This is a genomic window from Acidobacteriota bacterium, from assembly GCA_034211275.1.
Taxonomy (GTDB): Bacteria; Acidobacteriota; Thermoanaerobaculia; order Multivoradales; family JAHZIX01; genus JAGQSE01.
In genome coordinates this window covers 1-57,671 of sequence record JAXHTF010000012.1, presented here as the reverse complement: position 1 = coordinate 57,671, position 57,671 = coordinate 1, and the positions used below count along the sequence as shown (strand labels likewise).

The following is a 57,671-nucleotide window of genomic DNA, read 5'->3' as shown; positions in this document are numbered from 1 at the left end:
CTGTCACGCTGATCCAGAACGTCAACAACGCGGCGCAAGCAAACTCCACCGGCGTCGAAGTCGATCTGGTCTTTCGGCTCGGCGACCGCACGAGCCTCTCGACCTCGATGGCCTGGACGGAGTCTGAATACGACGACTTCCCCAACGGCCCGTGCTACGCCGGCCAAACTGAAGCCCTCGGCTGCGTCGCCACGACCTTTTCGGACGGCACCGTGACCCGAGTCCAAGACCTCGCCGGCACGCCGCTGCCGTACGCTCCCGAGTGGCAGTTCAACGCGCGGCTGAGCGGCGGTGAGATACCGATCGTCGGGGGATTGGAGTTGGGTTACGACCTGTTCTATTACTGGATCGACGATGTCCACTTCAAACTGACCAACGATCCACTGGACACCCAAGAAGCGTACGGCAAGATCAACGCGGCGATTCACCTCGACTGGCTCGATAGCGGGTGGACGGTGACGCTCATCGGCAAGAATTTGACCGACAAGCTGACGTCGAGTCTCGGCGACTCGACCACCGGAGTCGGTCAAGCGGGAGATATCGGTCCGACGCCGAACTACAAATTTGTCGATCCCGGTCGCCAAATCGCGCTCCAGTTGGCCTATCGATTCTGACGCCCGCGGCGTCGGGAAGAGCGACGATATGGGGCTGGAGCAGGCCTTCCCTCTTTCCTGACGTCTGAGCCTCCGCCCCAGGCCTCACTCCACCCGATAGGTCACCCCCGAGCTGCGCCCCCGGTCGTCGGTCACCACCAGACGGTGGTGGCCGGGGTGGGGGTCGAGCATCAGGCGGTCTTCGGGGGTGGTGGAGCCGATGAGAAGGCCGTCTTGGTACCAGTACAGGCGGCGCACCTCGGCCTGGGCGCGGGCCACCAGGGGGAGGCGCTGGTCGCGAAGCGGAGCTTCCGGACGCAGGCGGTAGGGGGTGGCGGGGTCGGGGGAGAGAATGCGCGGGCCACGGTCGCCGGCGGCGCCGGCACAGCCTTCGGCGAAGGTCGGAGTCTGGGCGACCTCCTGGCCGCGGGAGCGCCACCAGGCCACCAGCTCCGCGGGGTAGGCGGTGTACTCCAGCCAGGTACGCTGACGGTCGGCGAGACAGGTGCCGTCCAGCAGCTCGCCGGTGTCAGCGTCCGCCAGGGCGCGGCGGTGGTGGTCGCAGAGGGGTAGGCGGGTCTTTCCCGGCAGCGCCGTCACCTGCACCGTGCGCGGGCAGTGGGGGCCGGGGCGCAGGTGGGATAGGGCGCAGACCTCCAGCTCGCCGAGCCGCAGCAGGGCCGGCTCGGCAGGCCCCGGGCCGCCGGGATCGAGGGCGCGGAAGAGGTCGAAGAGGAGCGGCGCCGCGTGCTCCGAGCCGGAGATGCCGTGGCGCGGGCTGCCGTCGAAATTGCCCACCCACACGGCGATGGTGAAACGCCGCGAATAACCCACCGCCCAGGCGTCGCGATGACCGTAGGAGGTACCGGTCTTCCACGCCACCGCCGACGCCGACCGGGACAGGCTCCAGGCTCGGGGCAGATCCGGCCGTTCCACCTGCAGCAGGGTCTCCGTCAGCAGCCACGCCGCCTCCTCGGACAGCAGCCGCTCTGGGATCCCCGACGCACCACCCTCGTCCGGCGCCCAGGTGACGGGGAGAGCCTCCCCGCCGTTGGCCAGGGAGGAATAGAGCTGAGCCAGCTCCAAGAGCGTCAGCTCCCCGGAGCCCAGGATCAACGGCAGACCATAGCGATACGCCGGCCGATCCAGAGACCGGGCGCCGCCGCGCTGCAGGAGGTCGAAGAACTCTCCCAACCCGACCCGCGCCAGGAGCCGCACCGCCGGAGCATTGAGACTGTGCACCAGCGCCTGCTGGGCCTCCACCCGGCCGCGGTAGAGACCGTCGTAGTTTTCCGCCACATAGCCAGCGAAATCCGTCGGCACGTCCAGCAGATAGGAAGCCGGAACCACCCGGCCGTCGTCGAAGGCCAGGCCGTAGAGGAAGGGCTTGAGGGTCGAGCCGGGAGAGCGGCGAGCGACGACACCGTCCACCTGGCCCGAATACTCCGACTCCTCGAAGCCGCCGGAGCCCACCCACCCTCGTACGCGGTGGCTGGAATTCTCCACCACCACCGCCGCCGCGTTGCCGATGCCTTGGGAGCGCAGCCGTCGGACATAAGCCTCGACATTCTCCTCCGCCACCTGCTGGAGCTCCAGCTCCAGGGAGGTGCGGATGCGGGGGGCACCGCCCTGGCCCGACCGGGATGCCCCAGCCTCCTCCACCACCCGGCGGGCGAAGTGGGGAGCCTCGAAGGGAGCCGGCAACCGGCGCCGGGGCACCGGTACCCGCATCGCCTCCCGCACCTGCTGGTCGGTGAAGGCGCCGCGGTCGCGCAGCTGACGCAGCACCTTGTCCCGCACCGCCAGCGCCGCCTCCGGATGCTGCACCGGATCGTAGAGGGTGGGGGATCGGGGCAGCGCCACCAACAGGCCGATCTCCCCTAGCGCCAGCTGCTCCACCGGCTTGCCGAAGTAGAAGCGCGCAGCGGCCCCAACACCCTCCAGATTGCCACCATAGGGCGCCAGGTTGAGGTAGATCTCCAGCAGCTCGCGCTTGGAAAATTGGCGTTCCAGCTGCAGCGCTCGGAAGGCCTCCCGAGCCTTGGCGACGAGGGTGCGGGGCGCCGGGTCGGTCATGCGGGCGATCTGCATGGTGAGGGTGGAGGCACCGGAGACCACCCGTCGGGCGCGCAGATTGTGCACCGTCGCCCGCAGCACCGCCAGGGGATCGACTCCGGGATGGCGGAAGAAGCGCTGGTCCTCGGAGGCGACGATGGCCCGCCGCAGCTCCTCCGGCATCTGGTCGTAGGTCACCGGCAGCCGCCAGCGCTGGTCCGCCGCCAAGAACATGCGCAGCGGCTCCCCGCGGCGGTCCTCCACCACCGTCGCCGCCGGCCGCTCCAGGCGCTCCAGGCGCTCCAGGGGGAAGGGGAAGAGCCAATCCAGCACCAGAAAGCCCATCCCCGCCGCCAGCATCCCGGCCAGGGGCAGCAGCGCGAGGAGCACCCAGGCCCGGCGGGAAACGAGCAGGCGGCGGAGAGACGTGCGAGCGGCAGTCGCCCGAGCCGCGATTCCTGAGCTAGCCATTCGGGCCGCTCATTCCTGAACGGCGACCTCCAGAGTGCTCCTCTGCCCCGTCGCCCGCAGCGCCGGGTCGTACATCGCCTCGGCGTGGATCGGCGGCAGGCGGAACTGCCCCGGCGTCACCGCCCGCAGCACCGTGTAATAGGTCTGCCAGGAATTGGCCGGCAGATCGACGAAGAGCAGCGCCCGGTCATCCCGCAGATCCACATAGCGCGGAGCGCCGGCGGCGTCGGTGACCCAGGTGAGGGTCTCGGTGGTCTCCAGGCGTGGATTCTCGATCTCCAGGCCCGAGGGCAGCAACGCCTCCACCACCACATTCTTCACCGGCCCGACGACGCTGCGCACCCGCGCCCGCAGCACCACCAGCTCGCCCTGCTGCACCGGCCCGGAGAGGGCACGACCGTCCCGCGCCAGCAGCTCTCGCTGAACCTCCAAGCCGGCTTGCTCGGGCTGGAAGGCGGCGTCGGTGGGGACGCCGCGGGTGGTCAGGCTGTAGTACGCGGCGCCGTCCCCGCCGGCGGTCTGAGCCTCGATCACCAGCGGCGCCGAGCCGGCGATTCGCGAGAACACCGCCGGCTGGCGGCTGTCGAAGGTGCCCAGCACCTCGTCTCCCAAAAGAACCCGTCCGGAGATTGGCGGCGCCTCACCCTGGCGGCGGAAGAATTGCCCCAGGGCCAGCAGCGTCATGCCGCTCTCCTGGGTGGTCCACACGCCGGCGGTGCTGGCGTCCCGGGCCAGGCGGTCCACCAGCTGGGGCAGCCGCGGGCTCTGGGGCGCCGCGTCGAGCATGGCCAGCAGGGTCAGCGCCCGGCGCCGGATGGTGGAGTCCAGATTGCCACCGGTCTGCCGCTCCACCCGCTCCACTTCTCCCAGTCCGGCGAGGAGCTCGTCCACCGCGTCTCCATCCCCCACCGCGGCATAGGCCGCCGCCAGCAGGGCCCGGGAGTCGGTTTGCAGCGCCTGACCGTGCTTGCCCCGCAGAAAGTCCATGGTGCCCAGATCGCCGCGGCCGGCGCGGGCCAGGACGTAGAGCGAATAGACCAGACGCTCCAGCTCCTCGGCCCCATAGGTGGCCTTGGAACGCACCTGCCCGGCCTGATAGACCAGCGCCCGCTCGAGCACCAGCGAATCCACCGGATAGCCGGCCCGCTGGGCCTCCACCAGGAAGTGACTGGCGTAGACGCTGGACCAGGCGTCGGGCTGGGTCTCCCCCTGCCACAGAGCGAAGCCGCCGCTGGACAGCTGCAGCCGAGCGATCCGCCGGGCGGCGTCGAGCACCAAGGTCTCGGGATCCGCGGCGCCGGCTTCCGGATCCAGCAGCTCCGGCTCCAGCTGCTGGGCCAGATCCGCCAGATAGAGCAACGGGAAGGCCCGGGATACGGTCTGTTCCAGACAGCCGTAGGGATAGGTCAGAAGATCCCGCAGCCGGCCGCTGAATTGCACCAGCGGCACCGCACCGATGCGCAGCCGGCGCTGCTCGGTGCCGGCGCGCAGAGCGCCGCCCTCCAGAGGCAGCTCCAGCCGCGCTTCCTGCAGCTGGCCGCTACGCCGGGTGGCCACCGCCGGCAGATCCGGCCGCAGCGGCACCCAGCCGGTGGTGCGGGCGGTCTCGCCCTGGGCACGGGCGGTGATGCGCAGCTCCACCTCGTCCCCCGCCTCGGCGGTTGCGAGATCGAAGTAGATCGTCGCCTCGCCGCCGTGAGGCACCTGCGGCGATTGGGTCGCCGACCCCGCCGCCTTGCCGTCGCCGGAAACCTCCAAGCTTACCTCCACCGGGCCGTCGGCGCCGGTGTCGTTGCGCACGGTGACGGGGATGCGCACCGTCTCCCGATAGGAGAGCACCCGCGGCAGAGTGGGCAGGAGTACCAGCGGATCCCGCACCCGCAGGCGCTGGTCGGCGGAGCCGAATTTGCGCCCGTCCACGGTCACCGCCATCACCCGCAGCGCCCCCTGGAACTCCGGTACCTCGATGCGGGTGGTGGCCAGCCCGGAGGAGTCGGCGGTGACGACGCCGCTCCAGAACGCCACCGGCTTCACCCGCCGGATGCTCTCGGTGCGCAGATATTGCGCCGCACCGTCGGCGAAGTCACCGCCCCCCGCCGGCGCCGCTCCCTCGACGTCCGGCAGCAGGAGGCTGAAGCTGTCGTAGGACCGCACTCCCAGGGCCAGCCGCTGGTAGAAGAATTCGAACGGCTCGGGGCTCTCCTGGGCGATGAGCTGGAGGATTCCCTCGTCCACCGCCGCGATGGTCACCGCCGCTCCCGGCGCCGTGCGCACGCCGATCTCCACCTCGGTCTGGGAGCGCACCTCCTCCGCCACCTGCAGGTCCGTGCGCAGACGGTTGGTGATGCGGTCCACCGGCAGCGCCACAGCGCCGAAAGCCCGGGCCACGGCGCCGGGCTCCAGATCCTTCGACGAACGCACCACGGTGGCGGCGACATAGACGTTGGGGCGGTAGGAGCCGCGGATGGGCACCTGCACGGTGGCGGTGTTGCCGCTCAGGGTGTGGACCTGGGTGTCCAGGACCTTGTCCCCCTCGATGGTGAGCAGGAGCTTGCCTGGGAACGGCGAGCGCACCTGCACCGTGGCGGTGTCGCCGGGGCGGTACTCCTCGCGGTCCAGGTCCAGCTCCACCCGGCTGGGGTTCTCGATGGCCCACGGCGAGTAGCCCCAGCCGCTGACGTAGAACGCCACCGAGGTGGCGGCACCGGTGGCGGGATCGCTGATGCGCAGGCGATGCCGGCCGTAGTCCGCAGGCTGGAAGGTCACCGTGCCCTGGCCGCTGCCGGAGAGGGTCTTCTGCTGTACCGGCACCGATTCGCGGCTGGACTCGTAGCGATAGGTACCGGAAGGGGTCTTGCGCAGCACCGTATTCCAGCGCTCCAAGATCAGCTCCGCCACCAGCTCTCCGGAGATTTCCTGAGCGCCGGCCTTCTTCCCGGCGGGGCTCACCGCCACGTAATCAAACGTGACTTCCTGGCCGGGCTCGGGGTAGCCCTCGCCTTGGCGTTTGAGCCCGAGGTAGTAGGGCACCGGATGGATCGGCACCCGGGTCAGTGCGGTGACACCCCGGCCACCGGCCTCCTGCACCCGCGCCGTCACCACCGCCTCCAGCGCCGCCGGCACCTCCGACACCGCCACCGCCGGCGCCGTCAGCCGGGCCTGGCCCTCGTCATCCAGCTTGCCCTGATGGTGGAAGATCTCCCGATCCTCGAAAGAGCGGTCGCCGTCCCCGAAGGCATAGGCGGCAAACTCCTCGGGAGCGAAAGGAGCCGAGACCAGCCGCACCCGGCTCTCCACTGCCAGCCCCGCCGACGGCGGCCCGAAGAGGTAGCTGCTCTCCACCGTGTAGGACAGCTCCTCGCCGGGGCCGACCCGCTCCCCCTCCGGCTCGATGGCCACCTCGATGCGGTCGGGGATGAACTCCTCTACCTGGAAGCGATAGGTGCCGAGAATCTTCTCCGCCGCCTCCAGCTCCAGGCTGTGGCCACCGGTGAGAGCGTAGGGCGGCAGCTCCAGCGACAGCTCCGCCAGGCCCCGGCGGTCCAGCTGCAGCTGCTGAGTGCCCAAGACCCGGCCCTGGGGATCCCGATGCCGCAGCAACACCGGCATGGCCGGCGGCGTGGACAGGTCTCCGGAGCGCACGATGGCCACTCCTTCCACGGTCTCGCCGGGACGGTAGAGGTTGCGCTCGCCATAGAGATAGGCGGTGTAGCCGCTGCCCCGGGGCTCGGCGCCGGAGACCTCGAGACCGGCGGTGTCGATGCCCATGCGGTCGAGGTACAGGAAGGTGAAATCGCCGCCCTTCTCCACCGTCACCAGGAAGGGCTGCGTTTCCTGCAGCTTGTGCGGATCCCCCAGCCGCCACAGTCCCGACTCGTTGGTGATGCCCTCGCCGATCTTCTGATTCTGATCCGAATAGAGGGTCACCCGCGCCCCCGCCGCCGGCGCCAGGGTGCGGGACGAGGCGGCCCACACCAGGAAGTCCTCATCCCCCCGCTTGGCCACCGCTCCCAAATCGGTGACCAGGATCCACCGCTGCTGCGCCTGCCAATCCCCGGGGCGACTGAGGAGCACCCGGTACAGCCCCGGCTCCTCCCCCCGCAGCATCTCCGCCAGCGGCACCACGGTGGTGACGGAGCGATTGCGCTGGCCTTGGATCTGCAGCGTCTTGCTCTTCAGCCGATCCCCCAGGGAGCGCGCCAGCCGCGCCCCGGAGTAGGTGGAGTCAGTGTTCAGCCGGCCGCCGTAGGTGATGAGGGAGAAGAGATTGTTGAGGTAGACCCGGTCCACCGACAGGGTCACCTTCTGCACGTTCACCGTCTCGATGGCCACCGCCCGCGGCCCCTGGGCGGAGAGGAACATGCCCTGACTCTGGAAGTCCGCCGACGAATCCAGATCCGACAGCCGCACGTCGTAGCTGACCCCTTCCCGCAGCACTGCCTGATCCGCCGCCGGCAGCCCTTCGCCAAGCTTCAACTGGTAGCGCGCCCCCGGCTGGAAGGCACCGGTGAGGGTGAGCTTGTTGCGCGCCGCCGACAGCCGATAGTCCACGTCCGGGCTCACCGCCACGAAGGAGCGGGCCGCGGCGGAGGTCACGGGCGAGGAGAAGGCCACCTCGATGCGCGACTCCCGCTCCCCGGGGAAGGACTCCACCGAGCGCACCGACAGCTTGTCCTTGGAGCCCACCAGCAGCTCCTCGACGAAGGCCTGGCCCAGGGGCACATTGCCCGCGTCGGGGGTGAGGGCGGCATCCACCACCAGGCGCACCGAGCGCTCTTGGGAAGTCTTCTGCACCGGCCCGGTGCGGAAACCGATATTCGGCCGGGTCCAATAAGCCTGCTCCAGGCTCACCTCTATCTGCCCGCCTTCGGCCTCGGAATCCTCCAACCGGATCAGCGGCGCAAGGGTCTCCGGATCCACCGGGTAGTTGAAGCGGATGGTCCCCCGCAGCACCACCTTCGCCTCGCCGTCCAGCAGGGGCTCTTCGGTAACCTCGACGGTCTCTACCAGGAATTGGTCCGTGCGCACCGTCAGCCGCGCCTCCCCCGCCAGCTCCTGGCCCTCCGCCAGCAGACGCTCGGGAATCAGGGTGACGGCGTATTGGCTGGCCATGGGAAAGCCGCCGCTGGGCTCAAAGCGCAGGGAGCTCACATCCAGCCAGCGCCAATTCCCCGCCAGCGGCGGATCGATGGTCGCCGGCGCCTCCCCCAGCACCTCCCCCACATGCCCTTCCCCCAGGGGCCGGTCGAAGAGGATGTCCAGGTACTCCCGATTCTCCCGATCGAGGACCACATCGAAGACCTCCACCGCCTCCACCGAGGACTCCTCCACCCCGTCCCCACCCTGGAAGAGCGCCACGCCCCCCAGGATCACCAGCAGCAGCACCAGGGCGGCGATGACCGGATTGCGCCAGTCGGAGAAAAAACCCCCGCCGTCTCCGCCGTCTCCGCCGTCTTTGTCGCCACTCCCGCCGGCAGCACTGCCACCACCGGCACTCCCAGCGCCTCCGGAACCTCCGGCCTGGGGCTTCTCAGCAGGCTTCTCCGCCTCGGCGGGCTTCTGCTCGTCGCTGGTTTTCTTCTCTTCGCTGGACTGGTGCTCGTTCTGCTCGGCCATGGACCCTCATCCTCCTTGGAATTCCCCTGATTGTAGCCCGGCAGAGCGGGCAGCATTGGGGCGAGAATGAGGCGAGCTCAAGCCAATCCCGGAATGAGCCGAGGATTCAGGGGCTCAATCGAAGAAGACGCGGCGGTGCTTCCACAGGTAGAGGCTCGACCAGATTCCGAAGAGGGCGAAGGGGAGGAAGAGGATGCCGCCGGGGGAGAGCTCTCCCGAGTGGAAGTCCCGCACGAAGACCACCGTCAGGGAGTACCCGTAGAGCACATTGCACCACTGAGCCAGCAGCCACCCCCAGAACCGCCCGCGCCAAAGCCCCACCGCGCTGGCCGCCAAGAGGGGGGCGGACCAAAGCAAGTCGGCGATGCCGAAGCCGTAGAGGGTCGGGATCGAAGCCTCGGGGGCCGGGCCGGGAGCCGCGGAACGCAGCTGCACGATCACCGCGAGCCAGAAACCGACGTGGAGCAGCGCCGCGACGGTGTTGACCACGGCGATGAGGCGGACGGGGAAGCTCCGGGCTGCCATCACATCGCCCCCTTCATCTCCAGCGCCCGCCAGGCGGAACGAACCAAGGAGGTGTCGCGGGCCGCCTGACGCAAACTTTCGAGGCGAGCCTCGTCGAGCCACTCCCCGCGGATCATCACCGCCGCTGGCGATTCGACCGCCCCGATACGCTGCAGGGGATCTTCCTCCAAGAGGACGAGGTTGGCGCGGTAGCCCGGGGCGATCTGTCCTGTCCGCTCGAAGCCCAAAGCCTGTGCGCTCACCCGGGTAGCCGTGGCGAGGGCGTCGTGGGGCGACAATCCCGCGGCGACGAGCAGCTCCAGCTCCCGCGCCAGGGACGCCCCGGGGATGATGCCGAAGCCGCCGGCATCGGTGCCGGCGATGAGGGGGACCCCCGCCTCGTGGAGCAGGCCCGTGGCCTTCAGGAAGAATTCGGCGTGGGGCGCTTCGTACTCGGAAACCTCGGCGCTGCTCCAATACTCTTCAGCGCCCTGCTCGAAGAGCCGCACCAACGGATTGATGGTCTCGGAGCCCGGGCGTTCGAGGTAGGCGCCCTGGCTTTGTGCGATGAGCACCAGGCGCCGGTGGGCGATGAGGGTCGGCGTCACCACGTCACCGGAAGCGCGCAGCCGGTCCGCCACGGCCCGCATCTTCTCCTCGTCCAGATCGTCCCGCAGGCTGTGCCAGACGACGGTCTCGACGTGCTCCAAAGTAGTGAAATCGCGCCCCACCGAAGCCGTCCACGGCACGTCGAACGGCTTCTCCCACGGTACTCCCGCAGTGCGCACTCCCTCCGGCGAGTGGCCCGTCACGCTCATGCCGAGAGCCTCCGCCTCGGCGAGGATGGCCTCGAAGGCCTCGCCGGTGAGATTCGAGTAGACCTTCACCGTCCGGTAGCCCGCCTCGTGCTGCGCCCGAACGGCGGCGCGGGCCTCGTCGGCGGTGGTGACGATCTGCTGCAGCACGTTCTCGTTGGGACCGTGGCTGTTGAGAATCGGGCCGGTGGTGATGAAGTCCGGCCCCAGCAGCTCGCCGGCCTCCATGCGCTGCGGCAACCTCAGATGGAAGGGGTAGCCGGACATATTGCGCACGCCGGTCACGCCGTGGGCCAAATACGCCGCCAGCTCCGCCTCGTCGCTGAGGTGAATGTGGGCATCGATCAACCCCGGAATCAGCGTCCGCCCGGCCCCATCGATCCGGCGCACCCCTTCCGGAGCCTCCACCGCTCCCGCTGCCCCGACCTCGGCAATGCGATCCCCCTGGACGAGCACGCTCCGCCCCTCCTCCACCTCCGGCGCTCCGGGCACCATGGAGGCGAGGCGCACGTTGTCGAGGAGCACGCCAGCGCTCTCGCGGGCCTGGGGCCGCAGACCGTCGGGCAGGTGGGTGATCTCCAGCCACAGCCACCCGGCGGTGACCAGCAGGAGGAGGAGCAAGGCGAAGGCGACGACTTTGAATCTGGTGATCTTCATCGGGATCTCGTCGGAAACCTGGATTGTAGCCCAAGGACCCGGCCCGATCAGGGCGGAATCGAAAGCTTCCGGGACGAGCTACTGAAGCCACAAAGAAGATGCGATAGCCTAATGCGCATGAACAGAAATTTAGGCAACCTCCAAGATCTCCAAGCCCTCCCGCGTCAGGGCTGGCACCTCGCCGGCCTGATGGCGATGACCCTGCTCGTGGTCTCCCTCTTCGGAGTCTCCAATGCCCAGGGCCAGGAGGCCTTCGTCCACGTCGCCGACAGCGGCAACAGCTTCCTCAACGTAACCCAGCTCGACCACCCGGCGGTCAACGGCCAGCCCTCGGCACGGCTCATCGTGACGCCGAATTACAACCCTGACGGCGGCGGCGCCGGCGTCAACAACCCGCACTACATCGGAGTCTTCTACAGCTCGAACCGCTGGAGCATCATCAACGAAGATCTCGCCCTGATGCCCGATGGGGCAGCCTTCAACGTGCTGGTGGCGCCTTCCAGCCGTTCCTTCGTCCACCAGGTCACCGAGGCCAACACCGTGGGCCGCTCCACCCGCCTCGACAACCCTTTGCTCACGGGGGACGAGAGCCGCTTCCTGGTCACCCACAACCGCACTCCCAACGGCGAGCCCAACGGGCCAACGCTGGAAACTTCCTTCCGTTCGTATTCCATCAGCAGCCCGGAGGAGACCTGGACCATCGAAGTACCCGTCGGGGAGACCCTGCCCGAAGGCACCGAGTTCAACGTCTTCGTTGCCGATGCATCCTTCGAAACCTTCGACCACTTCGCCACCGCCTCCAACACCAGCTCCGACACCACCTATCTGAGCCACCCCATGCTCGACGGCAACCCGGACCCATTGGTGTGGGCCTACGAGCTGATCCCCTTCGGCCCCAACGGAGAGAACTACCATCCCTATGCAGTGGCCTACGACCCCACTCTCGAGCAATGGGCGATCCGCAACAGCGATGGCGCCAACATCGCCTTCCAGAGTCGCTTCGTCGTCGGATTCCAGGTGAACTCGATCTTTACCGATGGTTTCGAGAGTGGGGATACGACGAGGTGGAGTCGGCGGGTGCCTTGAGATCTTCGTGGAATCTCTGGCCTCGGAGCGGGAAATCAGAAGGTGGGTACCCTCTTGCGGACCGACCTATCGGACTGACCTATCGGTCTTGGACTCCCGATCCTCGCCCTTCCGCCGCACCGTCCCCCCGACCACCATGGCCGCCGAGATGATCATCAGGTTCTTGACGATGTACTGCCCTTCCATCGTCGGTCCGTACGGGATCCGTCCCGCCTGAAACGCCACCTCCGGCAACAGGACCAGCGGTAGGAAGGTTCCCACCATCTGGAGCGCCAGCAGCGCGATGGCGATGCGGAGGGTCGGGCGGAATAGGAAGGCCACCCCGATGGCCACCTCCCACCACCCGATCACCCCGACCCAGGCCTGCGGGCTGAGGAACGGCAACCAAGCGGTGGTCGCCTCCACCAGCGGCTGCGCCGGCGAGATGCCCAAGGGCTTGAGGATGCCGAACCAGATGAAGATGACGCCCAGGGAGATGCGCAGAGCCAAGGTGCCGTAGTGGCGCATGAAGGCGGAGATGGCTCGGTCCAGGCGATCAAAGTCCAGCCGGTCGAAGTTGAATGCCATGGGTGGATGCCTCGCTGGTAGGGAGAAGACTCGTGGGCAGGAGACCCGGTGCAGATAGACAGGGCCGCGCCCGGTCCCGAGAGCACTAGAGGAATGCTACCTCAGCGGCTCCAGGTCCATGGACCCGAGACCCAATTTCTGACTCCACGCAAAGAGAGCGGCTCCCGAGGCTCAAGAAAAGAGCCCCGGGAGCCGCTGAGTCAAGACGTGGCCGTAGTCAGTCGCCCTGAACGCAGAACTGACAGCCGCCGCCGCTGACCTGGATGGTCCAGGTCGCCGACTTGGCCACCTGGGGCCGGGTAGCGCTGTGCAACAGCGAATTGTTGTCGATGGCCTTCATGCGCACCGTCCAGGTGGTGCCACCGAGGGGTGCGGTAAAGGTGTAGGAGGAGGTATTCCCCGGGGAGACGCTGGAGGTGCGCACCTTGGCGTTGTTGACGTACCACTCCACCGTCAGGTTGGGGCCTGAGGACGGCGCGAAGGTGCGCGCACTGAGGGTCACCGACTGGCCTTGGCTGAGGGTGAGGCTGCCCGCCGACGGCGACCGGCTCCCCGGCTCGATGGTGCTCACCCCGCCGCCGGGCACGCCCCAGCCCCCCAGGTACATGGAGATCAGGATGCGTTCCCGGTCCACCCGGCAAAAGGGCTCCAGGGAATCCCGCATGATGCCGTTGAAGCACTGGCGATACATGTCGTCGGCCTCATAGCGCGCCCCCTCCCAAGCCCCGGCGGCCAGCGCATCGGAGAGCGGATAGACGGTGGGCACCGAGGTCGAAGACGACACCCAATGCTTCCACTTCAGGCCACTGCGGTAGTAGACATCGGTGACGTTGGGCTCGCAGTTGTCCGACGGGTCGGTATTGAGGTCGGAGCACGGATCGAAGTCCCCCTCCGTGTCCACATACTCGTCCCCGAGGCCGGCGAAGGTGTGGGCAAACTCGTGCTGCACCACCCCCAGGATGTCGTCGGAGACAGTGTAGCCGTCATCCATGGATGTCACCGCCACCTCGCCGCCGGAGCCGCCCCGCAGGGTGGATTGGACGACGGTGACGATGATGTCCCAGTCCGGATAGCCGGAAGCCGCCTGGAGAGCCTTGGCGGTGTCCACCGTCAGCAGACGCCAGATGCCGTCGGTGCAGTAGGTTGCGTCGAAGGCGGTGCTGACGTAGGTGCCGTTGTCCAATCCCTCATCGTCCGGATCCGGGCAGAGCGGCCGATCCGCACCTCGCCCCAGGGACGGTACGTGGAGGCGCCAGAAGTTGAAGTGGCTCGGGTAGGCCGAGAACGGCAGCGTGCTCATGAAGCGCTCGGCAAAGGTGTCGGTGTCGACCCGGAACCAGCGCAGATCGCTACTGGTGTAGCCCTCCGCCAGGAAGAGGATGTCCACCCGGTTGTTGGAGGAACCGCTGGTATAGCCGGGAACGGCCTCGAAGGTCGCGCCGGTGAGGGCTTGAGACATCGTGTCCTCGGCGCCGAAAAATTGGCGTCCCAGATCGTCCAGATCAAAGCTGTTGGCAGTCCGCAGCTCCGCCGGCCCGTAGGCGATCTCCAGGTCGGTGGCGCCTTCGATCACCGGCACGCGGACGGCGAAAGTGGCCTCGTGGAGGCGCTGGACGTGGGCGTCGATGCGGGTGTCCCGCTCCTTGATCCGCGGATCGTCCTCCGGCAGCAGAGTCTCGCTCCGCAGCCAGCGGGGAATCTTCACCACGGTCTGGTAGACCACCTGTCCCTTGCCGTCCCGCAGCCGGACCAGAGCACCGTGGCCCTGGCGACCGGTGAGGCCCTCCGCCAACATCTCCATCTGCTCGTCGCCGAGGCTTTCGAAGGGACCGGCCATCTGCACCTGCCGGTAGAAGGTCGCCCGGGGCAGCAACCCGTCCCCGGCGGAGACCACCAGGTAGTGAGCAGGCTGGGCGTTCTGTTGATTGGCGATGGAAGCAGCGTCCAAGAGCTGTGCCGCTGACGATTGGGTCACAACAAACTGAGCCACCAGCCCCAGCAGGGCCACGGCCAAGGTCGGAAGTAGATTTCGCATGATCAGATCCTCGATTCAGCGCCTTCACTCAACGGATCCATTCCGGCTCGCGGGGCGCTTCATGGGGATCTATGCGGGACAGGAGGGAACCCCGCCACGGGATTCGCAACAACGACCAACAAGTGGGTACCACCCCCGGAACCCCCCGGATTCAGGGCGATCAACAAGTGGGGACCACCTTCGATGAGGAGGCCCTCCTCCGCCACCGGGGCAGCGGCTATGGAAAGCAAAGGAACGAGGATCCCCCCGTGTCACGGGAGCTTCTTCGGCAAGGTCGGATCGGTGAGGGGCTGGGAAGCTCCGGCAAAGCCCAGGCGGGAGATAGGGGGCTGCCGGGAATCCGGTGAGGAAGCCTCAGACTCGACGCCCAACCGAATGTCCAGGGGTTGGAGGAGAAGGGCTCGGCAAATCTGACCGCCGGGTCACTGAAACAGCGAGGACAGAGCCCGGCGGTCTACCCGCCGCTACTGAGTGTGAACCATCAGATGGAAAGCTCGGTCGCTACGGGTGCCGTCGGGATCGTGCGTGTCTACCCACACGCCTTTGTTCTCTCGCTGGCCGCTCAAGCAGCATCGCAGCGCGACCGAGATCATCCCTGCGGGCTCGGTATAGATCCCGGGACGGCCGATGGTGGCCGTGAACACGCCGTTGCTCACGTCGCCGGTAAAGACGACCTCGTAGACCCCAGTCCTCAAGCGCCGCGCGCGCCAGACGTTACGCCCACGGACGAGGCGGCCGTCGGTCTCGACCACCGCCCAGAATTGACGGACGCAACATCCTTCCACGCCATAGGCGTCGGCGGGGGCCTCGATGCGAGGTTCCGACTCCAGACTCTTCCCTTGCGGTGCATTGGTCAGGTTCTCTTGCTCTGCCATGGTGAAATCTCCCTTGGTGAAGTTGGATCGAAAAGAACTGCGAGGATCCGCCCTGGGGGTAGGCCGCGACCTCCTTCCTCGCGCCGCAGGACGTGGGGCTGCAACAGCCTGCAGAGCCGGACCGAGGCTCGAATCCGAGTTCCTGCAGCACACCGGCCAAGGCCGGCTGCAACCGATTCTGGGCTTGAAGCGTGAGCCTCTATGTAACTAGTTTCCACGCAGGGGACAAATCCTGACACGCAATTGCAAATAATCATAAATTCAAATATATGAGTTGCAGCTCTCCGCCCTCCCTCCGCCCCTCCACAGCCGGTGGACAAGAACCGCGGCCGGCCGGTCCTTGCGGTCAACAAGTGGGTACCACTTCTGGACCCCACCGAATTCAGGGTGGCCAACAAGTGGGCGCCACCTGCGGAGGCTCAATCAACAAGTGGGTACCACCTGTGGAGACTCCACCTCCGGAGACGTCGGAGCGAGGCATCCCGAGGCCGTCTTCAGCGCACGAGAAACCGCCCGGAAGCTGCCCTCGTGGAAGCTCCCGGGCGGCGTGGACCGTCGCTAGGTAAGTGCGGGCTCAGAGCGATGCGCAGCTGAAGCCGGCGGAGACGCTGACGTCGCCGCCGGCATCCAACACGTAGAAGGCCACCCGGCCGCCTTCCCCCGCCGCGGTCAGCGCCTGCTGCATTTGGTGCGCCAAGTAGCACTTCTCCGTCCGGTCGCCCAGGCCGACAGTCAGGCTAGTAGGCTCGGAGCCGCGAGCTCCTGTGCTAGGCTCCTTTCATGAGTTCGAGAAAGGCCACCCAGGAGGTTCAGTACCTCACCGACCCCCAGGGAAAACTCCAGGCAGTCGTCCTGCCGGTCTCCCTCTGGCAGAGGCTGCTGCCTCGAGAGGACGCCACCGTAGAAGAGCTCGAAGCAGCGGTCGAGGACTACTGTCTGAACAAGGCCATGGACGAGGGCCGCCGTACCCCTCTGCTCGACCGCGACGAAGCTCTGTCCTTCCTCGAGGACTGAAGCACCTTGGAGGTCCGGTATCGCAAGTCCTTCTTGCGGGATCTCAAGAAGCTCAAGAAACGTCCACAATACCAACTCATTTTCGCCCTCGCCTTCAACACCCTCCCCGAGGCAGAGAGCCTCTTTCAGGTCCCCGGAGTCAAGGCAATAAGCGGGCACCGAAACCGGTTCCGAATTCGGGTCGGCAGCCTTCGCGTCGGAATTCACCTGGATGGTTCGGTCTTGGAGCTAGTGCGAGTGCTGGACCGACGCGAATTCTACCGATACTTCCCGTGAGCAGCAGGGCACTTCCCGAGCCCCGGCGCCTGCGACAATTGGGTCCCACCCCCGGAAACCCCCGAATTCAGGGCAATCAACAAGTGGGTGCCCCCTGCGGAGGCGCCGCCTCGAAACGCCCTTTCGAAGCACCCTCTCGAAGCATCCCGCGGGTTTCTCCAGCCACAAGAAAACCGCCCGGAAGCTCCCCTCGTGGAAGCTCCCGGGCGGCGTGGACCGTCGCTAGGTAAGTGCGGGCTTAGAGCGATGCGCAGCTGAAGCCGGCGGGGACGCCGATCTCCACCAGCACCCCGAGGGCGTCCCCGAGACCGTTGGACACGGCGTCCCGCAGAGTGTCGTCGTCGTGCACTGTGTCACTCTGGGTGACCCGGAACGACTCGGCGCCGAGGCGATTGCCCACCTCCAGGGGATCGTCGCCGGCGTGATCATCGGCGGTGGACGAGCCGATCTGATCGCCGCCACCGTCGGGCACGCTGACGTCGCCGCCGGCATCCACCACGTAGAAGGCCACCCGGCCGCCTTCCCCCGCCGCGGTCAGCGCCTGCTGCATCTGGTGCACCAGGTAGCACTTCTCCGTCCGATCGCCCAGGCCACCGACGATGACGTCGCGGTCGAAGCCGTCGAAAACCGCCACGGTGAGGGCGCGGCCGAAGGGCTCGCCGGTGCTGGCATGCTCGTCGCTCAGCATCTCCGCGAGGGCCGGGAAGGAGCTCGGATCGTGGAAGGTGTCCGCCACGTGCCAGGCCGAGAAAGCATCTCCCCCCAACCAGAATCCGGAGGCAGCCCAGCGGCTGGCGTAGACGCCGGCGAGCTCCATGCGATTGGTGATGTCGACGGTCTGAGAGAGCAGAACGTCGGGCCAGAAGTTCGGTCCCAGGTCGGTGTTGGGGGCGAGGACGATGGCCTCGCGATCCTCCACCAGCCGCGCTCCCTCACTGAATCCGATGAGGCCGCCGGGATTTTGAACCTCGTAGCCGAGCACCGACAGCCTCCCGTCGCGGTCGCCGTCGTCTTCCAGGAACTCGACGCTCGACGAAGAAGCCGCCAGAGTGTAGACAGAGGCTTCCACGGTGCCGGCGGAGAGATCCGCCAGCAATTTGTGCTCACCGCTGTCGGTGTCGCCGGAGAAGGCCTCCGGATGAACATCCACCCGATGGGTGCTGAGGGTGAACTGACCGGTGACGGTGAAGACTCCCTCGTTGTAGGCACCGTCGGTGCGCAGCGGCGCAGTGACGGCGAGGCGGATCTGGGGATAGATGCCCCCGTTCTCGGCCGGATCCAGGTCGTCGGCGCTGATTCCAAGAGTCTGGGCCAAGGAGCTGGAGATCTTCGCCTCCTCCCGCCGTAGCGTAGAGTTGATGGGACCGCCGGAGAGCAGACCGATGCTGGCCTCCACCGGCGTCGCCGGTTTCACCGTGTAGGCGCAACCAGTGGCGATGAAGGGATCGGCGGTGCCGTCCAGGATGTCCGCCATGGCCTCGCCGGCGCCGGTGGCCACGGCGCTGAGCAGCTGGGCATCGTCGCGGAGATCATTCGAAAGCTCCAGCTGAATTCCTCCCTGATGGAAGCGACCATCGGGGTTGGGGGATAGGCGGTTGACGATGTTGTCGCCGTCCAGCCCCCGCAGGCTGCGAATGCTGCGCTCCGCCTCGATGCGCTGCCCCTTGTTGTTGGGGAAGCTGGTGTCGTAGCCGTTGACTTCAAAGACGTAGAAAGCGACCTCTCCGGAACGGTCCAGAGTCGTCCCGCCGGGGCCCGGAATGGCAGCCAGAGCCTCGCGGGTCTTGCGCACCATGTAGCACTTCTCGAAGTCGCTGCTGCGGCCACCGAGGATGACGCCGTAGCGGTCCGGTCCGCTCCAGCCAAAGCCGTGGAGCGACAGCGCGTAGCGGTAGGGCTGGTCCAGGTCGAAGTCCGGCTCGTCGAAGAGGTCCTCCAGCGCAGGCCAGGAAGCCTCCTGCAGCGCGCCGGAGGTGATGTGCCAACGCTCCGACGGATCGCTCAGGTCCCAGGTGCCCTCGGCCTTCCAGAGGTCGGCGTCAAAGGAGCGCCCTTGCAAGGTCGCGAGGATTTCGTCAGCGGCTTCGCTGGTGCCCTCTTCGACGTCTCCACCGTGGGGCGCCAAGATCACCACCTGCTTGTCCAAGGAGTGAATCTCGGTGGTCTCGGTGAAATCACCGTCGTCGGAGTTGGCGGCGGGCTCGCACAGCCCCACGTGGGTGGTGGTGACCCCGCCGTCGAGGGTGGTAGAGGTGGACGCCGGGAAGGCGTGGGCGGTGACGCTGAGATCGATATCGTCCGGCGTCGAACCGGAGGGATAGTCCCCCACCAGTTTCCACTGCCCGGCATCCTCGTCTCCCGAATCTTCCTGCTCGTAGACCCGGATCACCCGAGCAGCATCCACAAAGGTCCCGGCAACGGTGAAGTTGGCGGTGGCCACGGCGTTGGGGCCGGGGTTGGCCGGCGAGTCCACGGTGACCCGGATCTGCGGGTTGATGTCCTCCGCGGGATCGATGCGGCCAGCAATACCCAGATCGCTGGCCAGAGTGTCGGAGATCAGCGCGTGCTCGCGCCGCTCCTTCGAGCCGTCGGCGGCCCCCGCCGGCAAGAACTCGACGCTCACCCCGCCAATGCCCGGCGGGCAGCTCTGGGCGGCGGCGGGTGCCATCGAGAAGAAAATGCCAAGGATCAGCGCAAGGCTCGCGACGAGCCTGCACCACGAATTGCGATCAACAAACGGTTGCATGAGAAGTTTCCTCCAGGGTTGGAATTTCGACCAGCGGAAGCGGCGCTCCCGCATCGGTGTCTCTTCACCCTGGAGCTATGCGAAGGCTTCTAGAACCCCGCCAAGAAGCTTCTCTTTTTCTTCCCCCTCACCACCAACAAGTGGGTACCGCCTATGGAAACCACTGAAAACAAAGCGATCAACAAGTGGGTACCACCTGCGGAAACCACTGAAAACAAGCCCATCAACAAGTGGGTACCACCCGTTGGAGCCGCTCATCCGATGGGGTGCCCTCCGGACCTTCGCGGCCTGGGAGCTGGAACGGGAGATCCCGGGGTGGACTGCCTGAACCGAGGCGGGCTGGCACTGGTACCATGCCGCGATGAAAAGGCCCCGCACTACTGAAACCCAGTCCACCGAGAAGTCCAACGAGAACCCCGCCGAGCCATGCACCAAGGCCCGGGCCGCCGAGAGCCGGTCTGGCAAGAAGCCGCCCGGACAGGTCTTCCAGCGGTTCCTCGCCTTCGTCGAGTGGCTCGGCAACCTCCTGCCCCATCCCGTCACGCTCTTCGCGCTCTTCGCTCTGGGCGTCGCCGTGATCTCGGCGATCGCCGCGAGCTTGGGGCTCCAGGTCGAAGATCCCCGTCCCGGCTCCGGAGGGCAGCTCCTCTCGGTCAGCAGCTTGCTGACCGGGGACGGCATCCGCTGGATCGGCCAGAATCTGGTCACCAACTTCACAGGCTTCGTTCCCCTCGGTACCGTGCTGGTCGCACTCCTCGGAGTGGGCGTGGCCGAAAAGTCGGGTCTGCTCACCACCGCCGTCCGTGCCCTCGTACTCGGCGCTCCCAAGAATCTGGTCACCTTGATCGTCGTCTTCGCCGGGGTCATCAGCAACACGGCGAGCGAGATGGGGTACGTTGTGCTCATTCCCCTGGCGATGGCGATCTTCTACTCCCTCGGCCGCCATCCGTTGGCCGGCATGGCGGCGGCGTTCGCCGGAGTCTCGGGCGGCTATTCGGCCAATCTGCTCATCGGCACCGTCGATCCCTTGCTCGCCGGCATCACCGAAGAGGCGGCCCAGCTCGTCGCGCCGGCGTACGAAGTGCACCCGGCCGTCAACTGGTACTTCATGATGGTCAGCACCTTCCTGGTCACCGCGGTCGGCTGGCTCGTCACCAGCCGGATCGTCGAACCGCGACTCGGCGAGTACAACCCTTCGGAAGCTTCGGAGGACCTCGAGGAGTCCGACAACAGCATGGAGGAGGTGACCGACACCGAGCGCAAGGGCCTGCTCTACGCCGCCCTTAGCGCGGTCCTGGTGACGATGGGGATCATCGTCGTTGCCGGCCCCAGCTTTGGGGCCGGGCTCTTGGACTGGCTCCCAGGCTGGGGCGTGCTGCGCAATCCGAATCTCGCGGCGACCGGTCCCGAGGCGTTTCGCCCGTTGCTGCGCAGCGTCGTGCCCCTGATCGTGATCTTCTTCGTGATTCCCGGATTCGTCTACGGCCGGGTCGTCGGTTCGATGCGCAATGATCGCGACGTCATCGACGCCATGGCCGGTGCGATGCGCAGCATGGGTCTCTACATCGTCCTGGTGTTCTTCGCCGCCCAGTTCGTCTCGTTCTTCAACTACTCCGGCCTGGGGCAGATCCTCGCCGTCCTCGGCGCCCAAACCCTCGTCGCCCTGAACCTCGACAACGCGGCCGTCTTCCTGCCCTTCATCCTGATGTGCTGCTTCGTCAACCTCATGCTCGGCTCCGCGAGCGCCCAATGGGCGGTGACCGCGCCGATCTTCGTGCCGATGCTGATGACGGTCGGCTTCAGCCCGGAGGTCATCCAGGCGGCCTACCGGATCGGCGATTCCTCCACCAACATCATCACCCCGATGATGAGCTACTTCGGCCTCATCCTAGCGGTCGCCACGCAATATAAGAAAGATCTGGGTATCGGCACCATGGTGGCGACCATGCTGCCCTATACGATCGCCTTCTTGATCGGCTGGATCAGCCTCTTCTACCTCTGGGTCTTCGTGCTGGGCCTTCCGGTCGGGCCGGGGGCGCCGACGTACTACGTGCCCGGGTGATGGCCACCAACAAGTGGGTACCACCCGTTGGCTCAGGCTCCTAGGGCGGAGCTTCTTCCCAAAGCTCTCAGTGGGGAGCGATCATCGCCCCGGTGAAGACCACGAGGAACCCGCCGATCTCCCCGCCGATCAGCAGCAGCATGTAACCGTGCACCAGCCAGGAAGGCATTGTCCAGCGGCCGAGGGTGTAGGGCCGGGCCAGCTGGTTGTCGGTGTCGCGCAGCAGCCCGTGGATCAGGTAGGTCGACTGGGCCGTGGCGAAGAACAAGACGGCGGCGGCCACTCCGATCGTGTTCCAGGACGACGGCCAACGGCTGAGGTCCGCGAAATAGGCCAGCAAGAGGCACGAGAACGAGTAGAGGAACGCCGCTCGGTGGGCGATGTCGACGTAAACCGGGGCTCGGGCCTCGGCACTCCGTCGGATGTGGGCGTACTTCCAGACACCCGTCAGCAACGCCACCATGAAGAACCCCCCGCAGGCCCATTGCGCCAGTTCCACCGCTTGCATCATCTCGCCTCCTCTTCCATGATCGGTCTGCAATGTTCCGACCATACCGAGCCTCGAATTGTCTGGCTTGAACGAGACGGCTGCCGGAGAGCGGCCCAAGGTCTGGATCGGCTCGAAGCGGCTGGTGTTTCGTGGCGTTCTCCCCAACCTTCTGGATTGGCATCGTCACCCCTTCCACTGCGTATTGCTGGCGGCTGAGAGGCCCTTCGAGGTCGAGCTCGGCGACGGGACCCATGCCTGCCGCGCGCTCCTCGTGCCCGGGGGACAGGCCCACTGCCTGCGGTTCGACGGCCACGACATGCTCTCGATGTACATTCCGCCGCACGACGACGGCTTCGCTTCCCTAGCCGCGTCGGCACGAGGGCACGAGCGCGGTGCGATCACCGAGTGGAGCGAGCAGTGGTGGTTGGCCCTGCGGCAGTGGAACACCGAGCTCGATCCCGGGCCGTTGAACGACGCCATTCGCCGAACCTGGGCGTCCGGATCGACCTCGCTCGACGCTCGAGTGCGAAGCCTGACCCACGAGCTCGCCCGAGGTCGATGCCTCGGGGATTCTCCGAAAACCCTGGCCTCGGCGGTCGGTCTCTCGGCCTCCCGGTTGGCGCATCTCGTCAAGGAGCACACCGGATCGTCGATCGGCGAGGTCCAGCGGGCCTACAAGTTCACGGCTGCCGCTCGCTCGATGGTGACCGCGAAAAGCTTCACCCGCGCCGCGCACGCGGCGGAATTCGCCGACTCCGCCCACTTCTCGCGGTCCTTCCGGGCGGCCTACGGTCTCGCGCCCTCGCGGATTCTCGCCCGGACCACTCGATGGACGCTCCATGACCGCCTTTGACGCGGTTCGTCGTGAGCGCCTGGCCGGCCGAACGGTGCCCCCCACCATTCGAGAGATGGGGGCCCTGTCGGCTCGCGGCGCTCTCGCTCTTCACGCCATGTGACGGAGACTCGCTCCTACAGACGAGCTGATCGCACGCTGTCAGGGGATCCGGAGTCCCATCGAGCACCGAGAACGGAGACATAGCCGACAATGAGGACCAACAAGTGGGTACCACACCTGGAAAGCACTGAAAACAAGACTACCAACAAGTGGGTACCACCCCTTGACCAGAACCCAGAGCCTGCTGGAAGCAGGCACTCCCAGGGCCAGGCTCACTAGCAAGTCGACAGACCAACCAACAAGACCAACAAGTGGGTACCCCCTGTTGGGGCTGTAGCAGTCAGTAGAGTTCGCTCAGCCAGTCCAGGATCGAGACCAACAAGTGGGTACCCCCTGTTGGGGCTGTAGCAGTCAGTAGAGTTCGCTCAGCCAGTCCAGCAGCGGCTGGTCAATGAGGGTCGGTCGGTCCGGCGAGGCGTATTGATCCGCGTGGGCGTAGTCCGGCGTGAGAATGAACTCCACCTCGCTGGAGCCCAGCTCGTCCAGCACGTCCTGCATGTAGGAGCCAAAACCGTGCTCGGCGCCGATGGCCAGCACCGGCGCCTGGAAGCTCCCCAGGTTCCCGGTGAAGGTCCGATCACCGGCCAGCGAGCAGGCCAGATCCCGAGCCACCGCCCGGGCCTCGATGTCGTTGAACGAGACCACCCCGGCTTGGAGGAGCGGCTCCGAAGCGTAGGTAAAGCCGCTGAAGAGATCACCGGCCACCAAGGTATAGCCGGGAACATAGGCCGGCGGTGCCGGCTGGGGAGTGGTAAGCAGCGCCAGATAGAAGAGGCGGTTGGTGAGCGCCGGCTCGAAGGGACTGGGATCGTCGGGGACGGTGACCGCGAGCTGGGTCACGGTCTCGAGCAGGGGGCCGGTCTCCGCATCGGCATAGGATCCAGCGGCGATCAGCGCCTCGATCTGAGTACAGGTTGCCTGGTTGGCGGCCACCACCTGCGAGTTGTCGCTGTAGGTCATCCCTTCCCAGATCAGTGCGCCGGAATACGCATGAGGCCGAGCGTCGATGGCCGCCAGCGCGGTGATGGCGCCGAGCGAGAAGCCTCCCACCACCGGCTTCTGCCGCGGGTGGGCCAGGCGGGCGAAGAAGCGGACAAAGTCCAAATCCCGCAGGATGGTCTCGAAGCCCCAATCCGCCATCACCGAGCAATCGAAGGTCCCGTCCTGACACACCGTCGCCGGCAGTCCGCGGCTGCGCGGCGAATAGCCGAAAACGTCGTAGCCAGCGGCAGCGAGCACGCCGACGAAGGAAGCGTCGTAGCCATCGGGGTGGATCTCGTAGAAATCAAAGTTGGCATTGCCGCCGGGAAGCAGAATCACCGAACCGTAGGTCGGCCCCAGCCGGCGCACGTGATGAAAGGTGAAGCGATTCTGCGCATCCCCATCCTCCACCACCGCCTCCAGCCGGATCAGATTGTCGATCCGCTGGAAATCCACCGAAACAATCTCTCGGGCTTCTGCTGCTGGGCTCACTACCAGCCAGCAGAGCAGGACGGCGGCGAAGACAGAATGACGAACGAGCATGCGTACCATGGCTCTCTCCTCGAAAAGTAAAAGGCTTGGCCCTGGCGAAGAACCAAGGCAATTAGCGTTAGAAGATGAGCCGAAATATACCAGCGGTGCAGGAGCGGTAGCGACGAGGGTCGTGTCCTAGTCTGACTCTCGCGAAGACCCCGAGCCGCCCACCGCAGGCGGAAGTCGGAGAGAAAGAACGCGCGGAACCGTCTGAGCGCCTCGGACCAATGCTCCAAGCTTCAGGAGTCGATGAATGGCCGGGCAGCCGCCATCTCTGAGACACCGAGCTGACCTCATTTCTGCCCTTGCATCGATCTCACCCGCAGGCAGTCATTTGTGGGTTGGTTTCCTGAGGGATTCGCCACTGTTGAGGGACAATAAAGCCACCTCAATTCCAACCACAGCAATAGGAGTCTTCATGCATCTCTTCTCGGTCTACACCTGTTCGATCTTGCTCTTGGCCTTATCTGCTTGCGGACCCAAATCGTCGCAACCAACGGACACCGCGGCAGAGCCCGAAGAGATTTCCTCGAGTGAAGCTTCGGCCGAGACGCCTCAAGACCTTTTCTGGAACCATTTGACAGCGCTTTGCGGCAACGCCCATCAGGGAGCCATGACCTCCGACGATGCTGTCGATAGGGAGCTCGCTGGCCAAACGATGGTCATGCACGTCCAACGTTGTTCCGAGAATCGGATAGAAATCCCCTTCCATGTCGGCGAGAACCGGTCGCGTACCTGGGTACTGACGCGACACAAAAACGGCCTCCAACTGCAACACGACCATCGGCATGAAGATGGCAGCGAGGATACCGTGACCCTCTATGGGGGTCGGACGACGGATGCGGGAAGCCAGGGCGTCCAGTTTTTTCCAGCCGACGAGTACTCCAAAGAGCTCTTCACCGCCAATGGCCTCAACGCGTCGGTGGCTAACACTTGGAGTCTAGAGATCGAGCCCGGCAAGCGTTTCTCCTACATCCTTCGACGTCCAGAACGCCATTTCCAAGCCGACTTCGACTTGAGCGTGACCGTGCCCGAGCCTCCCCCGCCCTGGGGACACTCACCAGATCGAGATCCGTAGAGCGAATTCGCCTTCAGGTGGGCACCTGCAGATGGGCACCTGCAGATCCCGGGCCCCCTGCCCATCCCCAACGCGGAAGCAACGCTCCACGGAGACGCTCGTCAGGACCCGGCGGGGCCTTCGAAGTCCAGGATCACCGAGTCGACACCGAAGGAGGAAGCGGAGGCGCCGGCGGGCAGGCAGGCCTCGAGGTAGTAGTGGTTCATCGCCGTGTCGACGGTGCCCGAAAGCAGGTCGAAGGCTACGATTTCCCCGCCCGCACCCGAGCTGGAGGCGGCGCCGATCAGGGTCGCGGTGGGAGCATTGTCGTTCTTCTCCCACAGGCGGATCGTCAGGTTGCGCGCGGCGTCCTGGTCGTCGAGAAAGGCGGTCATGAGCTCGAGACTCGAACCGTCGGGCAGGCTGACCGGCGCGTACGAGCAGCCGGCCGCGGCCAGAGCGAGACGGCCATGGGCGTCGATGGGGTGCCCGGTGTAGAAGCTTCCGGTCGTGCCCGGCACGAAGGCGGCCGCCGGCAGCAGCAGGCGCTCGCGGGCGGGAGTGGGAGGGGCTCCCCACGCCGACGTATCGCCGCTCTCGAAACCGTCGGCGAAGATCACCGTCTGCGCGTGGACGACCCGGGCGGCATAGATGCGGTGATCGGAATTCGTCACCGGGCACGGCGGCGGGGTGTACAAGTAGTACTCCCAAGCGTCGTCGAAAACCGGGCGCAGGACCTCGGTGCTCGTGCGCCGCTGAATCGATGTCGATGCACCGATTGTCGACACCTCGGCCACCAGCTCGCTGGACTGGCCGGTATTCAGCCGCTTGCGGCGGAGTTGCAGCCGGATGTTGCGGTCAGCACTCTGGTCGTAGAGCTCGCCGACCAGCTGTTGAATCTCGACTCCCTCGGGTAACTGCACCGGAGCCACAAAACAGTCGTCGGGAAAGCCGCCGTTCAGGGAGCTCGCCTGCACGTAGCCTTCCTGCGCGTTGAAGATCGACGGCCGTCCGGAGAGCGAGCGGAAAGACGCGGGGGGTACCACGAACGGGCTGGCCGTGTCGACGCCCGCGGGCTGCCCGGTGTAGTCGATGGTGATGTGGTGGAGCTCGAGTCCCGCAGCCTCGTAACACACTTCGACGTAGAAGGTCTCATTCGTCGTATCGACACTGTGCGGCCCGAACGGCGGCGTCGCGATGACCGCGCGGACCGCGGGATTCGAGCCGCTCGAAGCGCCCGCGAGCACCGCGGCCGCCGGGCCCGCGAGATGGGTCTTGCGCTCCCAGACGGTGGCCACGACGTCGCCCGAGTCCGAGTCGTCGCGTACCCACAGGGTCATCGTATTCAAGATCGACCCGTGCGGCAGTTGCAGTGGCGCGACCTCGCAGCCGTTGTCGGCCGAGGTGCGAAAGCCGCCGGCGCCGGCCATGTCGGTCCTGACGAAGACCCCGTCCGCGAGAAAGGCAGCGGGCGAAATCGAAACGTTCTCCGCCACCACCGGCGCGCCGCCAAAGGCAGGCAGAAGCACGAGAAGGGCGAGCAGCCCGTGGTGAAAGTCGAGCCGCGCTGCGAGCGCCGAGGCCGTCGATTGACTGAAGCTGAAACGACACATGGGGAAACCTCCATCGATGTTTGATGCTCTCGATAGAAGTAACAGGATCGGCGGGAAAATCCGGCCATTTTTTCTCTTCCGGTGCCCGATCACACCCGCTCAGGAGTCTCCGGAGCGAAACGCTTCCAAGGCCTGGGCCGCCTCGGTGACGACTGCGGGATCGACGCCTTCGGCGCCACGGCGGATCGCCACCGCCCGCTCGAAGAGGGCCTCAGCAGCCGCGGAATCGCCCTGGCCGGCACGCAATCGGGCCAGCTCGAGCAGCGGGTAGGAGACCAGCAGGTGATCGCGGCCGAGCTCGGCCACGAAAAGATCTCGGCTCTCCAACAGGAGCTCCAACGCGGGCTCGACACGGCCCTGCGCGGCGACCACTTCGCCAAGGTTGTAGAGCGCGAGGGCGATCTCGCGGCGGCCGCCGGAGCCTCGCTGACGCAGCAGGGCGAGGGCCTCGCCATAGGCATCTTCCGCCGCTTCGAGCTCCCCGAGCCTCTTTTCGAGCACGCCGAGATTCATCAACGCGGCGCCGCGATCCGGATGGTCCAGGGCGCGGTAGATCTCGAGCGCGCGCTGCATGTAGAGCCTCGCCTCTCGATGTCGACCGAGCCGGCTAGTGACATTCCCCAGGTTCATCGCGGCCTGGGCGACTCGCGCGTGCTCGCGACCATACGCGGCTTCCAGGATGGCGAGGCTGCGCTCGAAGAGCGGCAGCGCTTTCTCCGGCGCGCCCGCCCGCACGTCGAGAGCGGCGAGGCTGCCGAATGCCACGCCGAGACTCACATGCTCGGGCCCGGTCAATTGCTCGAGGCCGGCCGCCGACTCCTCGAGCAACCGGCGCGCTTCGGCCCGCCGACCCTGCCGGGCCAGGACTATGGCCAGATTCACCTGTTCGCCGAGCACACCCTGCCGATCGCCGGCGGCCTCGTAGAGGGCGAGGGCACGCCGGTGCAGATCGCCGGCTTCGTCCAGGCGCCCCTGCCGCCGTCGCACCGTGCCCAGAGCGCCGGCGATGGGCGCGCGGGCCGAATAGGAGAGGGCCCTCTCGAGCCGCGACGACGCCGACGCCAGGTCTCCGCGGGCGGAGTCCAGCCGGCCGAGGCGAAACCAGCTGTCGGCGAGATCCTTCTCCACGCCCTCTTTACCACCGTCGCGCCGGCCCGCACCGGTGCGTAGCTCGAGCCCTTCGAGCAGCAGCTCTTCGGCCGCGTCCCACAGCCCCAGCACTTCGTACATCGAGCCGATCTCGCTCAAGATCCTCGCCTTGAGCAGGGGTCGATCCTCGAGGCGGCCGCGGATCGAGCGCACGCCGTGATCGAGCATCTCGCGAGCCGTGGTGTCGGGACCACTGCCCCGCTCCGGACCGGCCCTGCGGAAGAGCTCAGTGACGAAGCGAAGCGTCTCCTCGGCGCGCCGGGCTTGCTCGCGCGTGGCGTTTCTCTCCTCGGCCAGCCGCCAGGTGAAGGTGGCGACGACCACCACCAGCAAAGCCGCGGCGCCGACCGTCGCGGCGGATGTCCAGGGATGCCTTCCGACGAGCCGAAGCAGCCGGTAGCTCCGGGACGCGGGGCGCGCCGCGACCGGGTGGCCGTCGCGCAGGCGCTCGAGGTCTTGGCGCAGCTCGCGCACGCTGGCGTAGCGATCCCGGGGCGCCGGCGCCAGGGCCTTGGCAACCACGGCTTCGAAGTCCTTGACGGCGATTTTCGTCCGGCGCAGGCGCTGCGAGACGGGCCGGGCATCCAGGGGCTGGGTCTCAGTCTGACGAGGAGCCGGCTGTTGAGGAGATCGTCCGGCGATCAAAGCGTCGACCAGCAGGCCGAGCTGATAGATGTCCGAGGCGACGCCGACGCGCTCTCCGCGCCGCTGCTCCGGGCTGGCGTAGAGGGGCGTCATGCGTCGCCGGCCGGCCGTCAACCTCTCCGAGCCATCGGCGACCCTCTCACCCTTTGCCTCCTCCGTGTCCAGGGTGCCGGCGATGCCGAAATCGAGCAGCCGCGGTCGGCCTTCGCGATCGACCAGCAGATTCGACGGCTTGAGGTCGCGATGCACGATCAGCTGGCGATGGGCCGCCTCCACTGCCCGACAGACCTCGATGAGCAAATCCATGCGCCTGGCCACGGAGAGCCGGTGGCCATCGCAGTAGCCGTCGATCGGCTCACCATCCACCAACTCCATGACGAAATACGGCTCGCCGTCCGGTCCGACGCCGCCGTCGAAGAGGCGCGCGATGCCGGGATGCTCGAGACCCGCCAAGATCTGCTGCTCGCGCTCGAAGCCCCGCCGGTCGGCTACCGCGTCGCCGAGGTGCAGCAGCTTCACCGCCACCCGCCGCTCGAAACGTCCGTCGGCGCGCTCGGCCAGGTAGACCGTACCCATGCCTCCTCTGCCGATGGGCTCGAGCAAACGATAGGCGCCCACCACACGGCCGCTGGCGTCGGGCTCACCCCCGTGCTCGCCATCGGGCTCGCCGGCGGCCTCCCGGAGCAAGTCCGGTCGCAGGGCGCCCCCCGGACGCAGCACCGAATCCTCGTCGAGGGCGGCGGCGAGCAGAGATTCGAGCTCGGCTCGCAGGGCCGGATCGACCGACTCGAGGCGCGCCGTGCGATCCGCGGCGGGCGAATCGAGCAGCTCGACCAGCAGCCGGTCCAGGTGCGCGCGGCGCTCCGCGTCCGCGGCCATCAGGTCATCTCCCGGCGAAGCCAGGCGCGGGCGCGCCGCCAATCGCGGCGCACCGTTCGTTCTGAAATGCTCAGGGCTTCGGCGGTCTGCGCCTCGGTGTAGCCGGCGAAAAAGCGACATTCGACCACCCCTCGCAAGCGCGGTTCGAAGTCCGCCAGACCGTCCAACGCGCGGCCGACGGCGACGATCTCTTCGAGGGCGAGGCCCGGGCTCTCGGGCACGATCCACTCTTCGAGGGTGATCGCCGCACGACCTGCTCCCCGCTTCTCTGCCAGCCGGCGCTCAGCCGCGTTGAGCAGGATGTGCCGCATCGCGGTGGCCGTGGCGGCAAGGAAATGCGAGAGGTCGGCGTACCGCCCATCGCCGACCATTTTCAGGTACGCCTCGTTGACCAGACTGGTCGTGTCGAGCGTGTCGCCCGGCCGCAAGCGTCGCAGCTGCCGCCGCGCCAGTCGGCGCAGCTCGGGATAGAGCAGCTCGACCAGTCGGTCGTAGGCCAAAGGGTCGCTGTCGATGGCCTCGAGCGCGGCTGCGATTTGGTGCCTACGCTGGTCCCCGTCCTGATCCGGTCGAGTCGCTTCGCGCTCCATGGGTCTCAGTGTATCGATCGACGCGGAGAGGGCACAGCAGCCCGTGGTGAAAGTCAGGCGCCGGCGGCACAGCAGAGCCCCGGAGGGGCGCAGGCATCTAGCCCGTGGTGAAAGCCAGGCGCCGGCGGCACAGCAGAGCCCCGGAGGAGCGCAGGCATCTAGCCCGTGGTGAAAGCCAGGCGCCGGCGGCACAGCAGAGCCCCGGAGGGGCGGAGGCATCTAGCCCGGGGCGCAAGCCCCGGGTGTGCGATCCGAAGAATGCCCAAGCCCCGGAGGGGCGACAGCGGCTGTCCTGAAAATACCCCCGACCGCAAGGACTTATTTTCATCCTCGCGGGTGATTCGAGAAGCATCCCCGACTGCCAGTTGGGACTCAGCGGTAGCGGCTATCAGCCCGTCGTCGAACGGTCAGCCATCCTCGGGCAGGATCCGGAACGGTAGCGCCTCGCGGTACCTGTAGATTCGAAAGTCTTTGTGATCGGTGGTGAAGACCCGACGAGTGTTCAGATCCTCCGCGAGCACCACCAGGGTCGCATCGGCATAGTCCATGGGCAGATCTTGATACTTCTCCAAGAGCTCCCGGCATCGTGCGAGGGTGGCCTGACCGGTGGGCACCAGCGTGGCTCCGCCCAGGGAGAAGAAATCCACACAAGCCTGCCGGCCTCCCGGAACGCGGCCCAGAAGGTGGGTCGCCTCCGTCAGCACCGCTTCCGTCGAAGCGACGGGCCCGCTCCAACTGTCGAAGAAGTCAGCAAACTCCTCATGTCGAGGCTGGCTTCGATCCAAGAGAGAGACCAGAGCGCCGGTATCCAGCAGCAGCTCACCGGCCACGCTTCAAGGACTCCAGGATGTGGGCGCGATGGTTCTCCGCCAGATCCGGAATCCCGCTCTCCAGCGAGCCGATGAGTCCTCGGACTCGCTCCGCCCTTGGCGTTTCTCCCCGGTCAGAGATCCGCAAGAACTCCTGAAGAGCCAGACGAACGACCTCGGACCGCTTGCGCTGGAGCTGCTCGGCGGCAACACTGAGGGCTTCGTTCAAGTCTTCCGGCAATCGCACGGTGAGCTGCGTCGGCATTCCGAGATCCTCTCTGCAATGCGTTGCAGTGCATTGCAGGACGAAGATAGCATCAATTCTTCTCCACGAGAAGCCGACGGGCCCTCAAAGCTGCCGCAGCACCTCTGCCGGAGGCACTCGGCCAGCCCGACGGGCGGGCAGGGCGGCGGCCAGGACCGCCGCGAGGGTAAGGCAGGCGACGGGCACCAGCAGCAGACTTGGATCGAGCTCCGCCAGCGCCGCCAGCTGAGTCTGGAGCAGCCGCGTCAGGGCGAAGCCACCGACGAGGCCAAGGGCCAAACCGATGCCGACGGTGAGCAACGACTCGCCGATCACCAAGGCGGCGACCCGTCCTGGGTCCGCTCCCAAAGCCAACCGCAACCCCATCTCCCGCTGCCGCCGGGCTACGCCATAGGCCACCACCCCGTAGATTCCCAGGGCCGCCAGCAGGACGGCGACGAGAGCGAAGGCCGCCAATAGCTGAGCGGTGATCCGGCGCGAGGCCAGCTGGCTGGCGATGGCCCCCTCCCCGGTGGTGATGGCGTAGACCGGCTGTTGGGCATCGAGGTTCACCACCGCTGACCGGATCGCCGCCACCAGATCCGCCGGCTCTCCGGCGGAGCGCACCACCAGGAACATCTGGTTGTAGCGGCCTCCCGCCTGGCGGTGGCTGGTGTAGATCTCCGGCGCGGCGGGCTGCCCCGGCCCCTGGTTGCGCACCGCCGCCACCACTCCCACCACCTCGCACCAACCGCTGTCGAAACGCGAGCCCAGGACCCGCGCACGACTCCCGAGCTCCTCCCCCGAGGGGAAATACCGATCCGCCGCCAGCTCGTTGAGCACCAGGGCGCAGGGGCCGCGGGAGCGATCCCGGTCATCGAGCACTCGCCCCCGCAGCAGCTTCAGCCCCAGCGCCTGGAAGTAGCCATCCCCCACCACGGTGTGGAAGAGCCTGGGGCTAGCGCCGTCGGGCAGCTCTCCCTCCAGCCGTAGCTCGGAGCTGAAAAAGGTATTGGGCGCCACCTGCGTGGCGACGGACGCGCCCTGGACGCCGGGAAGACTCGCCACCTCCTGCTGCAGCCGCTCAAAAAATCGGGGCACCGCCTCTCCCTCGTACTCCTCCGCCGGCAGGCTGAGACGCATGGAAAGCAGCCGATCGGCGGGGAACCCGGGATCCTGATGCGCCAACTGGAGCCAGGCCGAGAGCACTGCGGCAGCCCCGGAGAGCAGCACCGCCGCCGCCGCCACCTGAGCGATGACCATCAGCCGATGCGCCCGCCGAGCTCCGCGCCCCTCCGAAGCGCGGCCAGCAGTGCCCAGACCGAAGCGAAGGCGATGGCGGCCCAGGTGCCAGGCCGGCGGCAGACCGAGAATCAGGGCGGTGACCACGGTGGCGGCAGCGGCCACGAGGTACGTGCTGCCATCGAAGGCCGCCATCTCCGCCGGGGGCCGCAGATGGGCCGGGAGCCACGCCAGAGCCACGCCGAGCCCCCAACTCGCCAGCACCCAACCGAGGACACCGCCGCTGACGGTAAACAAGAAGCTCTCCACCAGCACCTGGCGCACGATGCTCCCGGTGCTGGCGCCCAAGGCTCGACGCACGGAGATCTCTTCCCGGCGAGACGCCGCACGGGTCATCAACAAATTGGCCACGTTGGCGGAGACCAGCAGCAACATGAGGATCATGGCTCCCAACGCCAGGGCCGCCTCGTCCTCGTAGGCGAAGGCGTTGAAGCGCCCCCAAGTCGTGGCCTCCAAACGCCAATTCTCATACTCCTCGACTTCCGGAAGCGCCGCCTCCGAGGCTCCAGCGAGAGCTGCCAGCTCGGCGTTGACGGTGGATAGATCGGCGCCGGGAGCCATCCGCGCCAGGAGGTTGAAATGGCGCTGCTCTCGCGGCAGGTGAGCGACCCTCGCCCGCAGCGGCAGCCAGAGGTCTGCACCGTAGACGCTGCTCGCCGGCGGCGCCACGCCGATCACGGTGTAGGCAACCCCATCGGCCACGAGGATGCTGCCCAGCACTTTCGGATCGCCGCCGTAGAAGCTCTGCCACAGCTCGTAGCTGACCACCGCCGCCGCCCCGTCGCTCTCCAACTCCTCCGCCGCGAAGCCACGCCCCAGGTGCGGCGCCACCCCCAAGGCTTCAAAGGGATCGCGCCAGGTGAAGAGGGCAAAGAGCCGGACGGGAAAATCCTCGCCCTGCACTCGGACACTGTTGAGGTCGAAGGGCAGAAAGCGCCCGAGGGTCCGGCTGCGCTGGCGCAGCTCCTCGATCTCCGGCGCCGACAGCCGCTCGAAGAAGCCCAACTCCCGCCCGGTCCGCGGCATCTCCGACCCCACCACCACCAGCCGCTCCGACTGCGGGTAGGGAAACGGATCGAGAACCAGCGCATCCACCAGCCCATAGACCACCACCGTGGCGGCGATGCCCAGGGCCAGAATCCCCATCACCGCAGCGCTCAGCCCCGGCCAGCGAGTACAGGTCCGAAGGAAGGAGCGAAGATCAGCTCGCAAATCGTGCATGGCAGCTCTCCAAAAGGTTCCCGTTCTATACGCAGAGAATCGTGAGGGGTTCCACGCCAAGAAGCCCGATCACTAGCAGATCAACAAGTGGGTACCCCCTGCGGTGAGACCCGGCCGACGAGGCTCGCCAACCATCGAACCAAGAAGAACCTTGAAGAACCAACAAGTGGGTACCCCCTGCGGTGAGACCCCGCCTGCGGGCCCATCAACAAGTGGGTACCCCCTGTTGGAGCGGTCCACGGCCAAGCCTCGTCAACTATCCCACCAACAAGTGGGTGCCCCCTATGTAAGACTCTTGGAATCAGCTACTTAAGGCCCTCCTCTCCGCGCTTTCTTGACCGCCTGAACTCGCTTATAGAAGCGTCCCAGGCGGCGGTCCTCGCGGCGGCTGGCGGCGATATCCTGCTGCCGTTCCAGGTGCGCCAGCTCCTTCTCCAGCTTCCGCCAGCTGGCCAGCCGCTCCTCCGCCAGCCGGCCGTCGGCGACGGCGGCCTGGACCTCGCAGCCCGGCTCCTCGCCGTGGCGGCAGTCGCGGAAACGGCAGCCGCGGGCCAGCTCCTCGAGATCCGAGAAGGTCTCCGCCAGAGCCTCGTCGTCGGCCCAAAGCTGCACTTCTCTCACCCCGGGGTTGTCGATGAGCAAACCGCCGCCGGGCAGCTGCACCAGCTGACGGTGGGTGGTCGTGTGGCGGCCCCGGTCATCACCGGCCCGCACCGCCGCGGTGCGCATGACCTCGTCACCGAAGAGCCGGTTGAGCAGCGTCGACTTGCCAGCCCCGGACGAGCCCACCAGAGCCACGGTGCGTCGCGGCTCGAGGAAGGCCCGCAGGGGCTCGAGGCCCTCGCCGTGCAGGGATGACACCGGGAAAACCGGTACGCCGGGCACGGCTGCTTGGGCATCCAGGCGGGCGCCAGCGGCATCGTCGTGCAGATCTGCCTTGGTCAGCACCGCCACCGGCTGAGCACCGCTCTCCCACACCATCACCGCGAAGCGTTCCAGACGGCGGAGGTTGAAGTCGCCGTCCAACCCCATGACCACGAAGACGGTGTCGACGTTGGCTGCCACCACCTGCTCCACGGTCTGGGCTCCGGGCACTTTGCGCGAGAGCCGGGTGGACCGCGGCAGGACCGTAGTCAGCAACAGGGGGCCGGCGCCGGGTTCGGCAGGACCCTCGGCCACCACCCAATCTCCTACCACCGGCAGCTCGCCTTCCCGCCGCAGCCGCCCGGCGGGGCGAGCCTCACGTTCGCCCGCGGCGGTGATCACTCGATAGTTTTCGGAAGCGTGGAACAACACCCGCGCCGGCTGGATGCTGGATCCGTGAGCGGGGTAGGAGGACGCACCGGTAGCCTGCGCGCTAGCCTGTACGAAGTGCCGCGCCCAAGGGTCGTCGTAGCCGAAGTCTTGAAGGACGGGATGCGAAACGAAGTCGAATTCCATGATGGTCGATACCTTTTTCTGAACAGTCCTCGAGCCCCCGCCGCCCGGTACGGTGCAGCGAGGGATGAAGGCAGGCTCCGCCCGCGAGCCGAGAGAGGATCGCGGAAAGCGCTGTCTTCAGCGAACGAATTCAGGCATCAAACAATCATAGGCAGGAAGAAACTACTGCGCCGCGGAGCATTCGTCAACCGAAGTAGGGCACGGGCAGTGTCCTGGATGGAATCCCGCGAAGACTCCGAGGCACCCACCGCAGACACGAGCCGAAGCGGGGAAACGCGCGGAACTGTTTGAGCGCCAGCGAGTTTTCCGCGCGCCGCTACGGCTCGTCCGCCTGCGGTGGCGAGCAGTGCCGAGGCCTGAGCGGATTCCATCCAGGACACTGCCCAGCCGAGTCCTTGGGTAGGCCCTGGGATAAGATCCGGCCCTCAGCCCCTGATCCCAGCGCCTTCGGCCGAGGATCCGCACGCCGGCGGATTGCGTCTCACCGAGGCCCTTGCTTGGAGGTTCCCCGATGCAGCACCGTGCTCTCGTCCTTGTCGCCCTTCTCATCCTGATCGCTGCCTCCGCCCTGCCCATGGCAGCGGCCGATGAGCCGACGCCGCCGGATAGCGACGTTCAACGGTTGGTCTCGGCGCTGCTGGGGGATACGCCGATGATCGACGATCTCCGCTCCCTCACCGACGAGGTGGGCGGCCGGCCCACCGGCTCGGAGGCCAATGCGCGGTCGGTGGAATGGGCGCTGGAGCACTTTCGGGATGCGGGAGTGGAGGCGCGCAGCGAGGCCTTCACCATGCCCGCCCGCTGGCTGGAGATTTCCGCCAGCGCGCACATCGAAGGTGAGGGCGTCGCCTACGAACCGCGGGTGGCGGCCATGCCCTACTCCACCGGTACCCCGGAGGCTGGGCTGACGGCACCGCTGGTGGACGGTGGCCGGGGCACTGCGGAGGACTTCGAACGCCTCGGGGACGCAGCCCGGAACGCCTTCGTGCTCATCGAGACGGAGGAGCTGCTGGACGTACCCGGTCTCTTCCGGGAGTACACGGAAGGCGCCGCTCTGGAAGCTCGGGCCTTCGACGCCGGGGTGGCGGGGGTGGTCTACACCGGTTCCCGGCCCCGGGACGTGCTGCACCGCCACAACGCCTCCCGCGGCCCCGCCAACCAGCACCCCATGGCCATCGTGGAGCGCACCGCCGGCCAGCGGGCGCTACGGCTTCTCCGCTCCGGCACCCCTCTCGAGCTGACCCTCGATCTGAAGGTGGACGCCGGCGGCCCCTACGAGAGCCACAATGTCATTGGAGAGATCCGCGGAACGGCGGAGCCGGAAGAGTTCGTCGTGGTGGGGGCACACCTGGATTCCTGGGGTCTGGGCACCGGCGCCCTGGACAACGGCTGCAACGTGGCCTTGGTCCTCGACCTGGCCCGGCAGATGACCCGCCTGGGCATCCAGCCTCGACGCACCATCCGCTTCGCGCTGTGGAACGGGGAGGAGCAGGGGCTCTTCGGATCCTGGCGCTACACCCAGCAGCACGCCGACGAGATGGACCGCACGGTGATGGCCTCCTCCTTCGACATCGGCAACGGACGCACGACGGGCTTCTTCACCGGCGGCCGGCCGGAGCTGCAGGCGGCGGTGGAGAAGGCCCTGGAACCGGTGGCCGGTCTCGGCCCCTTCACCAACCTGGACGTGCCCATCGTCGGCACCGACAACTACGACTTCATGATGCAGGGCGTCGGCAACCTGGTAGCCAACCAGGAGTCCGCCACCTACGGCCCCAACTACCACGCCGCCACCGACACCTTCGACAAGGTGGACCCGACCCAGCTGCGCCTCAACGCCGCCATCGCCGGTGCCGTCACCCTCGGCTTCGCCAACATGGACGTCGACTGGCAACGCCAAACCCGCGCCGAAATCCAAGAGCTCATCGACTCCACCGACCTCGGCGACCAGATGCGCACCTTCGGTGTCTACGAGGCCTGGGAAGAGGGAATCCGCGGCCGCGCCAGGACTGATTGAGAACCTTCGAAAAGCCAAGCGCCGGTAGTGTGGGCTTCGCGGGAGTCGAGTCCTGCGGTGCCCGGAAGACCGGGCATCCTCGGGACTCGCTAGAAATATCTCAAATACAAGTACACGTGGGAGATCAGCAGCGTCAGCAGCATGATCGGCATCCCGTAGGCCATGAAGCGTAGGAACGAGATCGGCCGGCCGGACTTCTCCGAAATTCCCAGCACCACCACATTCGCCGACGCCCCGATGGGCGTGCCGTTGCCTCCCAGGCACGAGCCCAGCGCCAGCGCCCACCACACCGGCAGCAGCACCGGATGATGCAGAGTCTCCTGGGTCAGTGGCGCCGCGTGCTCCGCACCGTGGAAGACCGTCGTCGCCATGTCCACCACCAGCGGCGACATGGTGGCCACGTAGGGAATGTTGTCCAGGAACGCCGACGCGATGCCGGAGAACCAAAGCAAAACGATGGAGGTGGTGAACATCGACTCCTCCGTCGGCTGAGTGGCCTGAATCACCACCTCCGATAGATCCGAGATCAACCCCACCTTCACCACGCCGCCGATGATGATGTAGAGGCCGATGAAGAAAAAGATCGTCGGCCACTCCACCTCCGACAGGATCTCGTGGGTGTCCAGGCGGGAGATCAGCAGCAGGAAGGCGGCGCCCAGGAGCGCTACCGTCGCCGGTTCCGTGTGGGTCACGCTGTGCAGAGTGAAGCCCACCGCCACCAGCGCCATCACGATCAGCGACTTGCGTACCAGCACCGGATCCTTGATCAGCCGCTTCTCGTCCATCGACAGGATATGCATGCGGCGCTCCTCGTCCACCGTCAGGCGGCGGCCGAAGAAAGCCCACACCACCACCAGCAACGCCCCCATCATCACCACCACCGCCGGCCCCATATTGACCACGAAGTCCATGAAGCCCAGCCCGGAGCGCGAGGCGATCATCAGGTTCGGCGGGTCGCCGATGAGGGTGGCGGCGCCGCCAATATTGGAGGCCAGGGCTTCGCCGATGAGGAAGGGGATGGGATCGAGCTCCAGCTCGTCGGCGATGAGCAAGGTCACCGGAGCGAAGAGCAATACCGTGGTGACATTGTCCAGCAGCGCCGAGAACACCGCCGTGAAGACCAGGAAGATCGCCAAAATCGGAAACGGACGGCCCCGGGCCAGCTTCGCCAGCTTCACCGCCGACCATTCGAAGACCCCGCTCCGGCCCAGGATGTTCACAATGATCATCATCGAGATGAGCAGGAAGATGACGTTGTAGTCGATCCCCAGGTGCGGCGAGTGGAATGCCTCCATCTGGGTCAGGATCGGCAGGGCGATGGTCAGGGCGGCACCGAAGAGGGCGACCTTGGTCTTGTGCACCTTCTCCGACACGATGAGGATGAAGCAGGTGACGAAGATGCCCACCGCAAGCCAGTATTGAGCGCCGCTGACCGCCTGGTCAGCGCCGTGCAGCGCAGAGTCCATGCTCTAACTCCAAATTGCGAAGCCGCCCGGGCCGAGAGCCCCCGGCGCCTCGCTCGATGTGGTCAGGAAAGACTTGTAGTCAAGAAAAACTCGTGATCAAAGAAGACTCGTGATCAAGGGAGACTGGGAACGACCTTCTCCAGGATGCTCCGGCGGGTGATCATGCCGAGGAACTTGCCGTCCTCGATCACCGGCAGCGTCTTGCGGCGATTCTCCACGATGATCACCACCGCTTTGATCAAGGTGTCGTCGGGGGTGACGGTGTCGAGCTCGGTGGACATGAAGTCGCGAACCCGGGTGTCCTTGAGGCGCGCCAGGCGCTCCTCGAAGTAGCCCTCGTGCATCACTTCCATCAGCTTGTGGTCCAGATCCACGTACAGCGGCACGATCTTGCGCAGCACGTCGTGGATGCCCACCAGCCCCACCAACTTCCCGTCATCGTCCAGCACCGCCGCCGTCGCCTGCCGGCTGCCCACCAGGTTCTGCAGCAGCTCGTCGAAGGTTTGGTCCGGGTGAGTGGTCACCGGCTGTTCCAACATGGCAGTTCGCACGCGCATCGGCACCTCTGAGCTTGAACTTCGGGTAGGGATTTTTTCCGGGTAACTGAACCGTCGCGGGTCGGCGGAGCGCGGGCCTACGAGCACAGCGCCCCAACGGCCCAGGATTCTATACCCCCTTCGGAGAGCTGACCAGCGACCGAGGATGATTCTCCAAATCACCGGTGAGGAAAAAGAACAGGCCGTGCACGGTTGGATGCGGGGAACAAACCGAACGGAATGTAGTCAGGATCTGGGGGGGTAGGGGCAGGCCTTGTGCCTGCCCTCGGCGATCATGGACCTTCGCCAAGGGCGACCACGAGGGTCGCCCCTACCGGCTGGATCGAGCTCGTCCTGGGCGCGGAACCGTTCCGACCGTAGGAAGTGGCCGCGGTGCTGAGAGCCCGCTTATCCAAGAAGCAGATCACACCGCCACCGCCTCGCCGGTCTGCACGCTCCACAGGCCGGCGTAGACACCGTCCTGGGCCAGTAGCTCCTCATGACTGCCCATCTCGGCTACCTGACCGTCGTCGAGGACGTAGATGCGGTGGGCGTGGCGGATGGTGGACAGGCGGTGGGCGATGACCACCGTCGTGCGATCCACCGACAGCCGCGCCAGGGAGCGTTGGATCGCCGCCTCGGTCTCGTTGTCCACCGCCGAGGTGGCCTCGTCGAGGATCAGGATCGGTGGATCCTTGAGCATCGCCCGGGCGATGGACAGGCGCTGACGCTGACCGCCGGAGAGCCGCTGCCCCCGCTCCCCCACCACCGTGTCGTAGCCCTCCGGCAGCCGGCGGATGAATTCGTCCGCCTCCGCCAGACCGGCGGCGGCGACGATCTCCTCGAAGTCCGCGTCGGGACGGCCGTAGGCGATGTTCTCCCGCACGGTGCCGTGAAAGAGGAAAACGTCCTGGCTCACCAGCCCCACGGCTCGCCGCAGGTCGCCGAGATCCAGCCGGTGCAGGTCGATGCCGTCCAGACACACCCGCCCCTCCTGCACATCGTAGAAGCGCAGCAGCAGCTTGATCACCGAGCTCTTCCCCGCTCCGGTGGCGCCGACGATGGCGGTGGTCTTGCCCGCTTCCACCCGCAGATCCAGATCCCGCAGCACCGGATAGCCCGGGCGATAGGCGAAGGTCACGCCCCGGAGCTCCATCTCCCCGCGCACCGAATCCAGCAGCAGCGGCTCCTCGCCATTCTCGATCCCCGGCCGGGTGTGCAGCAGATCGAGCACCCGATGGGTCGAGGCCATGGCCCGTTGGTAGAGATCGAAGGTCGCCCCCAGGCGGGTGAGGGGCCAGAGCAGCCGCTGGGTCAGGAAGACCATGACGCTGTAGGCCCCCACCTCCAGGCTGCCGTCCAGGGCCAAAAAGCCGCCATAGACCAGCGTGGCGGTGAAGCCCACCAGGATCACGATGCGGATCAGCGGCGAAAAGGCGGAGCTCAGGCGAATGGCCTGGCGGTTGCTCTCCTGATACGCCAGGCTCTCCCCTTCCAGCCGCTTCACCTCGCGGTCCTCGGCGGCGAAACTCTTGATGGTGGCGATGCCTCCGAGATTGTTGGCCAGCTGGGCGTTGAGGGAAGCCACCCGCTCCCGCACCTGGGCATAGCGCGGAGCGATTCGGCGCTGAAAGAGGAAGGAGCCCCAGAGGATCAGCGGAATGGGCACGAAGGACATCCACGCCACCGTCGGCGCCAGGTAGAAGAAAGCGACGCCCACCAGCACCACCGTCGTGGCTACCTGCAGCAAATCGTTGGCACCACCGTCCAGGAAGCGCTCCAGCTGGTTGATGTCGTCGCTCAGCACCGACATCAGACCGCCGGTGGAACGCTCTTCGAAGAAGCCCATCTCGAGGCCCTGGAGATGACCGTAGGCATCCATCCGCAGCTCGTGCTGAATGCTCTGGGCGAGGTTGCGCCAAAGCACCGCATAGGCGTACTCGAAGGCCGATTCGAGGGCCCAGATGATGAAGGTGAGAATCGCCAGCAGGACGATCTGCTGGCGGGGATCGGTAAAACCGAAGCCGGCGAGCATGGAATCCTGACGCCGCACCACGATGTCCACCGCCGCACCGATGAGCACCGGCGGCGCCAGGTCGAAGAATTTATTCAGCACCGAGCAGCTCACCGCAGCGACGGTGTGCTTGCGGTGCCCGGAGGCGTAGCGCCACAGCCTCAGCAGCGGGGCCTCTCGGGAAGTCCCGGCAGGGGAGGGCTCGGCGACGGAATCTTCCCTCGGCTTGAGGCTCGGTTGGGGACTCGGCATGGGCGGGAGGCTAGCATGCTGAAAGCACTCCGGCCCCCGGCTTCTTCAGCTCCTAGTTGAAGGCTTTCTGCGAATCGCCACCCAATTGCGTTACCCTGAAGTCATGTCCCAACGCACCGAACGAAGCAACCACCAGCCAAGACTAGAAGAGTGCCCTGTCGACGGGAGCCGCTGTCGCCTCGATCCCTGCCCCGCCCGCAGGGCACCGAGGAGATTCCGATGCCGCTGATGCTCACCTCCCCGGCCTTCTCCCAAAACGGAGACATACCCAAGATCTACACCTGCGACAGCCAGAACGTCTCCCCGCCCCTGGCGTGGTCCGGCATGCCCGCCAAGACCGAGACCCTGGCCCTCATCGTCGACGACCCCGACGCCCCGGACCCCAAGGCTCCGGAAACCACCTGGGTCCACTGGGTGCTCTACAACGTGCCCCGCACCGTCACCGCCCTGCCTCAGGCCCTCACTGCCCGCCACCTGCCGTCCGGCGCCCAGGAGGGCCTCAACGACTGGAACCAGCGCGGCTACGGCGGCCCCTGCCCGCCCACCGGCCGCCACCGCTACGTGTTCCAGCTCTTCGCCCTCGACACCACCCTCCCGGATCTCAAGAGCCCTACCAAGGAGCAGCTGCTGAAGGCCATGGAAGGGCATATTCTCGATCAGGCGGAGCGCGTGGGCACCTACGAGCGCCAGCCCCGAGGGTATTGACGGGGTCCACGGACGCTCCTCTCAGCGCCATGGGCGACAAGCTCTGTCCCAAGATCCTCCTCGAAGGCACCCGCCTCACCGGCAAGACGGAGCTGGCCTTCGCCCTCAACGAGCACCCGCGCATCGTCGGCGCGCGACGCTACCGCTATCACTCCCCCATCGTGTCGGCGGAATGGTGCGGCTTCACCGACACTCCGTGGGGCCGCGGGCTGATCAACTTCGCGCCGGAGGAGGAAGCGCTGGCGTTGGAGACCTACGAAACCTGGGTGCGCCTCTTCGAGCAGCTGCGCTATTACTCGTGGATCGTCGACCGCTTTCACCTCTCCACCCGCCTCTACCAACGCCGCAGCCGAGGCAAGGACTACGACTTTCATCGGCTCGAGGAGCGGCTCCATGCCGTCGGCTTCCGGCTGATCTACTGCCACCGCCGCCCCGAAACCTTCGCCGCCGCCCGGGAAGAGCGGCTGAAGATCTCGGGCAATCCGTCCCAATACGACGATCTACAGCCGTTCCTCGAGGAGCAGGAAGAAATGGCGGAGCTGGTGGCCCAATCCCTCCTCCCCACCTTCCACCTCGACATCTCCGACCTCTCGCCCACCGCCGCCGCCGACCGCATCGCCGAGTGGCTAGCAGCCACCGGCGGGCTCCACGCGCCCTGGGGGTTGGAGGCGTAGGTTGCGGGGCGGTGGATTGAGGATCGACCTGCCCGAAAAGCTCACTCTTTGGGCAGGTCTCGATACTCAGCTAGCTTGGATTCTCGGGCGGTGTGAACGATGTCGATGATGAAGACGGTCTTCGTGGACTCTTCGACGTAGTAAAAGACGCGGTGAGTCAGGACGATCTTGGAGTAAACAGTCTGTCCACGAGACCAGCCGACGATGGCGAAAGCCCGCGGAAGGGCCTCCAGTTGCTCGATCCCGGATCGCATGGCCCGAAGCCAGGCAGAGGCTCTGCCAGCTCCAGAATCTTCCTGGATGAAACGAACCGTCTCCTCAAGAGCCGTAAGCGCCTCCTGTCCGTAGCGGACTTCGTACTCGGCAGGCATCTCGAAGCGGCAACTCCCTGGCTAGAGCTCGAGTCCGAGCTCCGCCGCGATCTTCTCAATCGCTTCCCTCGCCTCGACTCCCCGCTCTCCGCTCTCGATCCGTGCGATCGCCCGATCCCAGATGGGACCCCGCTCGATGGTGATCTGCAGGGCGTCGTAGGTCTCAGGGCTCATCACCACCATGGCGGCCTCACCGTTCTGGGTGATGGTCTCGACTCGCCCTTCTTTGAGCCGGGCCAGGTGCTCGCCGGTGCGCTGGCGAAAGTGGCTGAGGGGGTAAGTATCCTGGGTGCGGTGCCTCATAAGCTCCTCGGTATATATTCGTACCGAATTTAGTATGCCACATTCTTCCGCTCCCGGCACCACCCTTCCCCGCTCCCCCCAACCCTCAGAATCCAGACCGTTCAGGTTCCCGGCTGACAGAGCCGCCCGTCCTGCACCGGCTGGGCGCAGGTGGCGACGGGTTGGTCTTGGGGGTTGCCGGCGGCATCGAAGGCGTAGACCGTTCCCTGCCAGCGGGCGCCGTGGATCATCTCGACGCCGAGATAGCCGTAGTTGGCTCCGGAGGCCACCGACAGCCCCTGAGCCTGCAGGCCGTCGACGGTGACGTCGTCGAAGGGGGAGGGCATCTGGTTGCCGTCCAGCACGACGCCGCTATTGCCGATGACCAGCTGGGGCGGCCGAGGGCCGTCGAAGGTCATGGAGAAGAATTGGTGCATGTGGCCGGAGAGGACCAGCTGCACTTGCCCCGGCAAAGCGCCGCCTCGGGTGGCCTTGAGGGCTGCCTGTAGCGTCGGGTTGTCGACGGTGGGCTGGTCGCTGCCGAATTCCTCGACGCTCCAGAGAGGGCGATGCCCCAGGAGCCAAGCGGGCTTCTGGCTGCCGCGCAGAAGCTGCTCCAGACTGTCCAGCTGCAGGGCGTAGAAGTCCACCTCGTAGCCTTCCCCTCGGGCTCCCACGGAGCCCTCGCCGGTACCGCAGGCGTTGGCCGTGTCCACCACCAGCAAGTCGAGGTTGGCGAAGCTCAGACGGTAGGGGTCGGTGGGGGCGGTAGGAGCGTCACAGCCCGGAATGTGGCGGTAGGGATCGAGCAGGGTGGAGTGGGGATCGAGGAAATAAAACCACCCCTGACCGCCGCGGCTGCACAGCTCGTGGTTGCCCCGCACCATCACCCACGGCGCCGCCGCCAGCAGGGGCGCGGCGGCGGTGAAAAGGTCCTCGTCCCAGGTGGACCAGGTGCTGTAGCTCGACTGGTGCACCAGGGTCGGGTTGCCCGGCGGGATGCAGCCATCGTAGGAGTAGTTGCCCTGCTCGGTCTTGTTGGGGGTGCCGCGGTAGTTGAAGTCGCCGACGTGGATCACCAGGTCGGGCTCGCTCTCGGCGGCCGCCGACGCGACGGCGGCGAAAGGCCAGGTGGCGCCGTCGCCGGAGCAGGGCTGTTTGTCGCCCCCCTTGCAGCCGCTATCCCCCACCACCGCGATCTTCTGCAGCTGTCCGTCCGCGGGCGGCAGAGGCAAGGCCTGGCCGGCTATGGAGGCCTCGGTGAAAGCCTCGCCCGCGGCGGAGGCCAGCACCGCCTCGCAGACGGTGACGCCGAAGGCTGCCGGGTTGGGATTGGCGCGCTCGGTCATCGCCCGAGACTCTCCACCCTTTCCCACCTGCACCGTCGGGCAGGCTTCTCCCTGGGCCACGACGGCCCGCGCCAGCGGCACCGTTTTCCCGGCGATGGGCGAGTGGGCCATGATCACGTATTGCGCCAGAGGCTTCGCAGCCTCCGCCGAAGCCTCTGCCGCCCATCCTGGAGCAGCCGACCCCGCAACGAAGAGGCAGAGGCCGACCATCAGCGCGATCCTCATCGACTCTCGGGTCCTGCGACGCAAGAGCCAAGCACCGGCGGCGAAGAGGAAGAGTGCCAAGCACAGCAACGCCAACGGGCTCAACGTGGGGATATCCGGCGCCACACCCTCCACCTGCCCCTGCACCAAAGTCAGGAACGGCCGCACGGGGAGGTTGCGGGCCACTTCCTCCGTGCCGTCGGGCCAGCGCACCCGTACCTCGTCCAGCTGCGTCGCTGCGCCGAGGCCGAAGTGGGCCACCGCGGGACTTTGGGATACGAAGTGGGAACCCGCCCGCAGCTCTCGCACCTGGGTCAGGCCCCCGGCGGTGACCCAGATCCAGGCGCCGATGCCCTCGGTGTTGCCGTCGGTGCCCTGCAGACGGATCTGAGTCGAGTTGAGGTCGTTGCCACCGTCGTTGCGGAACAGCCTCGGGGGACCGGAGTTGTTGGCTACGAAGAGGTCGATGTCGCCGTCCTGATCATAGTCGAAGCACACCACTCCGCGGCCCAAGAGATGGTCTTCGATGCCCAGGTCGGCGGAGCGTTCCTCGAAGGTGCCGTCACCACGGTTCATGAACAGGCGGGAGGGATCGCTGTAGTAAAAGTCGACCCACTCGAAGTTCATCCCGTTGACGTGGAAGAGGTCGAGCCAACCGTCGTTGTTCAGATCGGCGAAGCAGCTGCCCCAGCCCCAATAGCCTTCTCGGACTCCCGCCTCGGTGGTGGCGTCCTCGTAGGTGCCGTCACCGCGGTTGCGGTAGAGACGATTGCCGGTGACGCCCCAATTGCCCACCGGATCGCCGGTGGGGTCCCAGATGCTCGACACGAACCAATCCAGATCGCCGTCGTTGTCATAGTCCCCGATGGCCGCTCCCATGCCGTTCTCATCGCTGATCACATCGGTGGTGGTCTCGACGAAGCCGGTGCCGGCCTGGTTGTGGAAGATCTTGCTGGTGCCGAAGTCGCCGGCGATGAGCAGATCCGGCCAGCCGTCGCCATCGATATCGGTGAAATTGGGGGTGAAGCTGTTGTCGCGGTCGATATACGACGGCCCGATGCCCAAGCCCTGCCCGACGTCGGTGAACTGCCCACCGCCGTCGTTGCGCCACAGATGCTCGGTGTCGCCGGAAAAGCCCCAATGGGTGAAGAAGATGTCCAGGTCGCCGTCCCGATCGTAATCGCCGAAGGCGGCGCTGAAGGTATCCCGGTGGCTGAACAGGCCCGAAGCGGCGGTGATGTTCTCGAAGGTGCCGTCGCCGCGGTTGCGGTAGAGGCGAATGGCGGTTCCTCGGACGCCGCCGATGACCAAGTCGAGCCAGCCGTCGCCGTCCACGTCGGCGAAGGTGGGACCGCTGCCCTGGTCGCCGAAATGACCCACCCCCGCCGCGGCGGCCCGCTCTTCGAAGGTGCCGTCCCCGCGGTTGCGGTAGAGCAGATTGGGTCCGATATCCCCGCGCACGATGTAGAGGTCCATCCAGCCGTCGCCGTCGTAATCCCCCGCCGCCACCCCGCCGGCGATCATCTGTGCCTCGAAGAGATCGGGATTGCTGTAGCCATGCTGATAGTCGAGACCGGCAGCGGCGCTGACATCGGTGAAGGAGAGACCGCCACCGCCGAGATCAGCACCTCCAAGACCGGCGGCGTGGGCACCGCTCCCAAAGGCCAGCGACAAGATCAGCAACGAAAGGACGCAAGCTTTGAAGGAAGTCATGGTTCTCTCATTCTACGACGAGACTCACCACCCCGCCCCAGGGGGTAGCGACAGAGAGGCGAATTCCCAGTACAATCGGCCGACACTTTCCGTATCGGTCGAGGTTCGCCGGGCCTCGGAGCCTGACCCTTGCTCCAGGAAACCGGCGAGTCGGCCCAACCCTGGAGGAACGTTCCATGAATTCGATCCTTCCCTCGTCCCGACCATCCCGCAGCAGCTCATCTCGGAGCAGCTCCGTTCGCTGGTTACTCCTCGTGGGCGCCTTGGTGGCGACCGCTTCCTATCTCTCCGTCGCCACCGCCCAGGACTCGGCTTCCGAGGCCGAAGTCGCCCGCGGCAAGAAGAGCTTCCAGGTCTACTGCGCCAGCTGCCACGGCGCCGATGCCCGCGGCGAAGGCCCGATGCTTTCGGCCCTGCGCTTTCAGCCCCGGGACCTGACCCGTCTGAGCAAGCGCAACGACGGCACCTTCCCGTCGGAAATGGTCGCCAAGGTGATCGACGGTACTCAGGAAGTCAAGGGCCACGGCAGCAACGAGATGCCGGTATGGGGCCCGATCTTCTCCGCCCAACACGAGGGTGGTGACGCTCGAACGCCGGAGTCTCGGATTCAGGAGCTGGTGAGCTACCTCAAGTCGATCCAGGCCGAACCCGAAGGCTAGCAGCCCGTGGCTAGCTGTGCCGAGGCCTGAGCGGATTCGATCTAGGAGCTTGTGCTCATCCAAGATCGCTCGACTTCACCACGGGCTGATAGACTTGATAAGTCAGTACCTTCTCATCGACTGCAGTCGGAGAACCTGAGAAGGAACGAGGAAGCAACGTGGCCGAACCGACGATCAAAGAAGACACTGGCAGTGAAGTCACCGTCAAGGTATCCCGTAACGGCGGCCATCAGACCGTCACGATCCCTCTGGAACTAGGTTTTAGCACCGACACGGTGACCCTCGAGAAGCGCGGGGACTCCCTCCTCCTGCGCCCCAAGTATCCTGCGGGCTGGGACCGTTTCTTCGCAGACGAGTCCCTGGTGCTGCCCCAGGACTTCGAAGCCGGAGACGAGCTGCCACTTCAAGAGCGCACCCACTGGTGACGTTCCTCCTCGACACCGATACCTGCAGCTTCCTGATGAAGCGCAGCTCCCGGTCGTTGATCGACAAAGTCCAGCAGTTCGCTCCAGGCGAGCTGAAGGTCTCCACCGTCACCGTCTATGAGCTGGAGCACGGGCTCCAGCGCCGACCGGAGGCCCATCAACTGCACCGCGTTGTGAACGCCTTCTTGCACAATGTGGAGGTTCTCCCTTTCGATGCGCAGGCTGCCCGGCATGCCGGAGCCATCCGGGCCCATCTCGAACGAGCCGGCACCCCCATCGGGGCCTACGACCTGCTCATCGCCGGACATGCGCGTTCCGCCGGCGCGACCCTCGTCTCCCATAATCTGCGTGAATTCCAACGGGTGCCCGAGCTGTCGATAGCGGATTGGGCCCTCGACCTCTAGTGCATCTCGCGATGACCCACTGAGCTGAAGCAGCTACGTAGCGGCTATGAGCGAACGTCGAGAAACCCTCATCCGCTGGGCCGAGGCGGGCCACCTCGACCGCCGGCGGCTGCGGAGAGCCCTGGAGCTGGTGGGAGTGCTGCCTTCGAGGAGCGGGTGGCTGCGCTTTCTCGATCACCTGATGCTGTGGCTGGGCGTGGCCATGGTCGGCAGCGGGGTCATCTGCTTCTTCGCCTACAACTGGTCCCGCATGGGCCGGTTCTCCAAGCTCGGCCTGATGGAGCTGCTGGTGGTAGCGGCGCTGGTGGCCCTCTGGCGCCTGGACCTGCGCACTGGTGCCGGCAAAGCGGCACTCTTCGGAGCCAGCCTGGCGGTGGGGGCTCTCCTGGCGCTGGTCGGTCAGCTCTACCAAACCGGAGTCGCCAACCTCGAGCTCTTCGTCACCTGGGCCATCCTCATCCTGCCCTGGGTTTGGATCGCCCGCTCGGCAGGGCTATGGATCTTCTGGCTCGGCCTGCTCCACTGCGCCATCGGTTTTCACAGCCTGGGGATGCTGGACACCCTCCTCGCGCTCATCGGCCCGAACTGGAAGCTGTGGAGCGTCTTCGTCCTCGACACCGCGGCTCTGGCCTGCTGGGAGTGGTTTGTCCACCGCGGTCAGCGCTTCTCCCAAGCTCGACCCACGGTCCGACTGACAGAAAGTCAGCTCCAGGACCGCTGGCCGCAGCGGCTCATCGCCGTCGCGGGGGGAGCGATGATCACCTTTCTCGGCTCCGGCGGCCTCTTCGAGCGCAAGAGCTGGGCCGAGACCCTGCTCGAACCCGCGCCCTGGATCTGGCTGGTCTGGTGCCTCGGGTTCTTCTACGTCTATCGCCGCAAGCTGCTCGATCCCTTCATGCTGGCGGGCGGCGTGCTCTCGGTGATCGTCATCATCTCCACCGTCCTGATCAGACTCTGGATGGACGAATTCTCCGAAGAGCCGGGGCCGCTGTTCATCCTGGCGCTGATGATCATCGGCATGGCCGCTGCCGGGGCCTGGTGGCTCCGCAGGCTCGAGGACGCTCCCCCCTCCGCGGAGCAAGACTCGTGAACGCCGCCGAAGAACGGAGCCTGTGGCAGCGCCTGGAGGCCGCCGAGCTGGTAGCCGGAGCGCCACCGGAGCCACCGGAGCCCCCCGCCCCCTGGTTCGTGCGGCTGATGCTGGGAGCCGCCGGGTGGATCGCGGCGCTCTTCCTCGTCGGCACCATCATTCTCGCCATGGGCTCGTCCAAGGAAACCTTCGGCCCGTTCATGATCGTCGGAGCTCTGCTCTGCACCGGAGCTACCGTGGTGAGTCGCTGGGTGAGCAAGAATGATTTCGTTCAGCAGCTGGCCCTGGCCGGCTCCCTCGCCGGACAGATCTTTTTCCTCATCGCCTTCGCAGACAAGACCGGGTGGAATTTTTCTGACACTTACTTGCCGCTGGCGGCCATCGCGGCGGCGCTCTTCCTGGCTTTCCCCACCCCTCTCCACCGCGTCTGGTCGGCGGCCATGGGGTCGCTCTTTCTCACCCTTCTGCTGCGCGAATGGCTGCCCCCGAGCTATGCCCTGGCCGCTCTCTGCGCCGCCGCCGGAGCGCTCTGGCTCTACGACCTACCCCGGCCACGGGTCGAGTCGATGCTCCACCACCTGGCGGCAGGAGTCAGCCTGACGCTGATGGTGACGATGCTCTTCTTCGACACCTCCGCCCGCAGACTCGGCCGATCCTCCACGCCCTGGGAGTTGGATCTACCTTTCTGGCCCGGTGGCCTCTTGGTAGCGGGGATTTTCCTCTGGGTGGTCTACCGGTTGCAGAGCACCGCGGGCTGGGAGCCCGGCTCCAAGATTCGGCGGGGGACTTGGGCCATCGCCGGCCTGCTGGCCATCGCTGCGGTGCCCGCCCCGGGAGTGGGCGCGGCGGCGGTGCTGCTGTGGCTCGGCGTCGCCCACGGCCACCGTCTCCTCGCCGGTCTGGGCACCGTGGCTCTGGTGGGCTACCTACTGGGGTACTACTACATCCTGGACCTGACCCTGCTGACCAAATCCTGGTGGCTGCTGAGCATCGGTGCGGCGCTGCTGGTCCTGCGGCAGGTGCTCTCCCTGCCCGGCGCCGCCCTGGATGGGGCGCCGAACGAGGCGCTGGAGGAAGCACAGGATGGCTAAGCGCATCGCTTTGGTTGCAGGAGTTCTGATCCTCGCGTGGATCAACTTCACCATCTGGAGCCACGAGCAGGTCGTGCGTCACGGGGAAACCATCTTCCTCGAGCTCGCCCCGGTGGACCCCCGCTCCCCGATGCAGGGCGACTACATGGCCCTGGCCTTCAAAGCGGTGCGGGAGGCGGAGCGGGCAGGGCTGGGAGACGGCGACCGGGCGATCCTGCAGCTCGACGAGCAGGGCATCGGCCGCTTCCACCGGCCGGATACCGGCGGTGACCTGGACGCCGGCGAGAGGCGTCTCCAGCTCCACCTCCGCGGCGACCGCCTGGGCCCCGGCACCAACGCCTTCTTCTTCCAGGAAGGACACGCCGGTCTCTACGCCGGCGCTCGCTACGGGGAGCTTCGCCTCGACGCCGACGGCAAGGCCTACCTGGTGGCTCTGCGGGATGAGGAGCTCAGGCTCCTGGGCCCGGAAGAGTCGGCGGAGCAGTAGCAGCAGGTCTCGCCACCAGAATCGCCACCGGCAGATGCCACATATCCTGCTCCTCGGAGTGCAGGATCTCGAATCCCGCAGCCTCCAGCAGCTCAACGACGGGGATGGGCTGGCAGTCCACGAAGTGGGGAAAGTGGCGGTGGAACCAGCGGTAGATATTGACCGCCAACCCCGGATGCTCGCCCGGCGTCAGGGATACGACCCCCAGCCGGGGATTCGTCGAACCGGCCCCCGGCGACCGCAGCACGCGGCGAATCTCGGCTAGAACCTGCGGGATCTCTGCCCCCTCGAAGAGCTCGAGGGTGAAGCTGAGGAAGACCGCGTCGAAGCTGCCGTCTCGGTAGGGAAGGTCCCGGGCGTCCCCGAGCTTGAGCTCCACCCGCTGCTCCAGCCCCGCCTTCTCCAGTCGACGCCGGGCTACTTCCATCATCCCGGACGATAGATCCACTCCCGCCACCCGCCCGGAGCTTCCCACCGCCCGCGCCAGATCCTCCAGGGCGTGGCCCGTGCCAAAGCCGATCTCCAGCACCACCTCCCCGGGAGCCGCGCCGAGAGCCGCCAAGCCCGCGTCCCGGGCGCTGTGTTCACTGGCGTCGGCGATCAGGTCATACGCACCGCTGATGCGGTCATAGAAAGTACGGGTCGTGTGCTCGTTCGAGTGCCTCGGATCCATGACCAGCCCCTTGACTACCAGACTTTTTAAAGTATAATTATAAGAAATATCTAAATATACAATACAAATGCATTGTTCTCGGACTCTTTTTCAACCCACGCCCAGTTCCTCATCGCCTTGCAACCCCCTTCCGCCGCCTCCCGGAGCCTCTCCGGGCCCACGTCTCGAATAAGGAGGAGATATGCGTTTTTATCGTTCTATCCTAATTCTCGGAGCCCTAGCTCTCCTAGTGGCCGCTCCCACGGCCCAGGCCAATGACCCCAACGGCAACGGCCTGCGTGCTCTCACCAACAACTATACGGCCCAGGTCGAGACCCAGCTGTCCCAATGTGCTTCCGACCTAGGAGTCCCGGTGGCCGGCAATCTGTCCGTGGTCACCGGTGACAACTCCACCGCCGCCTTCATGCCCGTGGCAGGGGTCGAGGATCTGACCCGTTCGGATCTCGCCACCTGGACCACCGTAGGTATCTTCACCGCCGCCGGCCCCGCCGACGCCGAAGCGCCCTCCGGCACCTTCACCGTTCAGGTGCAAGCCGCCCTCGGCTCCACCAACGGAGAGTTCCGCATTCTCGACAGCGTCGGCGCCGTGGTGCAGAGCGGCGAGATGACCATCACCGAAGACGCCGATGCCACTCCGCCGTCCCAAACGCCGGATCAGACTCTCGTCGGTGACATCGAGAATCTCACCGATGAGTACCACTACGGCTGCCCCTGGTACTACCCGTACTACTACCCCTACTACTTCCGCTACTACCCGTACTATTGGTACGGCTGCTACTGGTGGCACTATCAGTGGTGGTGGGGCAAGCTGCAGTTCCGCTATTGTTGGTGGCCGAACCGCTACTGCCACCGCTGCTGCTGGTGGTAGGCGCCATCGATCCTGCTGACGCGGCCGGCTTCCTCCGGTCCGCGCCAGCGGGATGACAGCACCGCCCTCTCGCTCTCACTTCGGCGGCGGAGATTCGCGAGAGGGCGGTTTTGTATGCGGCCGTTCTCCGGAGGATCCGGCCCTCACTCGGCGCGCAGGGCTTCCAAGGGATCCACCGATGCTGCACGCCGGGCCGGCAGCAGGCTCGCGAGCACCGTCACCGCCAGCAGCACCAACCCCACCGCTACTACCGTCATGGGGCGAATGCCGACGAAGCCCGCCATGGTGCTGCCGATGAGCCGGGTGACCCCGATCACTCCTGGCACTCCCAGAATCAGCCCCAGGACCGCCAGCTTCAACCCTTGCCGAGTCACCAGCCCCACCACCTGCCCGCGGCGGGCTCCGATGGCCATGCGCACTCCCAGCTCGTGGCGGCGCTGCGCCACCGAATAGGCCAGCACACCGTAGGTACCCAGCGCGGCGAGGAAGAGCGCCAGCACGCCGAACCCGCCCAGAAGCGAGGTGAAGATCCGCGCTCCGACGAAGAATTGCGCCACGTAGTCGTCCAGGCTCTGGAGCTGGGCCACCGCCAGTCGCGAGTCCACCTCCGCCACCGCCGTGCGCACGCTCTCCGCCGCCGAGTACGGCGGCACGTCGGTCCGTAGAGTGAAGTAGATGTTGCGCCGGGACTCCTGTCCCAGGGGCACGTAGAGGGTGGGTTGCTCCCCCTCGTCGAGGAAGAAGCCATGGCGCACCGAAGCCACCACTCCCACCACTTCTCGGGAACGGCCCAGGAGGGTCAGCCGCCGCCCCACCGCGTCGCCGGCGGGCCAATGACGATCCGCCAGGGAGCGGTTGATCACCACCACTGACGGGGTGTCGGCGCGATCCGTCGCCTGCAACCAGCGCCCCTCCAACAGCTCCAAACCAACGGTGGTATCGAACCCTCCGTCCGCCACCATCCAGGTCGCCCGCGGCTGCGCCTGGCCTTCTCCCAACTCCTCGCCGTCGATCTTCAGCGTGTCCTCGGACATGAAGGGGGTGCGGGCCGGCTGGTCGCTGGTGGTCACCGAGGCCACTCCGGGAATCGCCGTCAGCCGTTCATCCAAGGTCTCCACTCCCCGCACCACCGCCTCGTCGTCCGGATAAGCGGCCTCCGGCAGACGCAGGTTGAAGACCAGCAGGTTGTCCGACGCGAAGCCGGGGTCCCGATTCTGCAGATCGAGCATGCTGCGCACCAACACCGAAGCGCCCCCCAGGAGCACCAGCGCCAGGGCGATCTCCGCCACCACCAGCCCATTGGCCATCAGCCGCCGGCGCGAACCGCTCCCCCGGCCCCCTTCCTTGAGAGCCGAGACCAGGTTCAGCCGCCGGGTCTGGAGGATCGGCGCCAGCCCGCAGAGAAGCCCCGCGAGGGCGGTGACGGCGAGGGTGAAGAGCAGCACCCGTCCGTCCACCACCGGCACCATGAAGCTGGGTAGCCGCGGCGCCATGGCCTTGGCGATCACCGACACGCCCAAATAGCTCAGGGCCAATCCCGCCAGGCCACCGAGGGCCGCCAGCACCAGGCTTTCGGTGAGCAACTGGCGGGCGATGCGGCCGCGGCCGGCCCCCAGGCTGGTGCGCAGAGCGAGCTCCCGTTCCCGCCGCTGGCTACGCGCCAAGAGCAGGTTGGCGATGTTGGCGCAGGCGATGAGCAACACCGCCAGCAACGCTCCCTGGAGCAGGGCGAAGAGCTGGCGGTCGGTGTCGTCGGGAATGTCGTGGCGCAGGTTGGTCAGGCTCACGGCATAGCCCCGATTGGCGTCCGGATGCTCCTCCGCCAGGGCCGCGGTGATGGCCTCCATCTCTTGCCGCGCCTGCTCCCGTTCCACTCCCGGCGCCAGTCTTCCGAGCACCAGCATGGTGCGCTGGGATCGATCCAGCTCGCTGCGGTCCAGAACCATCGGCCGCCATAGCTGCACCGTTGGATCGAGCACCTCGAAGCCCTCCGGCAGCACCCCAACCAGCTGGAAGAGCTCGCCGTCGAGACGCAGCTCCGTGCCCACCGCTTCGGGATCGGCCCCCAAGCGCTGCTCCCAGAATCGATAGCTCGCCACCAGGAGCTTCTCCCGTCCCTCGGTCACCTCCCGGGCCTCGAAGAAGCGCCCCAACCCCGGCGCCACCCCGACCAGGGGGAAGAGCTCCGGCGACACCGAGACCACGCTCACCGCCTCCGGTACACCGTCGTCGCCGGTCCACCCCGCCGAACCCGGTTGGAAGCCCGCTAGCTCGGTGAAGCTGCTCTGACGTTCCCGCCAGTCCAGGAAGTTGAGAGCCGAGGCCGGCGACACCCCGAGCTCCGGCCGCTCCACGGCGTGCTCCCCCAGCAGATACAGGCGCTCCGGCTCCTCGTAGGGCAGGGGCCGGTAGAGCACACCGTTGATCAGGCTGAAGGTGACCGTGTTGCCGGCGATGGCCAGCGCCAGGGACCCGGCGATGAAGAGGGTGACGAAGAGGTTCTTGCGCAGGCTGCGCAGGGCGAAGCGAAGATCCATCCACAGGCTGTCCATAGCGGGCTCCCCATTCGGACGATTTGGCGAAGTGGGTCCCCCGAGGCTGCCGACCACGATGGGTCAGGCTCGGGGGCTCATTCCGAACTACGCCGCGAACCCTGAGGATGTTTCTGAGCAGGTCTGTCCGCAGAGGAGCAGAGAACGGCTAAGGCTCCAGCGGCTTCCACCCTTCGCCGCGCACGTCCTGGGCGGCGGTGATGATGACGAAGGCGTCGGGGTCATGGGTGGTGACGATGCGCTTGAGGTCCGCCACCTGACTGCCGCTCACCACCACCATCAGCACGCCGTGCTCCTCACCGCTGTACATCCCGACGCCGGTGAGCAACGTAACGCCCCGATCCAGGCTCTCCATCAGCGGCCCGGCGATCTTCTGCACATGGTCCGAGACGATGTAGGCGAGCTGCTTGCGGCGCCCCGGCAGAGTCGGGCGCAGCGCTGCCAGATCCACCTCCAAGGCCTCCCGAGTGGCGGCGCGGATGCGGTCGAAAAGCCGTGGGGTCCTGGCGAAGACCTCGCCGGAGGAGTCCCGCAGGCCGACGGTGAACAGCCCCAGGGCGATGAGCGCGGCGTTGAAGACGATCCCGATGAGCAAGACCGCCCAACCCGAGAGCGGACCGATGGCGGCGCGCTGGAGGAGCTCCGGCACCTTGGTCGTGGGCTCGGGATGGAGCAGGATCTTGACCACCCAGCTGAGGGCCAGCACCAGGAAGACCGGCGCGTAGTTGCGCCGATAGCGGCGCCCCAAGGCCTCCAGCAAAGAAATGGGGAAGGTGGGCCGCCGCAGGCTCTCCACCAGCCGCTCGGACCAGCCTTCGTCGGGCCGGTGGGGCGGCGACAGCAGGCGGCTGAAATATTGCGTCTCCATCAGCCGCACCCGTAGGCTCCAGAGCTCGAAGTAGCGGTAGCGCCGGGCTTCGATGAACAAGAATAGGAGCACCAAGAAGGTGACGATGAGGATCACCACCGGCGTGTGGGTGGAGGCGCCGAACGCGAAGGTGAGGGCGGCACCGGTGGTCACCACCGCCCAATTGGTGGTGGCGTCGAGGCGAGTGCGCCAGAGGTTCGAACGGGTCACCTCGCCGCGATAGAGGTGGATCATGGCGGAGTTGAAATCGCCGCCGTCCAACCCGATTCCGGGAAACCCTCCGGCCTCCTCTTCAGGCTCCATCACCCCCGGCGGAAGAGGCTCTCGGGAACCCGATTCGTCCCGTGAAGTCATGCTCTTCAATCCTTTCCGAATCCCTGGCCAAACGCCTCTCCGGGGCGCTCCCGGAGTGCTTGCGGTCTGCCCACGGCGCCCGTACAATGCTGCGGCACATAGAGTTAGGAGTATTACACATGAAGCAACCCAGCGCGCCGGAAGCCGCGCCCGCCACGGGCCGCTGGGCCAAGGTCATCGACCACGAAAGCTGCATCGGCTGCCACGCCTGCACCACGGCGTGCAAGTCCGAGAACGACGTCCCCCTGTCGGTGACCCGCACCTACGTCAAATACGCCGACGTCGGCACCTTCCCCAACACTCGGCGGGCGTTCCAGGTCACCCGCTGCAATCAATGCGAGGACGCCCCCTGCGTCGAGGCCTGCCCCACCTCCGCCATGTACCAGCGCGGCGACGGCATCGTGGACTTCGATAAGAACGCCTGCATCGGCTGCAAGGCCTGCATCGCCGCCTGTCCCTACGACGCCATCTTCATCAACCCCGAGGATCATTCAGCGGAGAAATGCAACTTCTGCACCCACCGCCTGGACATCGGCCTCGAACCCGCCTGCGTGGTGGTCTGCCCCACCGAAGCGATCCTGGTGGGGGATCTGGAGGACCCCACTTCGAAGGTGGCCCAGATGGTTGGCCGGGAGCCCCTGGCGGTGCGCCGGCCGGAAAAGAATACCCGCCCCAAGCTCTTTTACCGCGGCGCTCACCAGGCGACCCTCGATCCCCTGGCGGCGAGGCGCCCCGACGGCGGCCTCTTCCTGTGGAGCGAGCAGCGCCAGGGGGGCCACCACGTGGTCTCCGGCCATCCGTCGCCGGAGCGCGCCACCTCCAGCGCCGCCGCCGTTCTCAGCTACGACGTCTCCCACACCGCGCCCTGGGATTGGCGGGTCAGCCTCTACACCCTCACCAAGGGCATCGCCGCCGGCGTCTACCTGGTGGGGCTGGGGCTTCTCGGCGCCGGAACTCTGGACCCCGCCGGTCTTCTGTGGCAGTGGCTCGTCCCCCTGGCGGCTCTCTTCTTCCTCGCCGTCACCGGCGGGCTGCTGATCTGGGATCTGGAGCACCCGGCGCGCTTCTACCTCATCTTCCTCCGGCCCCAATGGCGCAGCTGGTTGGTGCGCGGCGGATTCATTCTCGGCGGCTACGGCCTGGTGTTGGCGGCCCACCTGGTCATCGCCCTCGCCGGGGCGCCGGAGCTGCTCCCCTGGCTGGCGCTGCCCGGCGCTCTGCTGGCCGCCGCCACCGCCGTCTACACCGCCTATCTCTTCGCCCAGGCCAAGGCGCGGGATCTGTGGCAGAGCCCGCTGCTGCCGCCCCACCTGCTGGTGCAGGCGGTGCTCGCCGGCGC

General features: G+C 66.6%; 44 protein-coding genes (1 of these 44 running past the window's edge). 17 read left to right on the top strand and 27 right to left on the bottom strand.

Translation table 11 applies throughout. The annotated features are described in order from the left end of the window. Window positions 1-614, top strand: partial view of a TonB-dependent receptor gene (locus SX243_04200; GenBank protein MDY7092155.1) — the 3' end only. Its footprint begins 1,906 nt before the window's first position; the window shows 614 of its 2,520 coding nt (coding positions 1,907-2,520); its start codon lies off the left edge, out of view; it ends in the stop codon at window positions 612-614. 84 nt (window positions 615-698) lie between these two features. Here the strand turns inward: SX243_04200 and pbpC are convergent, their stop codons facing one another. The 4 genes from pbpC to SX243_04180 all read right to left on the bottom strand — a co-directional run bounded on the left by pbpC (window position 699) and on the right by SX243_04180 (window position 10,711). Further along, window positions 699-3,119, bottom strand: coding sequence for a penicillin-binding protein 1C (gene pbpC, locus SX243_04195; GenBank protein ID MDY7092154.1), 2,421 nt, complete (start codon window positions 3,117-3,119; stop codon window positions 699-701). Between the two features lie 9 nt (window positions 3,120-3,128). Beyond that, a complete protein-coding gene (locus tag SX243_04190; protein ID MDY7092153.1) occupies window positions 3,129-8,735 on the bottom strand; it encodes an MG2 domain-containing protein in 5,607 nt (1,868 codons plus the stop codon). A gap of 114 nt (window positions 8,736-8,849) precedes the next feature. Then, entirely contained in the window at window positions 8,850-9,260 is a 411-nt protein-coding gene (locus SX243_04185; protein MDY7092152.1) for a hypothetical protein, read from the bottom strand. After that, the gene (locus SX243_04180) at window positions 9,260-10,711 is read right to left on the bottom strand and encodes an amidohydrolase family protein (GenBank protein MDY7092151.1); all 1,452 of its coding nucleotides are present in this window, start codon (window positions 10,709-10,711) and stop codon (window positions 9,260-9,262) included. The genes SX243_04185 and SX243_04180 overlap by 1 nt, the downstream gene beginning before the upstream one ends. A gap of 117 nt (window positions 10,712-10,828) precedes the next feature. On the opposite strand from SX243_04180, the gene SX243_04175 reads away from it, so the two are divergent. Continuing rightward, window positions 10,829-11,797 carry a hypothetical protein gene (locus tag SX243_04175; protein ID MDY7092150.1) on the top strand — a complete coding sequence of 323 codons (969 nt, stop codon included), beginning with the start codon at window positions 10,829-10,831 and terminating at the stop codon, window positions 11,795-11,797. 66 nt (window positions 11,798-11,863) lie between these two features. On the opposite strand, the gene SX243_04170 is transcribed toward SX243_04175, so the two are convergent. From SX243_04170 to SX243_04155, 4 genes are all read right to left on the bottom strand, one after another. After that, window positions 11,864-12,364, bottom strand: coding sequence for a DoxX family protein (locus SX243_04170; GenBank protein MDY7092149.1), 501 nt, complete (start codon window positions 12,362-12,364; stop codon window positions 11,864-11,866). 217 nt (window positions 12,365-12,581) lie between these two features. Further along, the gene (locus tag SX243_04165) at window positions 12,582-14,399 is read right to left on the bottom strand and encodes a M64 family metallopeptidase (protein MDY7092148.1); all 1,818 of its coding nucleotides are present in this window, start codon (window positions 14,397-14,399) and stop codon (window positions 12,582-12,584) included. 464 nt (window positions 14,400-14,863) lie between these two features. Further along, window positions 14,864-15,274: a hypothetical protein gene (locus SX243_04160; protein MDY7092147.1), complete on the bottom strand. Its 411-nt coding sequence runs from the start codon at window positions 15,272-15,274 to the stop codon at window positions 14,864-14,866. A 574-nt stretch (window positions 15,275-15,848) separates the two neighbouring features. Then, window positions 15,849-15,971, bottom strand: coding sequence for a hypothetical protein (locus SX243_04155; GenBank protein MDY7092146.1), 123 nt, complete (start codon window positions 15,969-15,971; stop codon window positions 15,849-15,851). A gap of 83 nt (window positions 15,972-16,054) precedes the next feature. Between SX243_04155 and SX243_04150 the strand changes: the two genes are divergently transcribed. Then, entirely contained in the window at window positions 16,055-16,288 is a 234-nt protein-coding gene (locus SX243_04150; protein MDY7092145.1) for a hypothetical protein, read from the top strand. A 514-nt stretch (window positions 16,289-16,802) separates the two neighbouring features. On the opposite strand, the gene SX243_04145 is transcribed toward SX243_04150, so the two are convergent. Then, entirely contained in the window at window positions 16,803-19,310 is a 2,508-nt protein-coding gene (locus SX243_04145) for a poly-gamma-glutamate hydrolase family protein (GenBank protein MDY7092144.1), read from the bottom strand. A gap of 361 nt (window positions 19,311-19,671) precedes the next feature. On the opposite strand from SX243_04145, the gene SX243_04140 reads away from it, so the two are divergent. Then, on the top strand, window positions 19,672-21,372 hold the full coding sequence (locus SX243_04140; protein MDY7092143.1) for an AbgT family transporter: 1,701 nt from the start codon (window positions 19,672-19,674) through the stop codon (window positions 21,370-21,372). Between the two features lie 67 nt (window positions 21,373-21,439). Here SX243_04140 and SX243_04135 read toward each other — a convergent pair whose 3' ends face one another. Next, a complete protein-coding gene (locus SX243_04135; GenBank protein ID MDY7092142.1) occupies window positions 21,440-21,883 on the bottom strand; it encodes a hypothetical protein in 444 nt (147 codons plus the stop codon). Between the two features lie 64 nt (window positions 21,884-21,947). Here SX243_04135 and SX243_04130 point away from each other — a divergent pair, with 64 nt between their 5' ends. Then, window positions 21,948-22,715 (top strand): helix-turn-helix transcriptional regulator, encoded by a 768-nt coding sequence (locus tag SX243_04130; GenBank protein MDY7092141.1) that lies wholly within the window; start codon window positions 21,948-21,950, stop codon window positions 22,713-22,715. Window positions 22,716-23,168: 453 nt separating this feature from the next. Here SX243_04130 and SX243_04125 read toward each other — a convergent pair whose 3' ends face one another. Beyond that, the gene (locus SX243_04125) at window positions 23,169-24,350 is read right to left on the bottom strand and encodes a hypothetical protein (GenBank protein ID MDY7092140.1); all 1,182 of its coding nucleotides are present in this window, start codon (window positions 24,348-24,350) and stop codon (window positions 23,169-23,171) included. A gap of 400 nt (window positions 24,351-24,750) precedes the next feature. On the opposite strand from SX243_04125, the gene SX243_04120 reads away from it, so the two are divergent. Beyond that, window positions 24,751-25,410 carry a hypothetical protein gene (locus tag SX243_04120; protein ID MDY7092139.1) on the top strand — a complete coding sequence of 220 codons (660 nt, stop codon included), beginning with the start codon at window positions 24,751-24,753 and terminating at the stop codon, window positions 25,408-25,410. 101 nt (window positions 25,411-25,511) lie between these two features. Here SX243_04120 and SX243_04115 read toward each other — a convergent pair whose 3' ends face one another. From SX243_04115 to rsgA, 7 genes are all read right to left on the bottom strand, one after another. Continuing rightward, the gene (locus tag SX243_04115; protein ID MDY7092138.1) at window positions 25,512-27,002 is read right to left on the bottom strand and encodes a hypothetical protein; all 1,491 of its coding nucleotides are present in this window, start codon (window positions 27,000-27,002) and stop codon (window positions 25,512-25,514) included. Between the two features lie 99 nt (window positions 27,003-27,101). Further along, a complete protein-coding gene (locus SX243_04110) occupies window positions 27,102-29,675 on the bottom strand; it encodes a serine/threonine-protein kinase (GenBank protein MDY7092137.1) in 2,574 nt (857 codons plus the stop codon). Continuing rightward, on the bottom strand, window positions 29,675-30,265 hold the full coding sequence (locus tag SX243_04105; GenBank protein ID MDY7092136.1) for an ECF-type sigma factor: 591 nt from the start codon (window positions 30,263-30,265) through the stop codon (window positions 29,675-29,677). Before SX243_04105 ends, SX243_04110 begins: the two co-directional genes overlap by 1 nt. 407 nt (window positions 30,266-30,672) lie before the next feature. Next, the gene (locus tag SX243_04100; protein ID MDY7092135.1) at window positions 30,673-31,095 is read right to left on the bottom strand and encodes a PIN domain-containing protein; all 423 of its coding nucleotides are present in this window, start codon (window positions 31,093-31,095) and stop codon (window positions 30,673-30,675) included. Next, window positions 31,085-31,339, bottom strand: coding sequence for a ribbon-helix-helix protein, CopG family (locus SX243_04095; GenBank protein MDY7092134.1), 255 nt, complete (start codon window positions 31,337-31,339; stop codon window positions 31,085-31,087). The genes SX243_04100 and SX243_04095 overlap by 11 nt, the downstream gene beginning before the upstream one ends. An 84-nt stretch (window positions 31,340-31,423) precedes the next feature. Then, window positions 31,424-33,841 (bottom strand): ADOP family duplicated permease, encoded by a 2,418-nt coding sequence (locus tag SX243_04090; protein ID MDY7092133.1) that lies wholly within the window; start codon window positions 33,839-33,841, stop codon window positions 31,424-31,426. Window positions 33,842-34,150: 309 nt separating this feature from the next. After that, complete coding sequence (rsgA, locus tag SX243_04085; protein ID MDY7092132.1) at window positions 34,151-35,281, bottom strand: ribosome small subunit-dependent GTPase A; 1,131 nt, start codon at window positions 35,279-35,281, stop codon at window positions 34,151-34,153. A gap of 511 nt (window positions 35,282-35,792) precedes the next feature. On the opposite strand from rsgA, the gene SX243_04080 reads away from it, so the two are divergent. Next, a complete protein-coding gene (locus tag SX243_04080; GenBank protein MDY7092131.1) occupies window positions 35,793-37,295 on the top strand; it encodes a M28 family peptidase in 1,503 nt (500 codons plus the stop codon). A gap of 89 nt (window positions 37,296-37,384) precedes the next feature. Here the strand turns inward: SX243_04080 and SX243_04075 are convergent, their stop codons facing one another. The 3 genes from SX243_04075 to SX243_04065 form a co-directional block, all read right to left on the bottom strand. Beyond that, on the bottom strand, window positions 37,385-38,761 hold the full coding sequence (locus tag SX243_04075) for an ArsB/NhaD family transporter (protein MDY7092130.1): 1,377 nt from the start codon (window positions 38,759-38,761) through the stop codon (window positions 37,385-37,387). A gap of 113 nt (window positions 38,762-38,874) precedes the next feature. After that, the gene (locus SX243_04070; protein ID MDY7092129.1) at window positions 38,875-39,318 is read right to left on the bottom strand and encodes a CBS domain-containing protein; all 444 of its coding nucleotides are present in this window, start codon (window positions 39,316-39,318) and stop codon (window positions 38,875-38,877) included. Window positions 39,319-39,721: 403 nt separating this feature from the next. Further along, complete coding sequence (locus SX243_04065; GenBank protein MDY7092128.1) at window positions 39,722-41,563, bottom strand: ABC transporter ATP-binding protein; 1,842 nt, start codon at window positions 41,561-41,563, stop codon at window positions 39,722-39,724. Window positions 41,564-41,782: 219 nt separating this feature from the next. On the opposite strand from SX243_04065, the gene SX243_04060 reads away from it, so the two are divergent. Next, entirely contained in the window at window positions 41,783-42,268 is a 486-nt protein-coding gene (locus SX243_04060; protein ID MDY7092127.1) for a YbhB/YbcL family Raf kinase inhibitor-like protein, read from the top strand. 29 nt (window positions 42,269-42,297) lie between these two features. After that, entirely contained in the window at window positions 42,298-42,942 is a 645-nt protein-coding gene (locus tag SX243_04055) for a hypothetical protein (protein ID MDY7092126.1), read from the top strand. A 41-nt stretch (window positions 42,943-42,983) separates the two neighbouring features. Here the strand turns inward: SX243_04055 and SX243_04050 are convergent, their stop codons facing one another. From SX243_04050 to SX243_04040, 3 genes are all read right to left on the bottom strand, one after another. Beyond that, complete coding sequence (locus SX243_04050) at window positions 42,984-43,313, bottom strand: type II toxin-antitoxin system RelE/ParE family toxin (GenBank protein ID MDY7092125.1); 330 nt, start codon at window positions 43,311-43,313, stop codon at window positions 42,984-42,986. 21 nt (window positions 43,314-43,334) lie between these two features. Next, entirely contained in the window at window positions 43,335-43,616 is a 282-nt protein-coding gene (locus tag SX243_04045; protein MDY7092124.1) for a type II toxin-antitoxin system prevent-host-death family antitoxin, read from the bottom strand. A 101-nt stretch (window positions 43,617-43,717) separates the two neighbouring features. Continuing rightward, window positions 43,718-46,861 carry a CRTAC1 family protein gene (locus tag SX243_04040; GenBank protein MDY7092123.1) on the bottom strand — a complete coding sequence of 1,048 codons (3,144 nt, stop codon included), beginning with the start codon at window positions 46,859-46,861 and terminating at the stop codon, window positions 43,718-43,720. A gap of 266 nt (window positions 46,862-47,127) precedes the next feature. Here SX243_04040 and SX243_04035 point away from each other — a divergent pair, with 266 nt between their 5' ends. From SX243_04035 to SX243_04010, 6 genes are all read left to right on the top strand, one after another. Then, a complete protein-coding gene (locus tag SX243_04035; GenBank protein ID MDY7092122.1) occupies window positions 47,128-47,520 on the top strand; it encodes a cytochrome c in 393 nt (130 codons plus the stop codon). A 158-nt stretch (window positions 47,521-47,678) separates the two neighbouring features. Next, window positions 47,679-47,945 (top strand): hypothetical protein, encoded by a 267-nt coding sequence (locus SX243_04030; protein MDY7092121.1) that lies wholly within the window; start codon window positions 47,679-47,681, stop codon window positions 47,943-47,945. Beyond that, complete coding sequence (locus SX243_04025) at window positions 47,942-48,349, top strand: type II toxin-antitoxin system VapC family toxin (protein MDY7092120.1); 408 nt, start codon at window positions 47,942-47,944, stop codon at window positions 48,347-48,349. The genes SX243_04030 and SX243_04025 overlap by 4 nt, the downstream gene beginning before the upstream one ends. A gap of 46 nt (window positions 48,350-48,395) precedes the next feature. After that, window positions 48,396-49,439, top strand: a complete 1,044-nt coding sequence (locus SX243_04020; GenBank protein ID MDY7092119.1) for a DUF2157 domain-containing protein — start codon at window positions 48,396-48,398, stop codon at window positions 49,437-49,439. Next, the gene (locus tag SX243_04015) at window positions 49,436-50,530 is read left to right on the top strand and encodes a DUF4401 domain-containing protein (protein ID MDY7092118.1); all 1,095 of its coding nucleotides are present in this window, start codon (window positions 49,436-49,438) and stop codon (window positions 50,528-50,530) included. The genes SX243_04020 and SX243_04015 overlap by 4 nt, the downstream gene beginning before the upstream one ends. Beyond that, on the top strand, window positions 50,523-51,017 hold the full coding sequence (locus SX243_04010; GenBank protein ID MDY7092117.1) for a GDYXXLXY domain-containing protein: 495 nt from the start codon (window positions 50,523-50,525) through the stop codon (window positions 51,015-51,017). The genes SX243_04015 and SX243_04010 overlap by 8 nt, the downstream gene beginning before the upstream one ends. Here the strand turns inward: SX243_04010 and SX243_04005 are convergent. Further along, complete coding sequence (locus tag SX243_04005; GenBank protein MDY7092116.1) at window positions 50,980-51,690, bottom strand: methyltransferase domain-containing protein; 711 nt, start codon at window positions 51,688-51,690, stop codon at window positions 50,980-50,982. The genes SX243_04010 and SX243_04005 overlap by 38 nt on opposite strands. Before the next feature lie 229 nt (window positions 51,691-51,919). On the opposite strand from SX243_04005, the gene SX243_04000 reads away from it, so the two are divergent. Continuing rightward, window positions 51,920-52,558 (top strand): hypothetical protein, encoded by a 639-nt coding sequence (locus SX243_04000; protein ID MDY7092115.1) that lies wholly within the window; start codon window positions 51,920-51,922, stop codon window positions 52,556-52,558. A gap of 143 nt (window positions 52,559-52,701) precedes the next feature. Here SX243_04000 and SX243_03995 read toward each other — a convergent pair whose 3' ends face one another. Beyond that, window positions 52,702-55,110: an ABC transporter permease gene (locus tag SX243_03995; protein MDY7092114.1), complete on the bottom strand. Its 2,409-nt coding sequence runs from the start codon at window positions 55,108-55,110 to the stop codon at window positions 52,702-52,704. 148 nt (window positions 55,111-55,258) lie between these two features. After that, window positions 55,259-56,332 (bottom strand): DUF2270 domain-containing protein, encoded by a 1,074-nt coding sequence (locus SX243_03990; GenBank protein ID MDY7092113.1) that lies wholly within the window; start codon window positions 56,330-56,332, stop codon window positions 55,259-55,261. Between the two features lie 119 nt (window positions 56,333-56,451). Here SX243_03990 and SX243_03985 point away from each other — a divergent pair. After that, window positions 56,452-57,671: 4Fe-4S dicluster domain-containing protein (locus SX243_03985; protein MDY7092112.1), on the top strand; the 1,220-nt coding region annotated here is incomplete at its 3' end.

What these genes read in the sequence shown, in the direction of transcription:
- pbpC (MDY7092154.1), bottom strand. Translation starts at nt 3,119, where the DNA reads ATGGCTAGCTCAGGAATCGCGGCTCGGGCGACTGCCGCTCGCACGTCT.
- SX243_04190 (MDY7092153.1), bottom strand. Translation starts at nt 8,735, where the DNA reads ATGGCCGAGCAGAACGAGCACCAGTCCAGCGAAGAGAAGAAAACCAGC.
- SX243_04185 (MDY7092152.1), bottom strand. Translation starts at nt 9,260, where the DNA reads ATGGCAGCCCGGAGCTTCCCCGTCCGCCTCATCGCCGTGGTCAACACC.
- SX243_04180 (MDY7092151.1), bottom strand. Translation starts at nt 10,711, where the DNA reads ATGAAGATCACCAGATTCAAAGTCGTCGCCTTCGCCTTGCTCCTCCTC.
- SX243_04175 (MDY7092150.1), top strand. Translation starts at nt 10,829, where the DNA reads ATGAACAGAAATTTAGGCAACCTCCAAGATCTCCAAGCCCTCCCGCGT.
- SX243_04170 (MDY7092149.1), bottom strand. Translation starts at nt 12,364, where the DNA reads ATGGCATTCAACTTCGACCGGCTGGACTTTGATCGCCTGGACCGAGCC.
- SX243_04165 (MDY7092148.1), bottom strand. Translation starts at nt 14,399, where the DNA reads ATGCGAAATCTACTTCCGACCTTGGCCGTGGCCCTGCTGGGGCTGGTG.
- SX243_04160 (MDY7092147.1), bottom strand. Translation starts at nt 15,274, where the DNA reads ATGGCAGAGCAAGAGAACCTGACCAATGCACCGCAAGGGAAGAGTCTG.
- SX243_04150 (MDY7092145.1), top strand. Translation starts at nt 16,055, where the DNA reads ATGAGTTCGAGAAAGGCCACCCAGGAGGTTCAGTACCTCACCGACCCC.
- SX243_04145 (MDY7092144.1), bottom strand. Translation starts at nt 19,310, where the DNA reads ATGCAACCGTTTGTTGATCGCAATTCGTGGTGCAGGCTCGTCGCGAGC.
- SX243_04140 (MDY7092143.1), top strand. Translation starts at nt 19,672, where the DNA reads ATGAAAAGGCCCCGCACTACTGAAACCCAGTCCACCGAGAAGTCCAAC.
- SX243_04135 (MDY7092142.1), bottom strand. Translation starts at nt 21,883, where the DNA reads ATGATGCAAGCGGTGGAACTGGCGCAATGGGCCTGCGGGGGGTTCTTC.
- SX243_04125 (MDY7092140.1), bottom strand. Translation starts at nt 24,350, where the DNA reads ATGGTACGCATGCTCGTTCGTCATTCTGTCTTCGCCGCCGTCCTGCTC.
- SX243_04120 (MDY7092139.1), top strand. Translation starts at nt 24,751, where the DNA reads ATGCATCTCTTCTCGGTCTACACCTGTTCGATCTTGCTCTTGGCCTTA.
- SX243_04115 (MDY7092138.1), bottom strand. Translation starts at nt 27,002, where the DNA reads ATGTGTCGTTTCAGCTTCAGTCAATCGACGGCCTCGGCGCTCGCAGCG.
- SX243_04110 (MDY7092137.1), bottom strand. Translation starts at nt 29,675, where the DNA reads ATGGCCGCGGACGCGGAGCGCCGCGCGCACCTGGACCGGCTGCTGGTC.
- SX243_04105 (MDY7092136.1), bottom strand. Translation starts at nt 30,265, where the DNA reads ATGGAGCGCGAAGCGACTCGACCGGATCAGGACGGGGACCAGCGTAGG.
- SX243_04095 (MDY7092134.1), bottom strand. Translation starts at nt 31,339, where the DNA reads ATGCCGACGCAGCTCACCGTGCGATTGCCGGAAGACTTGAACGAAGCC.
- SX243_04090 (MDY7092133.1), bottom strand. Translation starts at nt 33,841, where the DNA reads ATGCACGATTTGCGAGCTGATCTTCGCTCCTTCCTTCGGACCTGTACT.
- rsgA (MDY7092132.1), bottom strand. Translation starts at nt 35,281, where the DNA reads ATGGAATTCGACTTCGTTTCGCATCCCGTCCTTCAAGACTTCGGCTAC.
- SX243_04080 (MDY7092131.1), top strand. Translation starts at nt 35,793, where the DNA reads ATGCAGCACCGTGCTCTCGTCCTTGTCGCCCTTCTCATCCTGATCGCT.
- SX243_04075 (MDY7092130.1), bottom strand. Translation starts at nt 38,761, where the DNA reads ATGGACTCTGCGCTGCACGGCGCTGACCAGGCGGTCAGCGGCGCTCAA.
- SX243_04070 (MDY7092129.1), bottom strand. Translation starts at nt 39,318, where the DNA reads ATGCGCGTGCGAACTGCCATGTTGGAACAGCCGGTGACCACTCACCCG.
- SX243_04065 (MDY7092128.1), bottom strand. Translation starts at nt 41,563, where the DNA reads ATGCCGAGTCCCCAACCGAGCCTCAAGCCGAGGGAAGATTCCGTCGCC.
- SX243_04060 (MDY7092127.1), top strand. Translation starts at nt 41,783, where the DNA reads ATGCCGCTGATGCTCACCTCCCCGGCCTTCTCCCAAAACGGAGACATA.
- SX243_04055 (MDY7092126.1), top strand. Translation starts at nt 42,298, where the DNA reads ATGGGCGACAAGCTCTGTCCCAAGATCCTCCTCGAAGGCACCCGCCTC.
- SX243_04050 (MDY7092125.1), bottom strand. Translation starts at nt 43,313, where the DNA reads ATGCCTGCCGAGTACGAAGTCCGCTACGGACAGGAGGCGCTTACGGCT.
- SX243_04045 (MDY7092124.1), bottom strand. Translation starts at nt 43,616, where the DNA reads ATGAGGCACCGCACCCAGGATACTTACCCCCTCAGCCACTTTCGCCAG.
- SX243_04040 (MDY7092123.1), bottom strand. Translation starts at nt 46,861, where the DNA reads ATGACTTCCTTCAAAGCTTGCGTCCTTTCGTTGCTGATCTTGTCGCTG.
- SX243_04020 (MDY7092119.1), top strand. Translation starts at nt 48,396, where the DNA reads ATGAGCGAACGTCGAGAAACCCTCATCCGCTGGGCCGAGGCGGGCCAC.
- SX243_04010 (MDY7092117.1), top strand. Translation starts at nt 50,523, where the DNA reads ATGGCTAAGCGCATCGCTTTGGTTGCAGGAGTTCTGATCCTCGCGTGG.
- SX243_04005 (MDY7092116.1), bottom strand. Translation starts at nt 51,690, where the DNA reads ATGGATCCGAGGCACTCGAACGAGCACACGACCCGTACTTTCTATGAC.
- SX243_03995 (MDY7092114.1), bottom strand. Translation starts at nt 55,110, where the DNA reads ATGGACAGCCTGTGGATGGATCTTCGCTTCGCCCTGCGCAGCCTGCGC.
- SX243_03990 (MDY7092113.1), bottom strand. Translation starts at nt 56,332, where the DNA reads ATGACTTCACGGGACGAATCGGGTTCCCGAGAGCCTCTTCCGCCGGGG.